49 protein-coding genes (1 of these 49 cut by a window edge) are annotated in these 57,529 nt (G+C 71.3%); 23 read left to right on the top strand and 26 right to left on the bottom strand.

The genetic code is table 11. The features are described 5' to 3' along the window. The 7 genes from AB0M47_RS06795 to AB0M47_RS06765 all read right to left on the bottom strand — a co-directional run. On the bottom strand, positions 1 to 216 hold the 5' end (the start) of the coding sequence (locus tag AB0M47_RS06795; protein ID WP_363409563.1) for an IclR family transcriptional regulator. It extends 567 nt beyond the left edge of the window; 216 of the gene's 783 nt are visible here — the first part of the coding sequence; its start codon is at positions 214 to 216; the stop codon falls past the left edge of the window. Between the two features lie 13 nt (positions 217 to 229). Further along, on the bottom strand, positions 230 to 601 hold the full coding sequence (locus AB0M47_RS06790) for a carboxymuconolactone decarboxylase family protein (protein WP_363409560.1): 372 nt from the start codon (positions 599 to 601) through the stop codon (positions 230 to 232). 73 nt (positions 602 to 674) lie between these two features. Then, the gene (locus tag AB0M47_RS06785) at positions 675 to 1,859 is read right to left on the bottom strand and encodes a lyase family protein (RefSeq protein WP_363409557.1); all 1,185 of its coding nucleotides are present in this window, start codon (positions 1,857 to 1,859) and stop codon (positions 675 to 677) included. Further along, positions 1,834 to 2,388 carry a protocatechuate 3,4-dioxygenase subunit alpha gene (gene pcaG / locus AB0M47_RS06780; RefSeq protein ID WP_363409554.1) on the bottom strand — a complete coding sequence of 185 codons (555 nt, stop codon included), beginning with the start codon at positions 2,386 to 2,388 and terminating at the stop codon, positions 1,834 to 1,836. Before pcaG ends, AB0M47_RS06785 begins: the two co-directional genes overlap by 26 nt. Then, positions 2,385 to 3,080, bottom strand: a complete 696-nt coding sequence (pcaH, locus tag AB0M47_RS06775) for a protocatechuate 3,4-dioxygenase subunit beta (protein ID WP_363409551.1) — start codon at positions 3,078 to 3,080, stop codon at positions 2,385 to 2,387. Before pcaH ends, pcaG begins: the two co-directional genes overlap by 4 nt. After that, complete coding sequence (locus AB0M47_RS06770; RefSeq protein WP_363409548.1) at positions 3,070 to 3,840, bottom strand: CoA-transferase; 771 nt, start codon at positions 3,838 to 3,840, stop codon at positions 3,070 to 3,072. Before AB0M47_RS06770 ends, pcaH begins: the two co-directional genes overlap by 11 nt. Continuing rightward, positions 3,837 to 4,655 carry a CoA-transferase gene (locus AB0M47_RS06765; protein ID WP_363409545.1) on the bottom strand — a complete coding sequence of 273 codons (819 nt, stop codon included), beginning with the start codon at positions 4,653 to 4,655 and terminating at the stop codon, positions 3,837 to 3,839. Before AB0M47_RS06765 ends, AB0M47_RS06770 begins: the two co-directional genes overlap by 4 nt. Positions 4,656 to 4,831: 176 nt before the next feature. On the opposite strand from AB0M47_RS06765, the gene AB0M47_RS06760 reads away from it, so the two are divergent. The 8 genes from AB0M47_RS06760 (at position 4,832) to AB0M47_RS06725 (ending at position 12,019) form a co-directional block, all read left to right on the top strand. After that, complete coding sequence (locus AB0M47_RS06760) at positions 4,832 to 5,794, top strand: ABC transporter substrate-binding protein (RefSeq protein ID WP_363409541.1); 963 nt, start codon at positions 4,832 to 4,834, stop codon at positions 5,792 to 5,794. Continuing rightward, on the top strand, positions 5,791 to 6,558 hold the full coding sequence (locus AB0M47_RS06755) for an ABC transporter permease subunit (RefSeq protein WP_363409538.1): 768 nt from the start codon (positions 5,791 to 5,793) through the stop codon (positions 6,556 to 6,558). The genes AB0M47_RS06760 and AB0M47_RS06755 overlap by 4 nt, the downstream gene beginning before the upstream one ends. After that, positions 6,555 to 7,328 (top strand): ABC transporter permease, encoded by a 774-nt coding sequence (locus AB0M47_RS06750; RefSeq protein ID WP_363409533.1) that lies wholly within the window; start codon positions 6,555 to 6,557, stop codon positions 7,326 to 7,328. The genes AB0M47_RS06755 and AB0M47_RS06750 overlap by 4 nt, the downstream gene beginning before the upstream one ends. A gap of 1 nt (position 7,329) precedes the next feature. Further along, a complete protein-coding gene (locus AB0M47_RS06745) occupies positions 7,330 to 8,097 on the top strand; it encodes an ABC transporter ATP-binding protein (RefSeq protein WP_253762469.1) in 768 nt (255 codons plus the stop codon). Further along, positions 8,094 to 9,551, top strand: a complete 1,458-nt coding sequence (locus AB0M47_RS06740; RefSeq protein WP_363409530.1) for an aldehyde dehydrogenase family protein — start codon at positions 8,094 to 8,096, stop codon at positions 9,549 to 9,551. The genes AB0M47_RS06745 and AB0M47_RS06740 overlap by 4 nt, the downstream gene beginning before the upstream one ends. Before the next feature lie 181 nt (positions 9,552 to 9,732). Next, positions 9,733 to 10,890 carry a 4-hydroxybenzoate 3-monooxygenase gene (locus tag AB0M47_RS06735; protein ID WP_363409527.1) on the top strand — a complete coding sequence of 386 codons (1,158 nt, stop codon included), beginning with the start codon at positions 9,733 to 9,735 and terminating at the stop codon, positions 10,888 to 10,890. Between the two features lie 52 nt (positions 10,891 to 10,942). Next, positions 10,943 to 11,626 carry a DUF4240 domain-containing protein gene (locus AB0M47_RS06730; protein ID WP_363409524.1) on the top strand — a complete coding sequence of 228 codons (684 nt, stop codon included), beginning with the start codon at positions 10,943 to 10,945 and terminating at the stop codon, positions 11,624 to 11,626. 9 nt (positions 11,627 to 11,635) lie between these two features. Beyond that, positions 11,636 to 12,019: a nuclear transport factor 2 family protein gene (locus AB0M47_RS06725; RefSeq protein WP_363409521.1), complete on the top strand. Its 384-nt coding sequence runs from the start codon at positions 11,636 to 11,638 to the stop codon at positions 12,017 to 12,019. Here the strand turns inward: AB0M47_RS06725 and AB0M47_RS06720 are convergent. Then, positions 12,016 to 12,738: a class I SAM-dependent methyltransferase gene (locus AB0M47_RS06720; protein ID WP_363409518.1), complete on the bottom strand. Its 723-nt coding sequence runs from the start codon at positions 12,736 to 12,738 to the stop codon at positions 12,016 to 12,018. The genes AB0M47_RS06725 and AB0M47_RS06720 overlap by 4 nt on opposite strands. A gap of 53 nt (positions 12,739 to 12,791) precedes the next feature. Between AB0M47_RS06720 and AB0M47_RS06715 the strand changes: the two genes are divergently transcribed. Next, positions 12,792 to 13,682: an alpha/beta hydrolase gene (locus tag AB0M47_RS06715; protein ID WP_363409515.1), complete on the top strand. Its 891-nt coding sequence runs from the start codon at positions 12,792 to 12,794 to the stop codon at positions 13,680 to 13,682. Between the two features lie 28 nt (positions 13,683 to 13,710). Here AB0M47_RS06715 and fxsT (AB0M47_RS06710) read toward each other — a convergent pair whose 3' ends face one another. After that, on the bottom strand, positions 13,711 to 16,428 hold the full coding sequence (fxsT, locus tag AB0M47_RS06710; RefSeq protein WP_363409512.1) for an FxSxx-COOH system tetratricopeptide repeat protein: 2,718 nt from the start codon (positions 16,426 to 16,428) through the stop codon (positions 13,711 to 13,713). A gap of 160 nt (positions 16,429 to 16,588) precedes the next feature. Here fxsT (AB0M47_RS06710) and fxsT (AB0M47_RS06705) point away from each other — a divergent pair, with 160 nt between their 5' ends. After that, entirely contained in the window at positions 16,589 to 19,795 is a 3,207-nt protein-coding gene (gene fxsT, locus AB0M47_RS06705; RefSeq protein WP_363409509.1) for an FxSxx-COOH system tetratricopeptide repeat protein, read from the top strand. A 4-nt stretch (positions 19,796 to 19,799) separates the two neighbouring features. On the opposite strand, the gene AB0M47_RS06700 is transcribed toward fxsT (AB0M47_RS06705), so the two are convergent. The 4 genes from AB0M47_RS06700 to fxsT (AB0M47_RS06685) form a co-directional block, all read right to left on the bottom strand. Then, positions 19,800 to 21,077 (bottom strand): HEXXH motif domain-containing protein, encoded by a 1,278-nt coding sequence (locus AB0M47_RS06700; RefSeq protein ID WP_363409506.1) that lies wholly within the window; start codon positions 21,075 to 21,077, stop codon positions 19,800 to 19,802. After that, positions 21,074 to 22,333, bottom strand: a complete 1,260-nt coding sequence (locus AB0M47_RS06695; protein WP_363409503.1) for an FxsB family cyclophane-forming radical SAM/SPASM peptide maturase — start codon at positions 22,331 to 22,333, stop codon at positions 21,074 to 21,076. The genes AB0M47_RS06700 and AB0M47_RS06695 overlap by 4 nt, the downstream gene beginning before the upstream one ends. A gap of 11 nt (positions 22,334 to 22,344) precedes the next feature. Further along, positions 22,345 to 22,521 carry a hypothetical protein gene (locus AB0M47_RS06690; RefSeq protein ID WP_253762480.1) on the bottom strand — a complete coding sequence of 59 codons (177 nt, stop codon included), beginning with the start codon at positions 22,519 to 22,521 and terminating at the stop codon, positions 22,345 to 22,347. 194 nt (positions 22,522 to 22,715) lie between these two features. Next, positions 22,716 to 25,454, bottom strand: coding sequence for an FxSxx-COOH system tetratricopeptide repeat protein (fxsT, locus tag AB0M47_RS06685; protein ID WP_363409500.1), 2,739 nt, complete (start codon positions 25,452 to 25,454; stop codon positions 22,716 to 22,718). Positions 25,455 to 25,609: 155 nt separating this feature from the next. Here fxsT (AB0M47_RS06685) and AB0M47_RS06680 point away from each other — a divergent pair, with 155 nt between their 5' ends. The 4 genes from AB0M47_RS06680 to AB0M47_RS06665 all read left to right on the top strand — a co-directional run bounded on the left by AB0M47_RS06680 (position 25,610) and on the right by AB0M47_RS06665 (position 35,072). After that, positions 25,610 to 26,473, top strand: coding sequence for a hypothetical protein (locus AB0M47_RS06680; RefSeq protein ID WP_363409498.1), 864 nt, complete (start codon positions 25,610 to 25,612; stop codon positions 26,471 to 26,473). A gap of 2 nt (positions 26,474 to 26,475) precedes the next feature. Further along, positions 26,476 to 31,644: a caspase family protein gene (locus AB0M47_RS06675; protein WP_363409495.1), complete on the top strand. Its 5,169-nt coding sequence runs from the start codon at positions 26,476 to 26,478 to the stop codon at positions 31,642 to 31,644. 88 nt (positions 31,645 to 31,732) lie between these two features. Next, positions 31,733 to 33,745 carry a peptidase M6 gene (locus tag AB0M47_RS06670; RefSeq protein WP_363409492.1) on the top strand — a complete coding sequence of 671 codons (2,013 nt, stop codon included), beginning with the start codon at positions 31,733 to 31,735 and terminating at the stop codon, positions 33,743 to 33,745. A 31-nt stretch (positions 33,746 to 33,776) separates the two neighbouring features. Then, positions 33,777 to 35,072, top strand: a complete 1,296-nt coding sequence (locus AB0M47_RS06665; protein ID WP_363409489.1) for a hypothetical protein — start codon at positions 33,777 to 33,779, stop codon at positions 35,070 to 35,072. A 48-nt stretch (positions 35,073 to 35,120) separates the two neighbouring features. On the opposite strand, the gene AB0M47_RS06660 is transcribed toward AB0M47_RS06665, so the two are convergent. The 4 genes from AB0M47_RS06660 to AB0M47_RS06645 form a co-directional block, all read right to left on the bottom strand. Next, positions 35,121 to 36,533, bottom strand: a complete 1,413-nt coding sequence (locus AB0M47_RS06660) for a hypothetical protein (RefSeq protein WP_363409486.1) — start codon at positions 36,531 to 36,533, stop codon at positions 35,121 to 35,123. A 39-nt stretch (positions 36,534 to 36,572) separates the two neighbouring features. After that, positions 36,573 to 36,749 (bottom strand): hypothetical protein, encoded by a 177-nt coding sequence (locus AB0M47_RS06655; protein ID WP_253762485.1) that lies wholly within the window; start codon positions 36,747 to 36,749, stop codon positions 36,573 to 36,575. An 89-nt stretch (positions 36,750 to 36,838) separates the two neighbouring features. Beyond that, a complete protein-coding gene (locus AB0M47_RS06650; RefSeq protein WP_363409482.1) occupies positions 36,839 to 37,939 on the bottom strand; it encodes a sulfite oxidase in 1,101 nt (366 codons plus the stop codon). An 81-nt stretch (positions 37,940 to 38,020) separates the two neighbouring features. After that, complete coding sequence (locus AB0M47_RS06645) at positions 38,021 to 38,413, bottom strand: nuclear transport factor 2 family protein (protein ID WP_363409479.1); 393 nt, start codon at positions 38,411 to 38,413, stop codon at positions 38,021 to 38,023. Between the two features lie 89 nt (positions 38,414 to 38,502). Between AB0M47_RS06645 and AB0M47_RS06640 the strand changes: the two genes are divergently transcribed. The 4 genes from AB0M47_RS06640 (at position 38,503) to AB0M47_RS06625 (ending at position 42,890) form a co-directional block, all read left to right on the top strand. Next, the gene (locus AB0M47_RS06640) at positions 38,503 to 39,078 is read left to right on the top strand and encodes a helix-turn-helix domain-containing protein (protein WP_363409476.1); all 576 of its coding nucleotides are present in this window, start codon (positions 38,503 to 38,505) and stop codon (positions 39,076 to 39,078) included. 103 nt (positions 39,079 to 39,181) lie between these two features. After that, complete coding sequence (locus AB0M47_RS06635) at positions 39,182 to 41,680, top strand: ATP-dependent Clp protease ATP-binding subunit (RefSeq protein ID WP_363409714.1); 2,499 nt, start codon at positions 39,182 to 39,184, stop codon at positions 41,678 to 41,680. A 146-nt stretch (positions 41,681 to 41,826) separates the two neighbouring features. Then, positions 41,827 to 42,390 (top strand): TetR/AcrR family transcriptional regulator, encoded by a 564-nt coding sequence (locus AB0M47_RS06630; protein ID WP_253762489.1) that lies wholly within the window; start codon positions 41,827 to 41,829, stop codon positions 42,388 to 42,390. Between the two features lie 59 nt (positions 42,391 to 42,449). Then, the gene (locus tag AB0M47_RS06625; protein ID WP_363409473.1) at positions 42,450 to 42,890 is read left to right on the top strand and encodes a protease inhibitor I42 family protein; all 441 of its coding nucleotides are present in this window, start codon (positions 42,450 to 42,452) and stop codon (positions 42,888 to 42,890) included. Here AB0M47_RS06625 and AB0M47_RS06620 read toward each other — a convergent pair. Genes AB0M47_RS06620 through AB0M47_RS06610 form a run of 3 tightly spaced genes read right to left on the bottom strand, consistent with a single transcriptional unit; the run spans position 42,862 to position 45,113 of the window. Beyond that, positions 42,862 to 43,257: a hypothetical protein gene (locus tag AB0M47_RS06620; protein ID WP_363409470.1), complete on the bottom strand. Its 396-nt coding sequence runs from the start codon at positions 43,255 to 43,257 to the stop codon at positions 42,862 to 42,864. The genes AB0M47_RS06625 and AB0M47_RS06620 overlap by 29 nt on opposite strands. A gap of 9 nt (positions 43,258 to 43,266) precedes the next feature. Then, positions 43,267 to 44,811, bottom strand: a complete 1,545-nt coding sequence (locus tag AB0M47_RS06615) for a hypothetical protein (protein WP_363409467.1) — start codon at positions 44,809 to 44,811, stop codon at positions 43,267 to 43,269. Between the two features lie 5 nt (positions 44,812 to 44,816). Continuing rightward, the gene (locus AB0M47_RS06610) at positions 44,817 to 45,113 is read right to left on the bottom strand and encodes a type VII secretion target (protein WP_363409464.1); all 297 of its coding nucleotides are present in this window, start codon (positions 45,111 to 45,113) and stop codon (positions 44,817 to 44,819) included. 113 nt (positions 45,114 to 45,226) lie between these two features. On the opposite strand from AB0M47_RS06610, the gene AB0M47_RS06605 reads away from it, so the two are divergent. After that, positions 45,227 to 46,891 carry an alpha/beta-hydrolase family protein gene (locus tag AB0M47_RS06605; protein ID WP_363409461.1) on the top strand — a complete coding sequence of 555 codons (1,665 nt, stop codon included), beginning with the start codon at positions 45,227 to 45,229 and terminating at the stop codon, positions 46,889 to 46,891. Between the two features lie 2 nt (positions 46,892 to 46,893). Here the strand turns inward: AB0M47_RS06605 and AB0M47_RS06600 are convergent, their stop codons facing one another. Continuing rightward, positions 46,894 to 47,883, bottom strand: coding sequence for a hypothetical protein (locus AB0M47_RS06600; protein WP_363409458.1), 990 nt, complete (start codon positions 47,881 to 47,883; stop codon positions 46,894 to 46,896). Positions 47,884 to 47,960: 77 nt separating this feature from the next. Next, positions 47,961 to 48,473: a hypothetical protein gene (locus AB0M47_RS06595; RefSeq protein WP_363409455.1), complete on the bottom strand. Its 513-nt coding sequence runs from the start codon at positions 48,471 to 48,473 to the stop codon at positions 47,961 to 47,963. A 17-nt stretch (positions 48,474 to 48,490) separates the two neighbouring features. Between AB0M47_RS06595 and AB0M47_RS06590 the strand changes: the two genes are divergently transcribed. Further along, complete coding sequence (locus AB0M47_RS06590) at positions 48,491 to 49,000, top strand: pyridoxamine 5'-phosphate oxidase family protein (protein WP_363409452.1); 510 nt, start codon at positions 48,491 to 48,493, stop codon at positions 48,998 to 49,000. A 162-nt stretch (positions 49,001 to 49,162) separates the two neighbouring features. Here the strand turns inward: AB0M47_RS06590 and AB0M47_RS06585 are convergent, their stop codons facing one another. From AB0M47_RS06585 to sigK, 4 genes are all read right to left on the bottom strand, one after another. Further along, positions 49,163 to 49,390, bottom strand: coding sequence for a DUF6232 family protein (locus AB0M47_RS06585; RefSeq protein WP_253762498.1), 228 nt, complete (start codon positions 49,388 to 49,390; stop codon positions 49,163 to 49,165). Between the two features lie 206 nt (positions 49,391 to 49,596). After that, positions 49,597 to 51,636, bottom strand: coding sequence for an MFS transporter (locus AB0M47_RS06580; protein ID WP_363409449.1), 2,040 nt, complete (start codon positions 51,634 to 51,636; stop codon positions 49,597 to 49,599). 166 nt (positions 51,637 to 51,802) lie between these two features. Then, entirely contained in the window at positions 51,803 to 52,492 is a 690-nt protein-coding gene (locus AB0M47_RS06575; protein ID WP_363409446.1) for an anti-sigma factor, read from the bottom strand. Next, a complete protein-coding gene (gene sigK, locus AB0M47_RS06570) occupies positions 52,489 to 53,037 on the bottom strand; it encodes an ECF RNA polymerase sigma factor SigK (protein ID WP_275978388.1) in 549 nt (182 codons plus the stop codon). The genes AB0M47_RS06575 and sigK overlap by 4 nt, the downstream gene beginning before the upstream one ends. A gap of 164 nt (positions 53,038 to 53,201) precedes the next feature. On the opposite strand from sigK, the gene AB0M47_RS06565 reads away from it, so the two are divergent. From AB0M47_RS06565 to AB0M47_RS06555, 3 genes are all read left to right on the top strand, one after another. Beyond that, the gene (locus AB0M47_RS06565) at positions 53,202 to 54,893 is read left to right on the top strand and encodes a DUF4331 domain-containing protein (RefSeq protein ID WP_363409443.1); all 1,692 of its coding nucleotides are present in this window, start codon (positions 53,202 to 53,204) and stop codon (positions 54,891 to 54,893) included. 123 nt (positions 54,894 to 55,016) lie between these two features. After that, positions 55,017 to 56,138, top strand: a complete 1,122-nt coding sequence (locus AB0M47_RS06560; protein ID WP_363409440.1) for a tetratricopeptide repeat protein — start codon at positions 55,017 to 55,019, stop codon at positions 56,136 to 56,138. Then, the gene (locus AB0M47_RS06555; RefSeq protein ID WP_363409437.1) at positions 56,135 to 57,490 is read left to right on the top strand and encodes a sulfite exporter TauE/SafE family protein; all 1,356 of its coding nucleotides are present in this window, start codon (positions 56,135 to 56,137) and stop codon (positions 57,488 to 57,490) included. Before AB0M47_RS06560 ends, AB0M47_RS06555 begins: the two co-directional genes overlap by 4 nt. Positions 57,491 to 57,529 lie beyond the last annotated feature (39 nt).

The raw sequence follows: 57,529 nt of genomic DNA, 5'->3' as shown, positions 1-57,529 counted from the left end.
TTCCAGAACGCGCGGGCTGAGCGAGAAGAACCGGCCGTCGCTGCGGACGTAGCCCAGTTCGGCGAGGGTCAGCAGGAACCTGCGGGCGGCCGCCCGGGTGACGCCGGTCGCCGCCGCGACCTCGCTGAGACTCAGCTCCGGATGCGACCGGTCGAACGCCCGGATGACGGCCAACCCGCGTTCCAGCGACTGCACGAAGTCCGACCTGTCTGCCACCACGCTCGCCCTCTCACCCGTCCGCTGCCGGCACGATATCGTTCAGCACTTTCTGAGCTACCGCGAAGGCGGCGTTGACCGCAGGCGCGCCCGCGTACACCGAGGTGTGCAGGAGCGTCTCGCGGATCTCGTCCGGGGTGACGCCGTTGCGGATCGCCGCCGCGACGTGCATCGCCAGCTCGGCTTCGGCATGCTGCTGGGTCAGCAACGCGATGGTCAGCAGGCTGCGCGTACGCCGGTCGAGACCGGGACGCGACCAGACCGCGCCCCAGGCGGTCTCGGTGATGTGCTCCTGCCACGGGCGGGTGAAGTCGGTCGCGGCGGCCAGCGCCCGGTCCACGTGGGCGTCGCCGAGCACCTCCCGCCGGGTCTGCTCACCCTTCATCTCGGGCCACCCGTCCTTTCTTTTCGGCGGCAGATCACGGTTATGCCTGGAATCTTGGGCTGGGATGCCATGCTCATCCCTGATCTGGTGCCCTCGGGGAGGCCGCAGCCGGGGAGTGGTGGTGGCGTAGGGCGGCGTCGATGAAGGCGTCCGCGTGGCCGAACGGCCGATCCGCCGAGGCGTGGTTCTCCAGCGGCCACCCGGCCCGGTCGACGGCGGCCCGCATGACGTCGGTGTGGACGGTCAGCCCGCTGAGGCATTCGCGTAGCCAGGCGGCGGCCGAACCGGTGACGGTCAGCAGTTCGCGCAGCGGCCGCCATTCGGCGTGCCAGGCGCCGGCCGCCCGTTCGTGCTCCGCGATCAGGCTGCCCATCAGGGTGGCGACCAACCCGGGAGCCTGCGCGGCGGCGGCGAGCGTACTGACGGCGGCGATCGGGTTGCGTTTGTGCGGCATCGCCGTCGACCCGCCCGGCGCGGCCTCGGTGACCTCGCCGATCTCGGTCTGCGCCAGTAGGGTGACGTCGCGGGCGACCTTCCCGGCCGCGCCGGCCGCGATGCCGAGCGCGCTCGCGAGGTCGGCGATCCGGCTGCGTTCGGTGTGCCACGGCAGGTCCGGCGCGGATAGGCCCAGCCGTGCGGCGAACTGCTCGATCGGATCGGTGGCCAACCCCGCGAGGGTTCCCGCAGCTCCGCCGAGCTGAGCGGCGAAGGTCAGCGCGCGCAGCCGGTCCCGGGCGGCGTCCAGGCCCGACAGCCATTGGGCCGCTTTGAGCCCGAAGGGGATCGGGACGGCCTGTTGCAGCAGCGTACGGCCCATCATCGGGGCCGATCGGTACGCCTCGGCCCACTGCGCGGTGACCTCGGCCGCCGCGGTGAGGTCGTCGAGGACGGCGACCACGGCCCGCCGGGCGATCACCATGGCGGCGGTGTCCAGGACGTCCTGCGTGGTCGCGCCGACGTGGACCCACTCGCGGGCCTGCGACGGCACGATCTCCCGGATGATCGCGACCAGCGGATGCACCGGGTTCCCGTGGACCGCGGCCGCCCGGCCGAGCGCGCCGACGTCGATGAGGATGTGCGAGCACGCGTCGGCGATCGCGGCGGCGGCCGGCGGGGGAGCGGTCGTCCCGGCCAGTGCGACCTCGACGTCCAGCAGCGCCCGGACCCACGCGGCGTCGGAGACGGCGTCGGCGACGCGGCCCCGGTGCAGGACGCCGCCGAACAGCGACCCGTCAGACGGCGAAGAAGACGGTCTCATGGTCACCCTGCAAGACGATGTCGAAGGTGTAGCCGTCCGGGCCGGGCTGGGCCAGCAGCGTACTGCGTCGTTCGGGGTCCACCACCGCCAGCACGGGGTCGGCCGCGTTGCCCGCCGGCTCGTCGGCGAAGTAGACCCGGGTCACCAGCCGGTCCAGCAGACCCCGGGCGAACACCGACACGTCGATGTGCGGCGCCTGGAACAGCTCGCCGTCACCGGGCACCGGCCCCGGTTTGACCGTACGGACGGCGTACCGGCCGTCGGGGTCGGTGCCGCACCGGGCGAAACCCCGGAATCCGGGCGTCGCCGCCGATCCCCGCGGATCGTCCGGATGGGCGAACCGGCCCGCCGGATCGGCCTGCCAGATCTCGATCATGCCCTCGGGGACGGGGTCGCCCGCGCCGTCGACGATCCGGCCACGCAACCAGATCGCCCCCGGCACGTCGTCGGCGACCGCGTACGGGCCGTCCGGCCAGTCCAGGCCGAGGCTGAAGAACGGGCCGACGGTCTGCGACGGCGTGGGGATCACGGCTGCTCCATGGGGGTGGCGTCGCGTCCACGAAGGACGATGTCGAACCGGTACGCCTGCGACCACTCCGGCGCCGTGCGGTCGTAGTCGAACGCCGAGACAAGGCGTTGCCGGGCGGCCGGATCGTGGATGGCGTTGAAGATGGGGTCCTGGAAGAACAGCGGGTCGTCCGGGAAGTACATCTGGGTCACCAGGCGCTGCGGGAACGCCCGCCCGAACAGGGAGAAGTGGATGTGCGCCGGCCGCCACGCGTTCGGGTGGTTGCGCCACGGATAGGAACCGGGCTTGATCGTGGTGAACGTGTAGTTGCCCTCGTCGTCGGTCAGGCAGCGGCCCACTCCGGAGAAGTTCGGATCGAGCGGGGCGGCGTGGTTGTCCGCCGAGTGGGCGTACCGGCCGGCCGCGTTGGTCTGCCACAGCTCCAGCAGGGTGTTGGGCACCGGGCGGCCGTCGCCGTCGAGGACCCGGCCGAAGACCTCGATCCGCTGGCCGATCGGCTCGCCGTCGTGCTGCCGGGTCAGGTCGTGGTCGAGCGGCCCGAGCCGGCCCTCGCCCAGCAGCGGCCCGGTCAGCTCGGTGAGCCGGTGGGGCAGCGCGACGAGCGGCCGTTTCGGGGCGCGTAGCACGGTCGAGCCGTACGAGTCCCAGGCCAGCGGCGGCCATTGAGCCGGATCGGGGTGCCTATACGTCACCGGGTCCTCCAACGCTTTCTGCCGTCAGCGCGCGCAGCGCGGCCAGCTCATGATCGGTCGGTTCGGGGGTGATCGCCAGCGGTTCGCGGATCCGCAGCGGCCAGCCGGTCTGTTCGCGTACCCGGTCGGGGTCGACGCCGGGATGCACGCTGGTGAGGGTCAGCTCGCACGTCTCCGGGTCCGGTTCGAGCACGCCGAGATCGGTGATGACCAGCACCGGCCCGCGTCCGCGCAGACCCAGCCGGGCGCGGTGACCCGGCCCATCGCCGAAGCCGACCGAGGTTACGAAGTCGACCTTGTCGACGAGGGTGCGCCGCCGGTGCCGGACCACGACGGCGACCTCACGACACGAGGCGGCGATCTCCGGCGCGCCGCCGGCTCCGGGGAGCCGGACCTTCGGCTGCCGGTAGTCCCCGACGACGGTCGTGTTGATGTTGCCGAACCGGTCCAGCTGCGCGGCCCCCAGGAAACCGAGGTCGATGCGGCCCGGTTGCAGCCAGTAGTTGAAGATCTCCGGCACGCTCACCACCGCGTCCGCGGTCACCGCCAGCTCACCGTCGCCGATGGACAACGGAAGGGTACGCGGACGGGAGCCGATCGTGCCGGACTCGTAGATCAGCGCCAAGTCCGGCGACCCGGTACGCCGGGCGAGGTTGGCCGCGGTGCTCGGCAGCCCGATGCCGACGAAGCAGGAGGCCCGGCCGATCAACGCACGGGCGGCGGTCACCGTCATCATCTCGTCGGCGGTCCACCCGGTCATGAGCGCGCCACCGGTTCCAGGACGGTACGCGACAGCCAGTCGAGGAAGGTCTCCCGATCGCGGCTGATCGCGTCCCACGCCCGGTACGCGTCGTTGTCGCGCTCGTAGTAGTCCTGCGCGTAGGAGGGACGGGCGCCGCCGGGGACCTCGGCGACGGCGGTTACCGCCCAGGCGGGCAGCACGATCGCGCCCGGACGGGGAGTCAGCTCGGGCACGATCTCCTCGACCGTCACCAGCGAGCGCCGGGCGGCCAGCAGGGCCTCCTTCTGCACTCCGGTGATGCCCCACAGTTGCACCGCACCGCGGCGGTCGGCCCGCTGCGCGTGGATGATCGTCACGTCGGGGTTCAGCGCGGCGACCGCGGTCAGCTCCTCCCCGGTGAACGGGCAGGTCACGGTGGCCACCGTGGACGTATGCCGCAGCAGGTCGGTGCCGGTGTAGCCGCGGAGCACCGCGAACGGCAGCCCGGACGCGCCGGCCGCGTACCGGTTGGCCATGCCGGCGTGGCTGTGCTCCTCCAGCCGCAGCGGTTGCGGCCAGCCGTGTTCGACCGCGTCACGCAGCCGATGCAGCGAGCCGACGCCCGGGTTGCCGCCCCACGAGAAGATCAGCCCGCTCGCGCAGCCCGCGCCGATCAGCTGGTCGTAGACGATGTCCGGGGTCATCCGGGCCAGCGTCAGCTCCCGCCGCCCCTGACGGATCAGCTCATGCCCGGCCGCCACCGGGATCAGGTGCGTGAAACCCTCCAGCGCCACGAGGTCGCCGTCGGCGACCAGGCCCGCGATCCCCTCGGCGAGGGTGACGATCTCGGCCATGCGGCTCCCGGATGTTCGCTATGCGTACAGAAGTTCTGTGCAGCCACCCTAAGAGGGTCACGGGTCACCGTCAATGGCACCAGAAGCATTGACTACCGCCAGTCTCGGTTCTAGGTTGCCGAGAGAACTTCTGTGCGGCTACCGAACACCCGAACCCGTCCAGGGATGGAGTTCCCATGCGACGACCCCTCGTTGCACTCTTCAGCGCGGCTGCGCTCCTCGTCACCACCACGCTCTCGGCCTGCGGCTCCTCGCCGGACAAGCCGTCCACGCCCGGCCAGCCCGACGCGGTCAACGTCGGCGTGATCGCCATCGTCGACGTCGCCCCGATCTACCTCGGCAAACAGCAGGGCTTCTTCAGCAAGCGCAACATCAACCTCAACCTCACCACCGCCCAGGGCGGCGCGGCGATCGTGCCCGGCGTCGTCAGCGGGCAGTACCAGTTCGGCTTCAGCAACACGCTGTCGCTGCTGGTGGCCACCGAGAAAGGCGTACCGGTCAAGGCCGTCTGCAACGGCAACACCTCCACCGGCAAGGACGGCGAGGACTTCGGCGGCCTGTTCGTCAAGGCGGGCAGCCCGATCACCTCGCCCAAGGACCTGGTCGGCAAGACGGTAGCGACCAACACCCTCAAGAACATCGTCGAGCTGAGCGTCCGCGCCTCGGTCAAGAAAGCCGGCGGCGACCCGGCCGGCGTCAAGTTCACCGAGCTGCCGTTCCCCGACATGCTCCCGGCCCTGCAGGCCGGCCGGGTCGACGGCATCTTCGTCGTCGAGCCGTTCCAGGCCGCCGCCGTCGCGGCCGGCGCGAAGAAGATCGCCTCCAGCTTCGTCGACCTCGCCAGCAACCTGACCATCTCGATGTACTTCACCTCCAAGCAGCTCGCCACGTCGAACCCGGATCTGGTCGCGCGATTCACCGAGGCGATGAAGGAATCCCTCGCGTACGCCGAGAGCCACCCGGACGACGTGCGCACCGTGCTCGGCACGTACACCCAGATCTCGGCCGAGGTGCGGGCGAAACTGACCCTGCCCAAGTTCCCGGCCGACATCGACAAGGCATCCGTGCAGTCCGTCGGCGACCAGGCGCAGAGCCTCGGCCTGCTGACCAAGGCGCCCGACCTGAACCTGCTGCCGTGAACCGGACCGCGCTGAGCCTGCTCGGCCTGGCCACGTTCGCCGCCGTCCTGGAAGTCGCGCCGCGGATCGGCCTCGTGCCGGCCGCGTACGCCCCGCCGACCAGCCGGATCGCGGTCGCGCTCGCCGACGAGGCCGCCACCGGGCGGTTCTGGCTCGCGTTGCGCGACACCGTCCTGACCTGGGCGTTGGGGCTGGCGATCGCGGTCGTCGCGGGCGTGGTCATCGGCGTGCTGCTCGGCGCGGTCCCGGTCCTCTGGGCGGTCTCGTCATCCACTGTGGAGTTCCTGCGCCCGATACCCTCGGTGGCCCTGATCCCGCTCGTCGTCGTCCTGTACGGCTCCACGATCCGCTCCACCGTGGTCCTCGTCGTCTACGCCGCCTTCTGGCAGGTACTGCTGCAAGTCCTGCACGGGGTGGCCGACGTGGACCCGGTGGCGCGGGACACCGCCCGTGTCTACGGCCTCGGCCGGTGGGCGCGGGTGCGATACCTCGTCTGGCCGACCGCGCTGCCCTACGTCGTCACCGGCGTACGCCTGGCCGCGTCGGTCGCGCTGATCCTGGCCGTCACCGGCGAGCTGGTCGTCGGCTCGCCGGGACTGGGCAAGGAGATCGAAGTGGCCCGGCAGAGCGCCGCGGTTCCCCTGGTGTACGCCCTGGTGACCGTCTGCGGACTGCTCGGAGTCCTCGCCAACGTCGCGACGCGGGCGGTGGAACGCCGTGTCCTGGCGTGGCACGCCGCCGTCCGGACGGAGGTGGGTGCGTGACCTTCGTCCGGCGCGTTCTCCTCGCGGTCGCCCTGCCGATCGCGCTGTTGGCCGTCTGGTGGTTCACCAGCGCCGACAGCCAGGCCTACCAGTGGCCGCCGTTGTCACGCATCCTGCAGGCGTTCCTCGACACGTGGACACCCGACAAACTGCGTACCGACGTGCTGCCCAGCCTGATCCGGCTCGGCGCCGGCTACGCCCTGGCCCTCGTCGCCGGGATCGCCCTCGGCGTGCTGATCGGCGGGTCGGCCGGGCTGCGGGCGTACCTGGAACCGGTGCTGGAGTTCATGCGGGCCATCCCGCCGCCCGTCCTCGTCCCGATCATCATGCTGGTCCTCGGGATCGGCGACACCATGAAGATCGTCGTCATCGCGTTCGGCTGCGTCTGGCCGATCCTGCTCAACACGGTCGAAGGCGTCCGCGGCCGGGACGGGGTGCTCGACGACACCTGCCGCACCTACGGCATCCGGGGCGGGCTGCGGCTGCGGCACCTGGTGCTGCGCGCGGCCAGCCCGCAGATCCTCACCGGAGCGCGGCAGGCCCTGTCGATCGCGATCATCCTCATGGTGATCAGCGAACTGTTCGCGGCCGAGAACGGACTCGGCTTCACCGTCATGCAGTTCTCACGCGGCTTCGAGATCCCCGAGATGTGGAGCGGAGTCTTCCTCCTCGGCCTGCTCGGCGTCGTCCTGGCGGTCGCGTACCGGCTGGTCGAGCGGTGGCTCCTGCGGTGGTATCACGGCGCACGCGCCCACGAACGGGAGTGGTGAGATGCTCGAAGTAAGCGGGCTGCGCAAGGTCTATGAGGGACACGGCCGCCGGGTGGAAGCCATCGGCGACCTGACCCTCACCGTCCCGCAGGGATCGCTGACCTGCGTCGTCGGCCCGTCCGGCTGCGGCAAGACCACGCTGCTGCGCTGCGTCGCCGGACTGCTGCCGGCCACCGCCGGCGAAGTACGCGTCCAAGGCGTACCGGTCACCGGGCCGACCCCGGGGCTGGCCGTCGTCTTCCAGGAATACGGCCGCTCCCTGTTCCCCTGGCTACGCGTACGCCAGAACGTCGAACTGCCGTTGAAGGCCGCCGGGCTGCCCCGCCAGCAACGCACCGCCCTGGTGGGGGAGGCGCTGGCCGCCGTCGGGCTGGAGGACGCCCATTCGGCGTACCCGTGGCAGTTGTCGGGCGGCATGCAGCAGCGGGTGGCGATCGCCCGCGCCATCGCGTACCAGCCGAAAGTGCTGTTGATGGACGAGCCGTTCGCGGCCGTCGACGCCCAGACCCGCGCGGATCTGGAAGACCTGATCCGCGCGGTGTGGCGGCGGCTCGGCGTGACCCTGCTGTTCGTCACCCACGACATCGATGAAGCCGTGTATCTGGGGGAGCGCGTCATCGTGCTGTCGGCGTCGCCGACGCGAGTGGCCGAAGACTTCCCGATCGACCTGCCCGACGAGCGCGACCAGCTCGGCACCCGCGCCGACCCACGGTTCACCGAGTTGCGGGGCCGGGTGTACGCCCAGATCCAGAAAGCGAAATCTCGATGAGCTTCTTCGACGCGAACACCTGGGACGGCAAGATCTACAGTGGCCGGTGGCAGCCCGCGAACGGCGGGTCGATCCCGATCGTCGAACCCGCTACCAGTGGCGTGCTGGGCCGCAGCGGGCTCGCCGACGCGACCGACGTCGCCGAGGCGGCCGTGGCTGCCGCGAACGCCCAGCGCGACTGGGCGGGCACCAGCTTCGAGGAACGCGCGGCCGTCCTGCGCCGTGCCGGCACGCTCGTCGAACAGCACGCCGCCGAGCTACGCGACTGGGTGATCCGCGAAACCGGCGCCGTGCCCGGCATGGCCGACTTCGCCGTCGGCGTCGCCGCCCAGGAATGCTACGAGGCGGCCGCCCTGGCCCACCGGCCGCAAGGCGAGATCCTGCAGACCAACCAGCCGCGGCTGTCGTTGCTGCGCCGCGTCCCGGTCGGCGTCGTCGGCGTGATCTCCCCGTTCAACGTGCCGCTGATCTTGTCGATCCGCTCGGTCGCCCCGGCAGTGGCGCTGGGCAACGCCGTCGTGCTCAAACCCGACCCCCGTACGCCGGTCAGCGGCGGCTTCGCCCTCGCCCGGATCTTCGCCGAAGCCGGCCTGCCCGAAGGAGTGCTGCACGTGGTGCCCGGTGGGGCCGAAGCCGGCGAGGCGTTGGTCGCCCACCCGCTCATCCGGGTCATCTCCTTCACCGGCGCGACCTCCACCGGCCGCAAGGTCGCCGAACTCGCCGCCCGCCACCTCAAGCGGGTCCACCTGGAACTGGGCGGGAACTCGGCGCTGATCGTGCTGGCCGACGCCGACATCGACAAGGCGGTCTCGGCCGGGGCGTGGGGTTCGTTCCTGCACCAGGGCCAGATCTGCATGACCGCCGGCCGGCACCTCGTGCACTCCGCGGTCTACGACTCCTACGTCTCCGCGCTGGCCGAACACGCATCGCACCTGCCGGTCGGCGATCCGTTCACCGCTCCCGTGGCGTTGGGGCCGCTGATCGACTCGTCCCAGCGCGACAAGGTGCACACGCTGGTGACCGACACCGTCGGCGCCGGAGCCCGGCTCGCGGCGGGTGGCACCTTCGACGACCTCTTCTACCGGCCGACCGTCCTCGCCGAGGTCCGCCCCGACATGGCCGCGTACGCGCAGGAGGTGTTCGGGCCGGTCGCCCCGGTCGTTCCGTTCACCGACCTCGAGGAGGCCGCGTCGCTGGCCCGTGGCTCCGCCTACGGGTTGTCGCTGAGCATCCTCACCGGCGACGCGATGCGCGGCCTGGCTCTGGCCGAGCAGATCCCGAGCGGCATCGTCCACATCAACGACCAGACCGTCAACGACGAGGCAGTCGCCCCGTTCGGCGGCGTCCTCGACTCCGGCACCGGGGCGCGCTTCGGCGGCGCCGGCAACCTCGACGCGTTCACCGAGCAACGCTGGGTCACCCTCCGGGGGACGATCCCGGCGTACCCGTTCTGATGGCTGCCCGCGCCATGCCTCCGCCCGGGTCCCCCGTTTGGCGCCGGATCACGGATCTGGGTCGAATCTTGGCCCAAGATTCGACCTGGAACCCTGATCCAGCGCCAACCCGGGGCGCGAGCCGGGGCGCGAGCCAGGCCGTGAGCCGGGCTGTGAGCCGGGCCTGGGGGAGAGTGGCGGGGTGAGGACGCAAGTCGGCATCGTCGGGGCCGGACCAGCCGGCCTCGTGCTCGCGCATCTGTTGCACCTGAACGGCATCGACTCCGTCGTGGTCGACCGCCAGACCCGCGATCACGTGGAGAAACGCATCCGCGCCGGAGTGCTCGAACACGGCACCGTCGACCTGCTCACCGCGGCCGGGCTGGCCGACCGGCTCCTGCGCGAGCGCATGGTCCACCACGGCGTCGAGCTGCTGTTCGACCGGGTCGGCCACCGGGTGCCGCTTACCGAGCTGACCGGCCGCGAGATCACCATCTACGGCCAGCACGAGCTGGTCAAGGACCTGATCAGCGCGCGGCTCGACACGGAACGTCCGCTGCTTTTCGAAGCCGCCGACGTCCAGGTGGACGGCACCGAGCTGACCTTCGACGTGGATGGGACACAGACGACGGTGGAGTGCGACTTCATCGCCGGGTGCGACGGCTTCCACGGGATCAGCCGGGCGGGCATCCCGTCGTCGGCGCTCACCGTCTTCGAGCGGGAGTATCCGCACGCCTGGCTCGGCGTGCTCGCGCAGGCGCCGCCCGCCTCTGACGAGCTGGTGTACGCGTACCACGATCGTGGATTCGCCCTGCACAGCATGCGTACGCCCGACATCACCCGGCTGTATCTCCAGGTTCCCGCCGACACCGACGTCGCGGACTGGCCGGACGCGAGAATCTGGGACGAGCTGCGTACGCGGCTGGATCGCGACGATCCCCGCTGGCAGCTCAACGAAGGCCCGATCCTGGAGAAGTCGGTCGCGGCCATGCGCAGTTTCGTGGTCACTCCGATGCAGCACGAGCGGCTGTTCCTCGCCGGGGACGCCGCGCACATCGTCCCGCCGACCGGAGCGAAAGGACTGAACCTCGCCGTCGCCGACGTCGCCGTGCTCGCGGAAGGCTTCGCGGAGTACTACGCCGGGCGCGGCTCCGGCCTGCTGCGGCGGTATTCCGAGATCTGCCTCCAGCGAGTCTGGCGAGTGCAGCACTTCTCCTGGTGGATGACCTCGATGCTGCACCGCGTGGACGACGACCCGTTCACCCGCGAGCTGCAACTGTCGCAACTGCGGTACGTGACCTCGTCCACCGCCGCCGCCACGACGCTCGCCGAGAACTACGTCGGCTTCCCGATGGCCTGACCCATATCGGGGTCGCGGCCCGGCGGCGTACGCGGCGTGTCATAGTGCGCCAATGGACATCGAAGCGTTCTGGGATCTCGTCGAGGCCGCGAAGAAGAGCGGACCCGACCGGACCCAGCACCTCACCGACGCGCTCGCCGAGCGCCCGGTGGCCGATCTGATCGCGTTCGACCTGCATCTGGAGCGGCAGAAGCAGCGGGCCGACACCTGGCAGCTGTGGGGCGCGGCGTACGCGATCTGCGACTCGCACTGCTCCGACGACGGGTTCTGGTACTTCCAGTCGTGGCTGGTCGGCCTCGGCCGGGAGTCGTTCGAACGGGTGGTCGCCGATCCAGACGCGCTCGCCGACGTCGACGAGGTACGCGCCCTGGCCGGACGGCCGTCACACGAATGGGCCGAAGAGGAGTGGCCCGACTGGGAGCTGCTCGACTACGTCGCTGCGGAGGCGTACGAGCGGATCACCGGCGGGGACGGCGACGACTTCGAGGACCTGCTGACGGCGGCGGGCGGCAGCGGCCAGGCGTCGCCGGAGCCGGCCGGCGACAGCTGGGACTTCGAGGACGCTGCCGAGAACGCGCGGCGTCTGCCCCGGGTGAGCGCGATGTTCCCGTTGTCGCCGATCGAGGAGCGCGACGCGCGTACGGAGGCGGTGTTCGCGGACTTCCTCGCCCAGTCCGGCCAGTCGGAGGAGGAGTTCTTCACCGCGCTGGAAACCCGCGTGCAGGGCGGCAAGTAAGGTGGGTACATGATCACGAACGAGCGGGCGGCCGAGTTCAGCCGGCACTGGGTGGACGCGTGGAACAGCCATGACCTGGAGGCGATCCTCGCGCACTTCCACGACGACGTGGTCTTCAGTTCGCCGGTCGCCGTCCAGCTCTTCCCCGACAGCGGCGGCGTCCTGCGGGGCAAGGACGCGCTGCGGGCGTACTGGGGCAAGGGATTGCAGGCGATCCCGGATCTGCGCTTCAGCGTCGAGGCGGTCTACGCGGGCGTCAGCACGATCGTCATCAACTACCGCAACCAGCGCGGCAACCTCGTCAACGAGGTGCTGATCTTCGACGGCGACCGCGTCGCGCAGGGCCACGGCACTTACCTCGGCCAGGACAATCCGGCCGGCGTCAGCGCCTAGACCCGGCGGGCGATCGTGATGATCTCGCGGCTGTCCGGGCCGATCGGCGTACCGTCCCAGCCGCCGAACTGATCGTCGATCGCGAAGCCCGCCTCGGTCAGGAACGCGTTCAGCGCCGGCACGTCGAGGAAGCGCAGCGCGGTCTGCTCGGTCCGCAGCACCGTGCCGTCGGCGTCGCCGAGCAGGCCGGTGAAGGTGACGACGTCGCCCTCCACCGCGTCGACCCGGTACCAGCTCCGCAGTGGAGGATCGGCGATGTCGCTGACGTTGGCCGGATTCCACTGCTCCCACGCCCGCGCCTGCGGATGCCGCGTCTCGAAGGCGAAGCGCCCGCCGTCGCGCAACCCCGCGCGGATCGCGTTCAGCGACGCGCGTAGCTCCTCGTCGCCGGTCAGGCACTGAAACGCGTGGCTCGTCATGGTGGCCATGTCGAACTCGCGGGTCCAGGCCGCGTCGGCGGCGGCTCCCGAAACCCACTCCACATCGGTACGCACAACGGCGCGACCGAGCATCGCCGGGTCGGGATCGAGGCCGACCAGGCGGCCACGGTGCCCCTGCGATCGGGCATAGTGCAGCATCGACCCGGTTCCGCAACCGACATCGAGAACGGCGTCGGCCGCCATCACCAGTTGGTGGTAGAAGGCATCCGAGGCGTACCGGCCGGGGTCCCACGGATTGAGCACATCGTAGAGTGCGGCGGCCTCGGCGTCGGAGATCATTCTGGCATCGTGCCAGACGCCCGCCTGCCGTAGGCTCGGACACGGGAGGTCACGTGTCCAATACGCGCCGTGCACAACCGCGCCTGGTGCCGTCGCCGCGCGGCGGGGTGTTGTCGGTGGAGGTGAGCGGCGCGCCCGACGGACGGCCGGTCTTCCTGATGCACGGTACGCCGGGCAGCCGCAGCGGTCCGCGTCCGCGCAGCATCGTGCTCTACCGGATGGGCGTGCGCCTGATCTCCTACGACCGGCCGGGATACGGCGATTCGACCCGGGTGCCCGGCCGGCTGGTGCGCGACGCGGCCGACGACGTGGCCGCGATCGCCGACGATCTCGGCCTGGAAACGTTCGCCGTGATCGGCCGGTCCGGTGGTGGCCCGCACGCACTGGCCTGCGCCGCGCTCCTGCCGGGCCGGGTGACCCGGACGGCCGCGCTGGTGAGCATCGCCCCGCCGGACGCACCCGGCCTGGCCTGGTTCGACGGGATGGCCAAGGGGAACACGAGCGACTACGAGGTGGCCGACCGTGACATCGCGCTGTTCACCCAGCGGCTGCTGGAACGGGCCGATCATGTGCGCCGCGATCCGCGGATCCTGATGGACGCGTTGCGCGGCGAACTGCGGGACTCGGATCTGCGGGTGATCGACGACGCTGCGTTCCGCCGCCACATCACCGACACCTATGTCGAGGCGATGCGCTACGGCGGGCACGGCTGGGTGGACGACGCCCTGGCGTTCCGGCGCGACTGGGGTTTCGAGCTGTCCGGCGTGGACACCGAGGTGCTGCTGTGGCATGGCGCGGACGACTCGTTCTCCCCGGTGGGGCATACGGAATGGCTCGCATCGCAGCTCAAACAGGTCGAGGTGCAGATTCAGGCCGACACGGCGCACTTCGGCGCGATGGAGATCCTGCCGCAGGCGCTGGCCTGGGTGATCGCCGACGCCTGACCGGCTGCGGGCTCAGCCTTCAGAGACGTCAGCCCTCGGGGAAGGACGCCACCTGGAACTTCAGGTACGCCAACTGCCGGCGCAGCTCGGCGGCGTCCGGCTCCTCGCTGACCGCCAGGCGTTCGGTCCAGGTCTGTTCGAGGCTGCGGCCGAGCCGGCGGCCTTCGGCGTACTGGCCACGGTGTCGCAGGTGGCGTAACCGGTGCAGCAGCAGCTGCCGGACGGCCGGATCGGTGCACCGGGCCGCCCCGGAGGCGTCCAGATGCGGCCCGAGTTCGGCGTACGCGGTCCACCCGCGCGGATCGTCCTCGTCGGCCGGGGGCCGGGTCGCGGCGAGGACCACGTGCGCATGATGGCGGGTCGCGGCCAGCTCCGGCTCGGTCATCCGCGATCGGATCACCTGCTGGAGCACGGGGTGGACGACGATCCGGGCGCCGCCCGCCTCGGGCCTGCGGACGTCGAGCTGGAGCAGGGCGAGCCGAGTCAAGGTCTGCACGAGTTTGCCGCGCGTCCAGCGATCGGTGACGGCCGGGTCGACCTCGGCCAGCGCCTCGGCGAGCGCGTCACTGTACACGATGGACAGATCGATCTCCGGCCCGAGCACGGAGCACACCTCCAGCAGCCGGTACGCCGCCGCCGTTTCGGTCCGCAACCGGTCGAGCGAGGCGTTCCACCAGCGCAGCCGCGAGCCGATCCGCTCGGGCTCGACCAGCAGCTCGGCCGCCGGCCGGCCGGTGTCGGCCAGCCAGCGCCCAGCCGCCGCGACCGCGACCGGCAGATCCGCCACCGACGCGGCGACCTGGACGGCCTCGGAGTCCCGGATGGTCGGCAGCCGATGGCGCAGGTGCGCGATGCTCTCGGCCCGGTCGAACAGGCCGACCTCCACCGGCTCGGCGTGCTCGGCCCAGGCCGGGTCGCGCGAGGTGACCAGGGTGTGCCCGAAACCGCGCGGGAGCAGCCCGGCGACGGCGTCGAAGTCGTCGGCCCCGTCGAAGACGATGAGCCAGTCGCCCGACATGCGACCGCGTTCGAGCGCGGCCAGGGCCGCGCGGGCGGCCGCGACCGGCGACGGCCGCTTGACCGCCAGGTGCGGCGCCAGCGCGGCCAGCTGAGCGGTCACGTCACCGGCCGCGTCGATCCACCACACCAGGTCGTACGCGGCGGCGTAGCGGTGCGCGTACTCGATGGCGAGCTGGGTCTTGCCGATGCCGCCCATGCCGAGGACCGCGACGCGCGACCCACCGGGCAGCAGCGCCGCGCCCTCGTGATCGCGCAGCCGGTCGCGCAGCTCGCGCATCTCGTGGCCGCGGCCGGTGAAGCGGGGCTCGCGCCGGGGCGCGGAGAAGATCGACGGCGAGCGGCCCGGGAACCGGATCGGCGGATTCGGTCCATCCAGGACGGTCCCGGCGTGCCCCAGCAGAGTGAGCAGGTTCGTCGTCGCCGCGACCACGTCGTCACCCCACAGCCGGGCGCTGTGCGCGGCGTCGAAGGTGGTCACCGGCGCGACGTCGGCGATGTATGCGGCCAGCGGCGGCCCGCCGGCCTCGGCGCGCTCGTCGTGGGTCAGCCGGGACAGGGCGGCCGCGTTGGCGGCCGAGACCAGGGTCAGCCGTGTCGCACCGGGCGCAGGGTCGACGCCGTCGAGCCACGGGTCGGCGACGGCCAGCCCGGCGCCCCGGCAGATCGACGCGACCCATTCGCCCCAGACCGCGTCGGCCGGGGCGTAGTGCAGGGTGATGTCGCTGACGACCGGATCGGGCGTGCGGACGAACCGGGCGGCGGTCCGCCGTCGCACGCTCTCGTTGAGCATGGGCGGTCCGGTGACCTGTCCGTTGGTGATGTGCCGCACCAGTTCGGCGTACGCCGACAGCAACGTCCCCGGCACGCCCGGTGGATCGGCGACCGCGGCGAGGATCTCCTCGAACGCGTACGCGGGCTGGTAAGGCACCTCGACGGCGGTCCAGTAGCGGCGGCGTTGCGCGTCGGTCAGCCCGGCCGGCAGCCCCGCCAGGCGCCGCATCGCGACCGTCCGCCCGGCCTGCGCCTGCGCCGCCTGGCTCCGGTCGATGTGCATCGGCACCGGCAGTACGCGGATGGCCCGGTTGCGATGCCGGCTGGCGATCTCCCGGGCGAGCGCGGACGCGCCGGAGATCGCCTGCTCGGCGAAGGTGAAGCAGGTGACGACGGTGTCGGGCAGGTGCGCGGTGCAGATGTCGGCCAGCTCGCTGAGCCCGGTCCGGCTGTCGATCAGGACGTAGTCATAGCGCCGGCGCATGTCCTCCCGCAGCGCGTCGAAGAACCGGCCGCCGTGCCGCCGCTCGTAGAAGTCGTCCCAGTCGAGGTCGCCCAGATGGGTGGCGTAATCCCGGTTCTGCCGACCGGCCGACAGGAGATCGAGACGCCCCCGGCCGAACGACCACGTCAGGGGGAGGGCGTAGCGGTCCACCTCGGCGTAATGGGCGTACCAGGCCGGGTCCTGCGGTTCACCGGCCTCGGTGGCGTGCTCGAACTCGCGGATCAGATCGATCACCCCGCCGGCCGTGGACAGCCGGGCGACGTCGAGGAACGGATGGAGGAACCGGTGCAGCCCCGGCGATTCGAGGTCCCAGTCGGCGGCCAGCACCCGGTGGCCGGCCGAGGCCAGGATCCAGGCCACATTGGCCACCGCCATGGTGCGCCCGGTGCCGCCCTTGAACGAGTAGAACGTGACTATCTCACCGTGTCGGCGATCGGCGCCGCTGCTCACACAGGGCCTCCCTAATGGCACGTCCTTCGATTAAAGCACCCGGACGCGACGCCGAGACGATTCACCGTTTCCGATGTTTTGTGGGATGGTCGCGGTCGGTTACGATCCGTTCGGGTATCGGTTCACTGAGGACCTGCGCTCACGAGGGGAAAGAGGGCCCATGGCCGAGTCGGCGACCCGAGGAACGCTGGAAAGCCTCGTGGACATGCTCGTCCGGCTGCCGGAACTGGCCGATCCCGCCGTCCGCGACCAACTCGTCGACCGCGTACGCCAAGAGCTGCGCCGGCCGCTGCGGATCAAACGCTTCGCCGACGTACGCCCCGAGCTGTCCAGCTTGGTCAACGCCTGTAACGCGTGCTCGGGCGGATTGCGCGTACTCGCCTCGGTGATCGCCGAACAGCACGTCGGCGAGATCGCCGCCGTGCGGGCGGCAGTGAGCGACCTGAGCCCCGGACTGCTGTCCGTGCCCGACCGGGATCACCTGCGCGGCCTGCTCGCCAACCTGCCCGCCCACCAGATCGGTGAAGCGGTGGACGGTCTCGGCGGCGCCGAGCAGCTCTACTCGATGCGTACCTGGCGAGACACCGCCAACGCGATCCGGATCATGGAGGGCCTGCCGATCCCCGAGGACGGCGTACCCCAGGTGCTCGCCTTCGCCAGCCGGTTGTCCGAGCTGCTCACCGGCCCGGTCTCCGACGGCCTGCGGACCTGGGTCGACACCGTCGCCGGTGGACTCGGCGTCGACCTGGCCGCCCTCGTCGTGCTGCGCGGCGGCGCGGGACCGCTCGCCACGCCGCCCCCGTTCACGCCGCCGTCGCCACGCGGCGCGGTGCCGCCGCGTCGCTCGGAGACCCGGGTCGTCGGCGGTGGCGTACCGACCCGGAACCGGCACTTCACCGGCCGCAGCGAGCTGCTCGACAGCCTGACCGACGTGCTCAGCAGCGGCGAGCAGGCCGCGGTCCTGCCGCCGGCCCTGCACGGCCTCGGCGGTGTCGGCAAGACCCAGCTCGTCGTGGAGTACGTCTACCGGCACCTCGACGACTACGAGCTGGTCTGGTGGATTCCGGCCGAGCGCACGGCGACCGTTCTGGCGTCGCTGACCCAGCTCGCCGAGACGCTGCACCTGACCGTCGCCGAGGACCGGCAGCAGACCGCGCGGACGGTGCTCGACGCGCTGGCCGGTCTGCGGGTGCCGTGGCTGCTCGTCTACGACAACGCCGACGACCCGGACGTGCTCAAGCCGTTCCTGCCCGCCACCGGCGGCCACGTCATCGTGACCACCCGCAACCCGGAGTGGGGCGCGGTCGGCCGGCCGATCGAGGTCGACGTCTTCCCGCGCGGTGAGAGCATCCAGCTGCTCCAAGGCCGGGGCCTGCAGCTCAAGGAGGGCGAGGCCGAGGCGCTGGCCAACAAGCTCGGCGACCTGCCGCTGGCGCTGGAGCAGGCGGTCCTGTGGTGCAAGTCCACGGCGATGCCGGTGACCGAGTACATCGAGCTGCTCGACAGCCACCGCCGTTCGGACCTGCTGTCGGAGTCCAAGCCCTACGGTTATCCGATCACGGTCACGGCGTTCGTCACGCTCGCCAGCGAGACGTTGCGGGACAAGGCCCCGGCCACCGCCCAGCTGTTCGAGCTGCTGTCCTTCCTCTCCGGCGAGCCGGTGTCGCAGAACCTGCTCAGCCGGGGCAAGTCGGCCCGCGTCACCGAGCCCCTGCGGACCACCCTCAACGATCCGGTCGCGCTCAGCCGGGTCGTGCGCGACCTGAACAACCGCGGTCTGGCCAAGGTGGACCCCGCGCAGCGCATCCAGGTGCACCGCCTGGTCCAGGACATCCTGCGCGACATCCTGCCGGCCGACCGGGCGGAGGTGACGCTGCGCAACGCCCAGCGGCTGCTGGCCGCCGCCAACCCCGGCGACCCGGACGAACGCGGCGAGCTGGAGAGCCAGGCCGAACTCGGCCCGCACCTCGACCGCGCCCGGATGATCTACGCCGAGGACGACGACGCGCGCGTCGCGGTGCTGGACCACGCCCGCTACCTCTACCTGATCGGCGACTACGAGAACAGCGTCCGGCTCTCCACCGAGGCCGTCGCGTACTGGAGCCAGCCCAGCGACGACCCGCTGCTCGGCCCGGACGGCCTCTACACGCTGCGCGCGTCCAGCGTCCAGTCCAACGCGCTGCGCGCACTGGGCCAGGCGAGCGAGGCCCGCGACATCGCCAACGACACCTACGACCGGATGTGCGCCAGCCCGCAGATCGGCGAGATGCACGAGTTCACCCTCATCCACGCCAACCAGGTGGGCCATTCGCTGCGGATCGCCGGACGCTACAACGAGGCGCTGGAGTTCGACACCGGATCGCTGGCCCGGCACCGGCACGTGTTCAACGCGGCCGAGGCGTACACCCTGCGGGCGCAGGCCAACCTCGCCGTCGACCTGCGCATGATCGGCGACTTCGCCCAGGCCTTCGAACAGGACCGCGAGATCGCCAACCACTGGGAAGACGTCGGCGGCACCGACCCCCGAGCCCTGGCGGCGTACATCAACCAGGCCCGCAACTACTACGGCATGGGGGCGTACCGGGCCGGTCTGGAGTGGATCCAGCAGTGGCGGGAGCCGCTGGCCGACGCCCTCGGCGCGGGCAGCAGCCAGGTCCTGCTGGCCGACCGGACCTACGCGATCCTGCTGCGCAAGCTCGGCTACCTCTTCGAGGCGCGGGCGGTCCTCCGCGAGCACCTCGAACGCAGCCTGAGCCGGTTCGGTGAGACCCACGAGTTCACCAACGCCGCCGCCGTCAGCTACGCGAACGTGCTGCGCCAGGTCGGCGAGCCCGACGAGGCGGCCCAGCTGCTCGAGGACGCGCTCGAACGCTACGACCTCTACTTCGGCGTCAAGCACCCGCTGACCCTGGCCGCCCGGGTCAACCAGGGCATCCTCATGCGGTCGATGGGCGACTACGACGACGCCCGCGTCCTCGGCGAGAGCTGCTACGCCGACTTCGCCGAGGTGCTGGGCGCCAGCCACCCGTACACCATCTGCGCCGGGGTCTCCCGGGCGACCGACCTGTCCATCGCCGGCGAGCACGAGGCCGCCGCCGCGCTGTCGGAGCAGATGTACCAGATCAGCCAGCAGCTGTCGGGTGGCGGCCACGAGGCCCGCAACGGCGCCGAGCACCCGTACCTGCTGATGCGCGGGATCAATTTGGCGCACGACCTGCGGGCGGTGGGCAAGACGGCCGAGGCGGACCGATACCGGCAGACGTCCTACCGCGCGCTGCGGGACTCGCTGGGGGCCAACCATCCCGAGGTGCAGGCCATCGAACGGGACGAACGGACCGAGGGCGACATCGAGCCGCCCCCGACCTGATCGGTCACCCGGCGGTGGCCGGGTTCCGCTCGCGCCACTGCCGCAAGGTGTCGCCCAAGGCCAGCTCGGCCGCCTGGACGACCTCGTCCGGCAGCGGCTCGGCGAGCAGTTCGTCGGTGCGCTCGCGCAGACCGCGCACCAGGCGTACGCCATCGGGCAGCAGCGAGCCGGACGCCTCGACCGAGCGCAGTCCTTCGGCGACGTTGATCCGGGCCTCGGCGAACTTGCGGGTGGCCTCCTCGGCGATCTCCGGTTCGAGACGCAGTCCACGCCAGCTGTCGGCCACCCCGACGAAGGCGTACACGCCTTGCAGGAGACCGGCCAGCGGGCGGGGGTCGGTCCGCCACGGGGCGAAGTGGCGGCTGGTGTCGTGCGGGTCGGTCATCGGCGTCAGGTCGAGGATCGCGCTGAGCTTCGAATGCTGGAATTCGTGCACCATCGTCACCGCGAACTCCGCCGCCGACGGCGGCAGGGTGAGGCCGAAGACGCCGAAGGCGTACTTGATCGTGGCGCTGCGGGCCGCCCGGGAGTCGGTCTGCAAAGGCACGAGCGTCCGCAGCCCGGCGGCGAGCTCCGCGGCGCGCTCGGGCAGCCGCCGGGTCAGCAGGCCCCACGCCTCGCCGAACAGCTTCTCCCACTGCTCGAAGTCGGCGTCGTCGAGCCGGTTCGCCGGGGGAGCGTGATGCCCGTGCCGGTACGGGTCGACGTCGTCGAGCGCGATCCGCACGCCGGGCGCGGTCAGGTCCCGCACCCGCTGCAACCCAGGCACGTCCCCATCCCCGGACAGCAGTACGCGGCGCCCGCCGACATCGGCCGTGAGCTGACCGCCGTCGGCGATCAGGCGCACCGGGGCGTCGCCGGTGGACAGCGCGCCCAGGCCCGGCACCGACGCGACACCGTTGCGGATCGGCACCACCAGGTCGGCCGGTACGCCACAAGCCGCGGCCGCGACCGCCGCGATGCCCGCGAGCTGCCCGAAGTCGGACGGGTCGGCGATGCCCTGGCCCAGGGCGCGGGTCGCGATGCCGGACCAGGAGCCGACCAGCGGAGCGCCGACGACCTCGGCGAACCGGTCCGGGTCGGCGTCGCGCGCCCGGTCGAGGACCGCGCCGATGGCGTCGCGTTCGGCCGGCGTCCCCGGCCATTCCCGCAGCAGATTTCCGATGAGGATCAAGTGGCGGCTCAACTGCGCCCGCTGCAACTCAGCGATGGCGGCCGGTCCGCCGTCGCCCACGGCGAGTGCGGTGAAGGTGTCGGTATCTAGTTCGTGGAACGTCGTCACTTCTCAGGTCTCTCCAGTGCGGCGGCGCGCCGCAGATCGGCTGCGACGCGCGCGGTGATGTGATCGATGAGGCGGCGCAGATCGGCGCAGTACGCCGACGGGTTGCGGAACCCGGCGCCCGGCCGGTATCGGTGGGCGTAGTGGCCGCCACCGCAGACCTCGCGGACGGGACACCCGAGGCAGATCTCCGACAGGGCCTGACGGCCGAGCTGACGGGCGACCACGCCCGGGTCGTCGAAGACGTCGTCGAGGTCGTGGTGGCGTACGTCGAGCCCGGTCGCCGCGGCGCCGGGGTAGGCGGACTTCAGCGCGTCGACCTGCTCGATCGCCCCGTCGGACTCGACGACCAGCATCCCGGCCGGGCTCAGCCCGACCTGTTCGGAGCCGCTCGCGCCGCCCAGCAGCAGCGCCAGGATGTCGTCGAACAGCCGGACGCGGATGGGATCCTGCCGGCCGTACCAGTGGTCGAAGACCGCGATCAGCCAGTCGGCGTACGGGGTCGCCCCGGGCCGCGCGTGCGGCGGCGGAGTGGCCCAATTCGCATGGGGGAGAAGGAAATCGATCGTCGGCGGGTCGAACGACGACAGCGTCTCGAAGGTCGCGATCGGATCCGACTCGGCCGACACGGTGGACAGGATGCCGGCGTACGCGGGCCGCAGATCCGGCTCCCGCAACAGTTCCAGCGCCTTGGCGGCACCGGCGAAGCTGCCCCGGCCGGACCGCGTACGCCGATGCAGGTCATGGTCGGCCTCCGTCCCGTCGACGCTGACGCCGACGGAGATCTGCAAACCGACCAGCCGTTCCAGCGTGCGCCGGGTCAGCAGGACGCCGTTGGTCTGCATCCCGACCTCGGCCCGGGTGCTCAACGGCAGCTTGGCGTGCAAGTACGCCACGAGTCGCTCGATGCGGTCGAGGCGGAACAGCAGCGGTTCCCCGCCGTGCAGGATCACCCGCACCCGGCGTACGCGATGACGGGCGGTGTAGCGCGCGAGGTTGTCGACGGCGGCCTGCCACACCTCGGTGGACATCACCGCCGGGCGGTCCCGCCAGCTCTGGTCGGCCGACTCGTAGACGTAGCAGTAGTCGCAGGCCAGATTGCACCGCTGGTGGACCTTGAGGATCAGGTCGCGAACCGGAGTGGGTCGCCAGCCGGCGGCGCGCAACCGCCCCGGGTCCAGCTCGGCGTACGGCCATGGTGCGGCCGCCCGCTGCGCGTCCCGGAGCAGGCTCACCCCGCCGACCGGCGCCGTCGTCATCCTGCAGTGATTCAGGACGAGGTGAACGACTGGAAAGCCGAGATGATCCCGTCCGGGTCGTCCAGCGCCCGGATCACCCGGCGGGCCGCCCTGGCCAGGGCGTCGTCACCGCCTTGGATCACGTCGAGCATCCGACGGTCGGAAAGGTCCACAAGCGGCGACCATTCGCCGGAAACGGTCTCCGGCATAGTTGCTGCGTTCACCATATGCTCCCCATAGGGTGCGGGTTTCTCTCATCTCCAGGCAGGCTTGCCCGGCGATTCACCATAGGATGCGCGGAGATCATTCCCCAGCGGAAACCCTCGAACTTGGCAAAACTTGACGCCACCCGGGTGACCCCGTCAGTGCCCGGCTGACCTGCGAATCCATCCGGCTGTCACGGTCACATCGGCCAGGGGTCCAGGTCGCACTCCACCCGGTTCCCCCGGGCGAACCGGGCGACCAGTTCATGCTCCCCGAACAGCTTCGTCCACCCCGCGAGCATGCTCTCGCGCAACGGCTCGTCGGCGCTTCCGACGGCCACCAGGTCGAGGGCCAGATTCGTGCCCGCCGCGAGGGTGTCGGGGTGTTCCGGCCCCAGGACCCGGTCCGCGACCGCGTACGCCGATCGCGAGGCCGCCACCGCGCCCGCCCGGTCGCCGGTCAACGCCAGATCCGTCGCGTGGTTGACCGCGGCGACGATCGCGTACGGGTGGTCGGCGCCGAGCGTACGCCGGAGCTGCTCAGCGGCCCGCTGGCCGAGCTGCCGGGCGATGGGCCACTGGCCCTGGGCGCGATGGACGGCGGCGAGGTTGACCCGGGCCACCACCGCCAGCGGGTGCCGGTCGGACAGCCGCCGCTCGTACGCCGAGATCGCGTCGATGATCAGCTGCTCGGCGCGGCTGGTCCGCCCGGCCTCCCGCAGCGCGTTGGCGTAACTCAGCGTCACCGCCAGCATCTGCGGCGCGGCCTGATCGAGCAGGTCCCCGCAGCGCAGGTGCAACGCCGCCAGCTCGTCGAGCGCACCCGGCCGGCCGAGGCGTCGGCGCACCATCGCCGCCGTACGCACCGCAGCCAGCACCCCCGGATCGTGGTCGCCGATGAGCCGCGTGCCCTTGGCGGTGTACTGGTCGAGCAGGTCCAGCGCCGGCTCGAACCGGCCTAGCCCAGTCAGGTCGTCGGCGAGCGCGAACGCGACCCGGACGGCGTCGATGGCGTCGTCCGAGGCGGCCAGCCGGTCGAAATCGTGCTGGTCGAGATCGGCCGCCTGGGCGTACTGCCCGGCGTGGCGCAGGCTCGCGGCCAGGTTGCGGCGGCAGTCCACCGTCCGGGGATGGGCCGAGCCCAACGCCGCCACCGACCGCTCGTACGCCTGCTGCTGCGCGTCGACCGCCCGGGTGTACCGGCCCATCATGAGCAGGTCCAGCGCCGCCCCCACCTCGGCGGCCAGGGTCAGCTCGTGATCCGCACCGTACGCCGCGCTCGTCTGCAACTGCCGCACCGCGGCCGAGGCCAGCGACCGCGCCTCGGCGTACGCCCCCAGGCCGCGCAGCGCGGCGGCCAGCTCGACGCGGGCGCGCAGCACGAGTTCGTGGTCCGGGCCGAGCGAGCCGGGCCGCTGCCATTGCTCGACCGCCGACCGGGCCAGGTCGGCCGCGCCGGCCAGGTCGCCGTCCAGCGCCCGGAACCTGATCTGGTCGATGATCAGGTGCTGGGCGTTCGGGTTGTCGGACTCGACCAGCCGGGCCGGTTGCAGGTGGGCGTCGATGTCGCGGTAGCCCTGGGCGAGCGCCGAGCCGGGCGGCCCCAGCCGCGTACGCGCGAGGATCTCGTGCACGTGGTGCCAAGCGACCTCGGCGTCCCCGGCCGGGATGATCTCGACGAGCGCCTGCCGGGCCGGTGAAGTCATCTCCACCTGGTGCGCGCCCAGCCGGACCAGGCCGTAGTTGGCAAGTTCACGAAGCGCGATACGCAGCTCGATCGGGTTGGCCAGGATCTCGCCGACCCGGCCTTTGACCGTCCCGTCGCGTTGCAGCAACGCCATCGGCACCGGGGCCGCGCCGAACCAGCCGAACAGGTCCAGGATGCGGCGATGATCGGGGCTGAGGATCTCGCGGACCGCGCGCACCGTGCCGACCAGCGGGCCGGACGGGGCGTGCGAGTCGCGCAGGGTCTCCAGGTCGATGCGGGCCGCGATGTCCAGCGCCAGCGGCAGCCGCCCGGCCAGCTCGATGATCTCGGTGCGCTCGGAGTCCGTGCTCTCCGGCAGCCGGCGTTCGAGGAACTCGGCCGCCTCGTCAGGGCCGAAGTCGAGCACCTCGACCTCGATCATCGAGGTGTCGTAGGCCAGTTCGCGGTCGGTCGTGGTGACCAGGACGTGCCCGCCGCCGTTGGGGATCAGGCCGCGGACCTGGCGATCCTCCACGCCGTCGAAGATCAGCAGGTAGGGCAGGTTCGGCGAGCTGAGGTACGCCTTCAACGCGCCCAGCGACCGGTCGCCGTCGGCGAGGCCGAGCTCGGTGGCCAGGTCGGTCAGGTCGGCGCGGGCCTGATCGGCGCTGGCGCAGCGGATCCACCAGGTCACCGGATAGTCGTCGGGATACCGGTACGCGTACTCCGCCGCGAGCTGGGTCTTGCCGGTGCCGTTGACCCCGTGCAGCACGACCGTCGCCGTCGGATGCTGATCGAACGCGTTGCGCAGCCGGATCAGGGCCGCCCGGCGGCCGGTGAACCAGGTGTTGCGGTCGGGCAGCTGACGCACCGGCCGGGAGCCGTTCTCGGCCCGGGGCGGCGACGGCAGCCCACGCCCGGAACGCAGGGTTCGGTAGTCCTGCTGGGCGAGCGTCCACAGTGTCTGAAACTCGGTCAGGATCTCCGGCTCGGCCCGCGGCCGGGGCGTACGCCGGTTCAGCTCGGCGACGATCGACAGGTATTTCGGCCAGGACAGCAGGTAAGTGCCCTTGAGCGCGGCCCGGTAGGTCTCGTGGGAGACCGCCTCCAGCAGCCGGTTCTTGAAGATGGCCGAGCTGATGGTCCGGGCCGACGGGCCGCCGGCGAGCAGGTAGAGGTCGTGCAACCTGTCAACCAGGTCGCGAAACGGTCCCGGCGGAACCGCGTCGTCACCGGGTCTGCTTATCTGCACGGCGTGGCTCGCTTCTGGAGAACCGCGTACGGCGGGCGGGGTGGACCCGACGCGAGCATATCGACGCCGCGCACTCCCGCGCCATCGACACGCGTTATCGGACGCGGCCCTCGCGGGCTCGGCATCAGTTGTCCGCAGCGGATAGATTTGCCGCTATGGCGCGCGTCGTAGTGGTGCACGGGATCAACAACACGTACGCGAGCCGTCCCCAGATGGCCGATCGGTGGATCCCCGCGTTGCGTGGGGGCCTGGACAACGCCGTCCTCGAAGGACTGATCGCGCCGGTCGAGGTCGCCGCCTCCGACGTCGAATGCGTCTTCTACGGCGATCTGTTCCGGCCGGCCGGACGACGGCTCAGCGGTGACGTGCCGCCGTTGACGGCCGACGACGTCGAGGACGGCCCGGAACTGGACCTGCTGCTGGCCTGGTGGGCGGCGGCCGCCGAAGCCGATCCCGCGGTGCCGTCACCCGGAGGCCGTACGCTCGGCCCCAAGGCGAGCGCGCGGGCGGCGGTGCTGGCGCTGGCCGGGTCGCGGTTCCTGGCCCGGATCTCCGAGCGGCTGCTGATCTTCTGGCTCAAGCAGGTCACGGCGTACTTCACCGACCCGGCGATCCGGGCGGGCGTGCAGGACCGGTTCGCCGCCGCGATCTCCGCCGACACCCGGGTCGTCGTGGCGCACTCGCTCGGCTCGGTGGTCGCGTACGAGGCGCTGTGCGCGCATCCTCAGTGGCCGGTCACCGATCTGGTCACGCTGGGCTCGCCGCTGGGCGTACCGCACATCGTGCTGCATCGGCTCGTGCCGCCGGTCGGGACCTGGCCGGGCGTCGCCCGCTGGGTCAACGTCACCGATTCGGGGGACTTCGTGGCGCTGCGGCCCACCCTGCGCGACGTCTACGGCGAGCGCGTGGTGGACGTGGCGATCTCCAACGGGATGAGCGCCCACGAGGTGGAGCGGTACCTGTCGGCCGCGCCGACCGGAGCGGCCGTCGCCGCCGGCCTCCTGAATGGACAGCGTTAGCCGTGGCGGGACGGTTCTTCGTCGGCGCGGCGACCACCGAGTACGCCACGTCGACGGGGCTGACGTCGCTGCCCGAACTGGCGGCCGAACTGGACCGCGCCACGCAACTGTTCACCGACCTGGGCTATGAGACGGTGCCGGGCTTCGGGCTGAACCTGACCTCGGTCGAGTTCACCAACCGGTTGCGCGAGTTCCTGCTGAACGCCGCCCGGCTGCCCGAGGACGTGATCGTCGTCTACTACACCGGGCACGGGGAGGTCGCCGGTTCCGCGCGCGACGTGCTGCTGCTGCCGATGGCCGACGCCACCCACGACCGGTCGTTCACCTTCCTGCGGGCCGGCGACCTGACCGAGCGGCTGCTCGACAGCGACGAGCCCGGCCAGATGGTCGGCCAGCAACTGCTGTTCATCCTCGACACCTGCTACGCCGGGGCCGGCGGCAGCTCGCTGGCGGCCGGCGCGGTCGGGTTCGTCAACCGCTTGCGGCGTACCGCGAGCGGGCCCGCGGTCGCGGTGATCGTCGGCGCCCGTGACTACCAGCAGGCCGGGGTCGGCACGTTCACCCAGGCGCTGACCCGCTCGGTGCGGCAGCGGGCGCTGGCCGGCCACGAGGTCCGCCACATCCCGCTCGATCCGCTGGTCACCCAGATCAACGCGGAGATGGCCGCGAGTGGCGGCGCGGTCGCCGACCAGGCCGCCCGGCTGCTGTTCGTCGGCGAACGGGCCGCCGAGTTCTTCCCCAACCGCCGCTACGACGAGTGGTACTCCAACGTCGACGTCCGCACCCGGGAACTGCGGTTGCAGCGCGACGCGCGGGTGCGCGACCGCGAGGCCGCCGGCCTGTCCGCGCAGGGGCTGTCCGACTTCGTCGAGCGTGACGATCTGTGGCTGTTCACCGGCCGGCACGCGGCGTTGCGGCAGGCCACCGCTTGGCTGGCCGGCGCGGGACCGCCCACGATGGTGATCACCGGCGATCCCGGTTCGGGCAAGTCCGCGCTGCTCGCCCGCCTGGACATGCTCGCCGATCCCGGCCGCAGCGCCCGGATTCCCAACATCCACTCGCTGCCGCCGGACACGGTTCCGCCGCCCGGATCGATCACCAGATTCGTCCACGCGCGCGGGCTGACCCCGCTGGGGCTGCTCGCGGCCCTGGCCGAGGCGTGCGGCGTGGAAGACGTGGCCGCCGTCGACACCCCCGGCGGACTGGTCACGCACCTGCGGGACCGGGCCGATCCGGTCACCGTCGTGATCGACGGGCTCGACGAGGCGGCCGGCGAGCCCGGCGACCCGCACACCGCCGGGCTCGCGCTGGTCGACACGGTGCTGGCCCCGCTGGTCAAGGCCGCGACGCGAGTCCCGCTTCGGTTGCTCATCGGCACGCGCAGCCATCTCATCGGCGCGCTCGGGGCGCCCCTCGACGTGGTCCATCTCGACCGGCGGTACGCCGACCGCCCGAGCCTGCGCCGGTATGTCCGGTCGTGCCTGACGGAGCTGGTCGAGTCCTCGCCGTACCGGGGTCTTCGCCCGGCGTACCTCGACGCCGTGGTGGACGCGATCGCCGAGGCCGCCGGCGACTCGTTCCTGGTCGCGTTGATCACCGCACGCAGCCTGGCGTTGCGGGCCGATCCGGTCGCCGACCCGTACGACGCGGGCTGGCGTACGTCGCTGCCCCGGGAGGCGGCCGAGGCGATGCGCCAGGACCTCGACGGACGCCTCGGTCCCGCCGCCGACCGCGCGCGGGACCTGCTGCTGCCGCTCGCGTACGCCCAAGGCACCGGGCTGCCCTGGGAGGACGTCTGGCCGGCGCTGGCGACGCGGCTGACCGGACGCCGCTGCGGCAACCGGGACCTGGACTGGCTGATCGAGCACGCCGGCTACTACGTCATCGAGACGCGGCTCAACCGGGGATCGGCCTACCGGCTCTATCACGCGGCACTGGGCGCGCATCTGCGTACCGGCCGCGACGCCGGGCCCGATCACGGGGTGATCGTCGACGTGCTGCTGGACCGGGTGCCCCGGCTGCCGGACGGCACGCGCGACTGGGCCCGCGCCCATCCCTACACCGCCGCGGCCGTCGCCGGGCACGCCGCCCCGGCCGGGCGCCTGGACGAACTGCTGGCCGAGCCGCGGCTGCTCACCGAGACCCCGGCCGGTCCGCTGCTGGCGGTGCTGGACCACGTACGCACGCCGCGCGCACGGGCCACGGCGGACGCGTACCGGCGAGCGGCCGGGCGGATGCAGGCCTATCCGGGCGAGAAGGCGGCGTACCTGCAACTGGCGGCGCGCAGCGCCCGGGCGCCGCACCTGGCCGACGAGATCTCCGCGAGCGGCCTGCCGCTGCCGTGGGCGACCCACTGGGCCTCCCTGCGCCAGCACCCTCCACACCAGACACTGACCTGGCATCGCGACTGGGTGACGGCGGTGGCGATCGGCGAGGTCACCGGCCGGTCCGTGGTCGCCTCGGCGAGCGCCGACCGCACCGTACGCCTCTGGGACGTCACCACGGGGCGACCCTTCGGCGCGCCGCTGGCCGAGCACACCGACTGGGTGACGACGGTGGCCTTCGGCCAGGTCGACGACCGGGCGATCGTGATCTCGGGCGGCAACGACGGCACCGTACGCCGCTGGGACGCCGTCACCGGCCGCCCGCTGCCGGGGCCGGGCGGCCGCAGCCATCCCGGCGAGGTGCGCTCGGTGGCGTTCGGCCGCCTCGACGGCCGGCCGATCGTGGTGTCCGGCGGTGAGGACGAGGCGGTCCGCGTCTGGGACGCGGCCACCGGCCGGCCGGTGGGACGGCCGCTGACCGGCCTGGCCGCCGGGGCGTACTGCGTCGCGGTCGGCCGGGTGCGGGACGGGATCGCGGTGGCCGCCGGGGGAGCCGACGGCACCGTCCTGATCTGGGACGCGGCGACCGGCCAACCCATCGGGGAGCCGCTGGAGCACGACGGCAAGATCCGGTCCATCGCGTTCGGACGAATCGGCGAGGACATGGCGGTGATCTGCGGGGCCGACGACCATCGCGTCCACGTGCGCTGCGCCGTGACCGGCGAACTGCTCACCGCGCCCTACGCCGGCCACGCCGCCGCCGTCACCTCCGTCGCCTACGGCCGCCGGGGGACGCAGCCTGTGATCGTCTCCGGCAGCAACGACCAGACGGTCCAGATGTGGGACGCCGAGACAGGCGCCCTGATCGGCGCGCCGTTCACCGGGCACACCGGATGGGTGCTGTCGGTCGCCTGCCGCACCCGCGAGGGCCGCCTGCTGATCGCCTCCGGCGGCGCCGACGAGACCGTCCGGCTGTGGGACTCCGCGTCGGGCGAACCGATCGGGGAACCGTTCACCGGGCACACGGACATGGTGACCGCCGTGGCCGCCGGAACGGCCGACGGCGAGACCATCGTGATCTCCGGTTCGGCCGACCATTCCGTACGCCGCTGGGACGCCGTGTCCGGCCAGCCGCTCGGCCCGGCCTCGATCGGGCACACCGCCACCGTGACGGCCGTCGGGTTCGGCGAGGTCGACGGGCAGCCCGTCGTCGCGTCCGCCGCGGCCGACCACTCGGTACGCCTCTGGGACCCGGCCTCCGGCGAGCCGATCGGGCAACACCTCGACGCCGGTACGCCGCTGCGCACCGTCGCGATCGGACCGGCCGGCGAGCGTACGGTGATCGTGGCCGGGGGTGACGACGGTGCGCTGCGGGTCTGGGACGCCGCCGGCCGCCGGGCGGTGCACACCCCGCTGACCGGCCACGACGCGCCCGTCACCGCGGTTGCGATCGGCGACGCCGAAGGCCGCCCGGTGATCGTCTCCGGCGGCGCGGACCACACCGTACGCCTCTGGAACGCCGCGACCGGCGAGCCGATCACCGAGCCGCTGACCGGGCACACCGACGTCGTGACGAGCGTGGCCATCGCGACCGTGGACGGCCAGCCCGTCGTCGCCTCAGGCGCGCTCGACCGCACGGTACGCCTCTGGGACGCCGAGACCGGCGAAGCACTCGACGACCCGGCGGTGGAACCGGCGGCCGTGCACTCCGTCGCGTTCGGCAACCTCGGCCAGGAGCCGGTGATCGTCAGCGGAGGCGCCGACGCCTACGTGCGCATCGTCGACGCGGGCAACGGCGAGCGGGTCGCCGACCTGTACGCCGGCCCGGCCGGGGTCCGGGCGGTCGCGGTCGCCGGAAGCCAGCCCCTGTTGGTCGCCGGGGGCGCGGATCACGTGCTGCGGGCCTGGGACGCCGCGACCCGTCAGGTCGTCGCAGCGCCCTTCGACGGGCACCGCGGACCGGTGACGGCGGTCGCGCTGGGCCGGCTCGCCGGTTCGCTCGTCGTCGTCTCCGGCAGCACCGACCACACCGTACGCCGCTGGGACGCCGGAACCGGTCGCCCGCTGGGGCCGCCCCTGACCGGCCACGCCGACGGCGTCCGATCAGTCGCGTATGGACAGTGGGGTGGCCGGGCGCTGATCGCCTCGGCCGGCGACGACCGCACGGTACGCCTCTGGGACGCCGCGACCGGCGTACCGGTGGGGGAGCCGTTCACCGGTCATCGCGGCATGGTCAACGCGGTGGTCTTCGGCGAGGTCGCCGGGCGGCCGGTGGTGATCTCCGGCGGCAACGACCACACCGTGCGCGTCTGGGATCTGTCCGAGCACGAACTGCTGTACCCGCCGATCACGGCGCACGAGGGCTACGTCAGCGCGGTCGCGGTCGCCCGGCTGGCTGGACGTCCCATCGTGGTGACCGGCGGGCATGATCAGGTCTTGCGAATCTGGGACGCCGCGACCGGCGAGCCGGTCGGCGATCCCCTGGCCGGTCACACCGACGACGTCAACGCCGTCTCGTGCGAGGAGCTCAGCGACCGCCTCGTCATCGCGTCGGCGAGCAACGACGGCACCGTACGTGCCTGGGACGCCGCCGCCGGCGAACCGATCGGTTCACCCTCGACGCCGCACGAGGGGTGGGTGCACACCGTGGCGCTCGGCCGGCTCGGCGACCGGCCGATCCTGGTCAGCGGCGGCACCGACCAGACGTTGTGCGTACGCTCGCTCGCCGGTGTCGAGATGGCCCGGGTGCGGCTGTCGGCCACGGTCAACGCGGTCGCCGTACGCGACGCGGCGCATCTGGTCGTGGCCACCGATCTCGGCCTGGTGAGCCTGCGGCTACCGGGCTGACCGACCGCATTGCCAGATCGGCTGAAATCCGCTACTGTCGATGTTTCCGGGTACTCCTACACGCTTTCTCCCTGTGTGAGGTGTTCCCGTGAGCGCATTCCGCGCGTCCTTCCGGCGGTCCACCCTGATCCTCGTCGCCGCCGTCCTCGCCACCGGTCTCGTGGCACCACCGGTGGGCTCGTCGGCCCAGTCCCTCGCGTCGATCGACGACCCGATCGACCCGCAGCGCTGGCAGGACCAGCAGGACATGACCTGGGCCGACTATCACGCCGTGCCCGGCGCGAACTGGGCCGATCCCGCCAAGACGCCCAGCCGGCGGCGGCTGCGCATCGCCCTCGTCGCCGTCGACTTCGCCGACCAGCCGTTCGTCATCACCCAGCCGTTGCACGGCGACCCGTTCGGCAATCCACAGATCAGCCCGGTCGCCCGACCGGACGTCGCCCGCTTCTACGCCGACTTCTGGGGCAAGCCCAGCACGCTCAATCACGGGCACACCGTCAACGAGTACTGGATGGAGCAGACCAACGGCCGCATCGGCGTGACCTTCACGCCGTTCGGGCCCTACCGGATGCCACGCAAACTGTTCGAGTACGGGCTGAACGACATCGGCGGCCAGCAGGCCAACTGCCCGGCCGGATACACCTGCGACGGCTCGCTCGAACCCGACGCCGACGCGCTCTGGCGGGCCGCGGCCGGCAGCACCATCGCCTCGCAGTTCGACCTGGTGCTGCGTGTGTACGCCGGATACGACGAGACCTCGGTGTGGCAGGATTTCGGCGAGATGATGTTCCAGACCCGAGACGACGTGCCCGACTCGTGGGGCCCGCCCGACCCGACTCTGCCCAACTGGGCCCCGACCCGCTACGTGCCGTGGACGTCGTGGAAGGCCGGGGCGATGCTCTGGGGCAGCTCCAGCATGCGCCAAGGCGAGAGCTCGGGGACGATCACGCACGAGATCGCGCACACCTTCGGGATCGCCGACAACAACAACAATCCCTACGTCACGCCGTACCACCGGGTGGGTTCCGGTCCGTGGGACGTGATGGATCGCGGTTCGTTCAACGGGCCGGGCGGTCCGCACATGCGCTGGGTCGTCCCAGCGACCATGGGCGCGGCGATGCCCGCCGGGCAGACGCTGCGGAGCAGGATGAAGCTGGGCTTCATCTCCGACGCCCAAGTCCTGCGCCTGTCCGCGAACGCGCTCGCCTCCACCGGAATGGTCGTGGCGACGATCAAGGCCCGCTCGGCGATCCCCGGCGCGAGCGACCTGCAGGGCTTGCGAGTCGAACTCAGCTCGGACCGTACGCCCGCGTGCAGCACCACCACCGATCCGCTCTGCGCGGGCACACCGGTCTACAACTTCTACTCGCTGGAGACCGTGCAGCGCATCGGAGCCGACTCCTTCACCCCCGACAACGGCGTACTGCTGGCCAAGAACAAGAACGCCGAGACGAGCACCTGCGGCTACCTCTGCTTCACCTGGGTGGTCGACGCCAACCCGCAGGACATCGCGAAGGTGGACTTCAACCGCCCGGACGGGACGCCGGTCATGCGGACCGTCGCCGACTATCGCCAGCTCAACGACGCGTTGTTCCACGCCGGTACGCGATCCGGCAGCCAGTACGAGTTCGTCGACACCGCCAACCGGCTGCACTTCTACATCATCGGCCGCACCGTCGACGCCACCGGCGTCCTCGCGTACCACGTGGCCGTGAAGTCCCTCGACGGCAGCGGCCCGCAGCCGCGCGGGGTCACGTTGGGCGCCGGGCAGGCGAACGGCCCCGCGACAGCCGGCGCGACCTGCACCTTCTCCCTGGCCAACACCGGAAGTCCGGCCGGCACCGGCGCCGGTCATCCCGAAGACGTCCGCGCCTGGCTCACCGCCGACGTCTTCCGGCTGTCGGCAACCGTCACCGGAGCCGGCTATCGGGTCGTCCTTCCCACCGCGCTGGCCAGCACCGGGTTCGGCACCTCGACGAGTGTGACCGTCAACGTCGGGGCGACCGCGGGCGCAGCCGCCACCGGCACGGTGACGCTGCGGGCCAGCTCCGAGAGCGATCCGTCCAAGGTGGCCACCGCGACCTGCGCAGTGACGCGCTAACCCCGGCTATCCCTCACCCGAAAGGTTCACCATGCCTGCACCCCTGCCCGGACGCGCCCTGACGCGGTCCACTGTCCTGCTGACGATGGTCGCCGCCCTGGCGATCCCGGCCCAGAACGCCACCGCCGCCCGTGTCGTCACCAGCGGAACCGTGCCGGGACTCACCGGAGCCGCCGCCGTCGCGGCCGCCGGTCCCGCCGCCGACCGCTTCCGTGAGATGCGCCTCTCCGGTACGCGACAAGCCGCCGCCCTCGCCCAGCTACACACCTCGTGGGGCGTCAACTTCCCCAATGGACAAAGCGCCGGGCTGCGCGCGACGCAGAGCGTGGTGACCGGCAGCGGCACCACCACCAGTGGCGGCGACTACGTCTACGCGCCTACCGCCATCCCGGCCGGTGGCGCCTGCATCGAGATGACCACGGCGTACACCCCGTCCGGGCCGAAGTTGTGGGCCTGGGACTGGTGCGGCGGCCGGGACACGGTCGGCAAACTCACCGCGATGGACAGCGCGTTCCTGGCGACCTACACCACCACGGTCAACGGGCGTCCGGCGTACCGGACGGACATCCACCAGACCTCCACGACCGCGAACACCTGGACGGCATACCTCTACAACTATCAGACCAACGTCTGGGACTCGTACTACACCAGCTCCGGCACCTACGACCTGCCCCAGTTCCCGTTCGGCTGGGACATGTTCGAGGTCTACACGTCGATCAACCCGGCGACCGGCGTCGGCTACTACTGCACCGGTCTGGCCGGCCGGGCCTTCGAGAGCAGCTCCATCCAGGTCCTCGTGAACGGCGTCTGGACCGCAGCCAACACCACCAACGCCCCGACCGACGGAGCGGTGCCGTCCGGCAGCGCCTTCGACTGCCCGGCGCTCACCTTCTCGGTCGTGCACGCCAACGACAACTGGCTGGACCAGATCGGCGCGCCGCCGTCGGGCAGCTCCGTCGAGGCCGAGGCGACCACCAACACATTCGGCGGGCAGGCCGCGACCCGCAGCTCCTCGGGCGCGTCCGGTGGGGCACTGGTCGGCTACGTAGGCAACGGCACCGCCAACTACCTCCAGTTCAACGGCATCACCGGCGGCACCGCAGGAGCGCACGCCGTACGCGTCTACTACGCCTCCGGCGCCAACCGGTCGATGACCGTCAGTGTCAACGGCGGTACGGCGGTCTCGGTCAGCACGCCCAGCACCGGCGGCTGGGACACGGTCGGCTCGGTCGTCGTGACACTGAACCTGGTCGCCGGGGCGAACACCATCCGTTTCGGCAACCCGTCGGGTTGGGCGCCTGACTTCGACCGGATCGTGATGAGCTGATTCGGCCGGAACTGCCCGGGTGGTGTCCGCGCGACGCCACCCGGGCAGTCAGTCGGCGGCCTTGCGGCGACGCCGGACCGGCAGGTGGTCGGCGAGCCGCTCGACTCCGGCGTACTCGCTGACGTCGACGACGCAGCCGTGCCGGGTGTTGCCCAGCAACAATTCGTCGCCTCGTTCGATGAGCATCGCGTCCGTCTGCGGGAACGAGTGCACCCGGCCGTCGGCCGCCACGTGGTGAAAGCCGTCGGGCGCGACGACGAGCCGGTCGTCGGCACCGCGCCAGCGCCGCCAGCGTGACGGCCGCAGCACGTCGCCGGACGGAACGACTTCGGACGTGGGGCAGCGCTGCTCGGTCAGGCCGTCGAGGTCGGCGGTCACCCCGGCGGGCACGACAACCGTCGTCGACCGCAGCCACGCCACGGCCGCCGTGGCCACCGCCGCCGGGGACAGCGAGGCGACCGCCCGGAGCTGATCGCTGGTCGGCTCGTCGGTGACGTCGAACAGGGTCGCCTTGGCCGCGCGCTCCAGATCGTCGTACCGCGCGCGGCCGTCCGCGATCGAGCGCAGATCGTCGGCGGTGAGATCGCCACGGGCCAACCGGCGCAGCTCCCGCCACAGCGTCGCGGCGGCGTACGCCGGATCGGCTTTGCGCCGCCCCTTGACCGCGTGCAGGCTCAGCCCGATCTCCACCCGGGACGCGTCCACGGGGGAGTACCAGCATGTCTGCCAGTAGTCCAAACCATGCGCCTGCAAGGCGGACGACACCCGGGCATCCAGAAGTGACACGACCGCCAGCGCTTCGGGACCCGGGGTCGCCGTCAGCGCCATGCCGGGCGCGACCGCCTGATCGGCGTACCAGCTGGGCGTGGTGACGACCGGGTGGACCGATGGCGCGGGCGAGGTCCGCGGGCCTCGGGGCAGGGGCAGCCGCAAGCCGTCCGGCGGCGGCCCGCTGAGCGCCAGGACCGCGTTGCCCGTGGTGAAGCCGCGCGCGGCATGCGCGCGGACCTCGCTCTCCGTGAATTGCTCGTACGCCACGGGCGCCCACCGGGCCAGGCCGAGTCCGGCCGGGCCGAGCCGATGCGCGAGCAGCGACCCCCACGGGTCGCGGGTGGCGTCGTCGATGTCGAGGTCGAGGAACCGGTCGCCGGGGTCGGCCGAGGCCGCGACGTCGTCGAGCGCGTCGAGCGGCAGATCGGCCAGCGTCTCGCAGACGGCCGTCAGCCGTTGCGCGACCGACTCGGGCGGCCCGGCGACCGCGAAATTACTGTCTATCGTGGACGCCATCGTGTCCATCGACACGCCGATCACGTCCGCGACGAGCAGCTGGACCAGGTGCGTCAGACCGATCCGGTCGACGTCCTCGTCCCGCAGCCCGCACCCGAAGGTCAAGGTCGCCGACAGCTGGCCGGGGGCCGGGTGCCAGACGACGGTGACCCCGTCTATCTCGTCCCGCTGCATGCGCAGAGAGTAGGCCGCCCGGTCAACTTCCGGGGACCCTCATCGAGAGTGGGACACCCACCGAGCCGGCGCGGTGACCGCGGTGACCATCGCGCGGAGCAGGAAGTCGATCCAGTCGAGGGTCGGCATGCTGAGCTGTTCGCCGTTGACGTGTCGCGCCGCTCGTGCCTGGCGATCGGCCCGGATGAACTCCGCGTAACTCGGTGTGCTCGCCATAGCGGCACCCCCTTATCCGGACGTAAACTCCGATATCGCAAGTATTACCCCGTGGGCGAGTTGTATGCGATGAACTTGCCGAAGACTTCTCAGTCTGTGCAGAGGACGTCGATCCGCTGGGCGGCGTTGTTGGCGAAGCCGCCCCGGCTCCAGACCTGATCGGCGGGCTGGGCCTCGCCGTCGGCCGTCACCGCGCGGGCGGTGAGCACGTGCGAGCCCGGTTCGGCCCGCCACTGCGCGGTGAACCGTCGCCAAGCCCACGGATGCTCGCCGGTCGGCTCGAGGTCGGCCTCGATCCAGCTGCCGCCGCCGTCGGCGGAGACCTCGACCCGGTCCACCGGAGCCCGGCCGGACCAGGCCCGCCCCTCCAGCGTCACCTGGCCCGGGCGGACGATCCGCGTACGCGTCATGAAGTCGGGGTGGCCGGGCGGGACGAGCAGCGCCCGCGGCGCGATCCGGGTCACCGGCTCGCCCGGATCGTCCGGCGACTGCCGCATCCGGTACGCCACGGTGTGCTGGAACCCGTCGAACTCCCGGTCGATCGCCTCGATCCCGACCAGCCACTTGACGTGCGCCATCCCGTACCAGCCCGGCACCACCAGCCGCAGCGGGAAGCCGTGCTGCGGCAGCAACGGCGCGCCGTTCATGGCGTACGCCAGCAGGACGTCGTCCCGGCGAGCCTCGGACAGCGGAAGCGCCCGCTGATAGTCCTGCTCGACACCGCGTTCGACGCCGTGATCGGCCCCGGTGAACACGACATCGACGGTCTCCGGGCGTACGCCCGCCGCGTCGAGCACGTCGCGCAGCCGGACCCCGGTCCATTCCGCGGTGCCGACCGCCTCGACCAGCCACGGCTGGCTGACCGGACGCGGCTCCAGCCGGGCGCGGCCGTTGCCGGCGCATTCCATGGTCACCCGCACGGTCCGGGCGGGCAGCGCCCGCAGGCCCGCGAGATCGAGATCGAGCGGAGCGTCCACGAGGCCGCCGACCCGCAGTCGCCAGGCGTCCGCGTCCATCATCGGAATGTCGTAGTGGACGAGCAGGTAATGCAGGCCCGGCGGGGTGATCTCCAAGCGCAGCGCCTCCAGCGGCAGGCCGTGGTTGCGGGCCGCCAGCGCGAGTTCCTCGGCGCTGATCGCCTCGCCGGGAGCGGCCACGCGGCCGGGCCGGCTGACCTCGTCGATCGTCATGTCGTCAGTGTCGTCCCCCGCGCACGTGCGGGGAAGCCGATCACCAGCCGATCACTGCCGGATCACCGGCCGCTCCGGGTCTCATCGGCCGAGCAGTACGCCGATCGCGCGATGATCGTGGTAGTCGTGGGTCTCGACGAGCTTGCCGTCGCGGCTGCGGAACAACTGGATGTTGTTGATCTCGTTGGTCTCGCCGGTCGCAGTGTTCGTCCCGTGATACCGGTACTCGACGATGATCGTCTCGGGGTCGGCCGTCTCGTGGATGACGGCGTCGCGTACCTCGAAGCGCAGCGGCGCCTTAGTCATCGAGGTCAGATGCTCGGCCAGGGCCGCCCGGCCGGTGATCCGGAACGGCGTCGGCGGGGCGAACTTCATCTCGATCACGCAGTCTTCGGCGTACAGGTCGGCCAGGTCGGCCCAGCGGTGCTCGTTGATGATCCGGACACGCTCGTCCCACAGGTCCTGGGGTGTCATCACGGTTTCCCTCCGTCGTACACTTTCGGAGTGATCACTCCGGTTAACCACTATACGGAGTCGCGACTCCGGTTGTCGAGGAGGTGGCCGTGACCGCAGGCACGACCCCGGGTACGCCGTTGCGTGCCGACGCGCGCCGCAATCGCGAACGGCTGCTCGTCGCGGCCGAGCAGGTCTTCGCCGAGCAGGGCGTGACCGCCTCGACCGAGGACGTCGCCCGCATGGCCGGAGTCGGCGTCGGCACCGTGTTCCGGCATTTCCCCACCAAGGAACAGCTGATCGAGGCGGTCTACCACGCTCGGCTCGCTCGGCTGGCCGAACTGGCTGATCGGCTCGCTGACAGCGCCGATCCGGGCGCCGCGTTCGCCGAGTTCTTCACGACCACTGTGGAGGGTGCGGCGACGAAGAACGCCTTGGTGGAGGCTCTTTCCCGGGCCGGCGTCGACACCGCGGCCCCGGAGGTCGGCGGCTGGGTCCGGCGGGCGCTGGGCGTACTGCTGGCGCGGGCGCAGCAGGCAGGCGCCATCCGGCCCGACGTCACCGTGCCCGACCTGCTCGGACTCCTCGTCGGGACGTCCCGTGCGGTCGAGCACCTCAGCGGCGACCCCGAGGCGCGCGTACGCGTCGTCGAAGTCGTGCTGGACGGCCTGCGCGTTCACCGGTAGCCATCCCAAACCGCAGACCTCGGCGTTTGAGGCCGGTACGGTGGGGTAGCCGACCCAGGTTGCCCGCTTCGTCTGGGGGGAGATCGCTGTGACCACCGGCAATTTGGGGCCGTCCGGCTCCGACCCGTTCGACGACTTCGTCAACCGCTTCTTCGGATCGACCCCGGCCGGCGGCCCACGCCGGATCGACCTCGGCCGCCTGATGAGCCAGGACGCGCGAGAACTGGTGGAGCAGGCCGCAACCAAGGCCGCCGACCTCGGCAGCGGCGACCTGGACACCGAGCACCTGCTCTGGGCCGTCACCCAGCGACCGCCGTTGCGCCGGCTGCTGACGGGCGCGGGAGCCGACCCGGACTCGATCGCCGAAGAGATCACCAGCAAGGGCAAGCGGGGCGAAGCCTCGCAGCAGATGCCCGCGCTGACTCCGGCCGCCAAACGCGTCCTGTTGCAGGCGCACCAGATCTCCCGGGCGGTAGGCGCGTCCTACCTCGGCCCGGAGCACATCCTGCTGGCCCTGACGTTCAACAAGGAGACCGAGGCCGGGCGCGTGCTCGCCGCCCGCGGCGTCACCGTCGAGAAGCTTCAGCAGGCGGCGGTCGAGCGGATGGCCGGCGGCCAGCAACAGCAGCAGACCAGCTCGGGCACCCCGACCCTCGACAAGTACGGCCGGGACCTGACCGCCGCCGCGCAGGCCGGCGAGCTCGACCCCGTCGTCGGGCGGGCCGGCGAGATCGAGCAGTGCGTGGAGATCCTGTCGCGGCGTACGAAGAACAACCCGGTGCTCATCGGTGAGGCCGGCGTGGGCAAGACCGCCATCGTGGAAGGCCTCGCGCAGCGGATCGCCGACGGAGACGTGCCCCGTACGCTGCGAGGCAAGCGCGCGGTCCAGCTCGATCTGACCGGTCTGGTGGCCGGTACGCGGTATCGCGGCGACTTCGAGGAACGTCTGAAGAACCTCATCGACGAGGTACGCGCGCACTCCGACGAGCTGATCGTGTTCATCGACGAGGTGCACACCGTCGTCGGCGCCGGCCAGGGCGAGGGCTCGGCTGACGCCGCGAACATGCTCAAACCGGCGCTGGCCCGGGGTGAGCTGCACGTGGTCGGCGCGACCACGCTCGACGAGTACCGCAAGTACATCGAGAAGGACCCCGCCCTGGAACGGCGATTCCAGCCGATCCTGGTGCCGGAGCCGACGGTGGAGGACACCATCGACATCCTGCGCGGGCTGCGGGACCGCTACGAGGCGCACCACGGCGTGCGGTTCACCGACGAGGCGCTGATCGCGGCGGCGGAGCTGTCGGATCGCTACCTCGCCGACCGGTTCCTGCCGGACAAGGCGATCGACCTCATCGACCAGGCGGGCGCACGCGTACAACTGCGCAGTCACGGCGGCACCGCCGACGTGCGGGACCTGGAGACGCGGCTGGAGCAGCTGGGCCGGGACAAGGACCAGGCGGTCGCGGGCGAGCAGTTCGAGCGGGCGAGCGAGCTGCGCGACGAGATCGCGACGATCCGCGAGGAGATAGCCCGCACGTCGACCGATCGCACCCAGGTCCCCGAGGTACGCCCGGAGGACATCGCCGAGATCGTCGCCCGGGCCACCGGCATCCCCGCCCAGCAGCTGACCGAGGAGGAGAAGCACCGGCTGTCACACCTGGAGGAGCGGCTGCACGAGCGGCTCGTCGGCCAGGACGAGGCGGTACGCGCGGTGGCGCAGGCGATCCGGCGCTCCCGGACCGGCCTGGGCGACCCGAACCGGCCGATCGGCAGCTTCCTGTTCCTCGGCCCGACCGGCGTCGGCAAGACCGAGCTGGCCCGGGCGTTGGCCGAGGCGATGTTCGGCAGCCAGGACCGGATGATCCGGCTCGACATGAGCGAATACCAGGAGCGGCACACCGTCAGCCGGCTCGTCGGAGCGCCGCCCGGATACGTCGGCTACGACGAAGCCGGGCAGCTCACCGAGGCGGTACGGCGGCGACCGTACTCCGTGGTGCTGCTGGACGAGATCGAGAAGGCCCACCCGGACGTGTTCAACCTGCTGCTGCAGGTGCTCGACGACGGGCGGCTGACCGACTCGCAGGGGCGGACGGTCAGCTTCAAGAACACCGTGCTCATCATGACCAGCAACCTGGGCTCGGAGTTCATCACCGCCGAAGGCCCCGGGCTCGGCTTCTCCGCCGACGGCGAGGCCGCTCAGCGGGGCGAGGACCGCATCCGCGATCAGGTCATGCGGCGGCTGCGCGACCAGCTCCGGCCGGAATTCCTGAATCGGATCGACGAGATCGTCATCTTCCACCGGCTGGACGAGGCGCAGCTCGAACGGATCACCGACCTCATGCTGGACCAGACCCGGCGCAAGATGCGCGCCCAGGACGTCACCGTCGAATTCACCCAGAGCGCGATCAAGTGGCTGGTCGAGCACGGCTTCGAGCCGGCGTACGGGGCGCGGCCGATGCGGCGCACGATCCAGCGCGAGGTCGACAACCGGCTGTCGGAGATGCTGCTCGACGGGCGGGTCGGCCCCGGATCCCGGGTGATCGTCGACGCTCGCGACGGCGACCTTTCGATCGAATCGCCTTCCGTGCCCGCGCACGCCTGACGCGGCTAATGAGCGGCGGATCAGGGTTCCGTGTCGAATCTTGGCTCAAGATTCGACCGGGAACCCTGATCCAGTGCCATTGGTGAGGCGGGCATACCGACCGGTCGGAATTGACACCGTGCCTCGGCCTGCGCTCTGATGTGCGCATGGTCCGCGAACGCATTCTCGCCTGCGCGGTGGAGCTGTTCGCGGCGAACGGGTACGACGCCACCTCGGTCCAGCAGGTGGTGGCGCGGGCCGGGGTGACCAAGGGCGCGCTCTACCACTACTTCGGTGCCAAGGAAGACCTGCTCTTCGAGATCTACCATTCGCTGCTCGCCGATCAGCTGGCCCGGCTGGACGCGATCGTCGCCCGCAAGGCCGACCCGGCCACGACCCTCCGGGAGATCATCCGGTCGCTGGCCGAGACCACGTCGGAGAACTCGCGCGCGGTGGCGGTCTTCTCCCGGGAGGCGTCCCGGCTCGACGAGGAACGCTGGCAGACGTTGCGCGCGGAGTGGCGGCGCTACCAGGACACCGTGCGCGGAATCATCCGGGACGCGCAGGAGTCCGGTGTCTTCGCGGCGTACGCGTCGCCGGAGGTGATCTCCTGGGCGATCTTCGGGGTGAACACCTCGATGCCCACCTGGTTCCGCCCGGACGGCCCGAAGAAGGCCGTCGAGATCGCCGACGAACTGGCCGACTTCGTGCTCGCCGGGCTGCGGCCGTAGCGATCCGGGCCGTTCTTCGACGGGAAACGCCGGATGCCGGGGCAAGATATAGTGCGCCGATGCGACGCTGGCTCATCTGGTCCCTCGTGGCTGTGGTCGTGGTTGTGGCCGCCGGGATCGGCGGCGTCGCCGTCTATCGCACGGTGACCTACGGCGACCGCTACGACGCCGAGCACTCCGCCGTGACCGTCTCCGACGGATCGGTCTTCACCCTCGTCGTCCGCGACCGTGGCGCGTCGGTGGGCGACTACTGGACCGCCACCGTCGCCGACCCGGCGATCGCCGAACAGGTCGGCTCGGAACTGGTCGCCGACAGCCTGTCCGATCGCGTCTTCGGCGCCGCGCCGGGCGGTGGGGCCGGCGAGCGGCTGATCACCTTCAAGGCGACGGCGGCCGGCACCACGACGATCACGCTGAGCAACTGCTTCCAGGGCTGCGACAACGACCGGCGGAAGGCCGCGTCGTCGGCGGTCAGCTGGTCTGTGACCGTCGAGCGCTGAGCACCACCGCGACCGCGTCGAGCCAGCGCGCCATCGCGTCGCCGCCCTCGAACCCGTCGGCCCAGCGGACCTCGGCCGCCGCCGTCAGCCACGACGTGATCAGCTCGGCCTGCTCCGGCTCCGGCAGCGGCTCGGCCAGCGTGAGCGCGTACGCGATGCCGCCGCGCCGGACGATCTCGGCCAGGTAGGTGATCGACCGGGGCAGGACGCCCAGCCGGTCGGCGGCCAGCGCCGCCGCGATCGCGCCCTCGGCGTACAACTTGGGATCCCGCGGCAGGCCGGAGCGCAGCAGCGCGGGCACGTCGAGGCCGAGCAGTTCGGCGTCGGTGTTGGTCTCGTGGCTGCGGGTGTGGTGGCTGGGCTGCATCGCTCGTCCTTACTTCGGCAGCCGGATGGTGGCCGGCGTCGTGGGGACGCCCTTCTGCACGGCGTTCATGTGCCCGTTGATGAAGTCGTCCTCGTTGACCCAGACGGTGTAGCCCCACGGGTTGTAGATCTGGACCATGTCGCCGTCGTGGCCCACGATCAGCATCTCATGGCCGCCGCTGCTGTCGCGGGACGCGAACGGAACCGGAATGCCCTGGTCGACGGCCTGCTCGGCCTTGCTCAGCGCGGCTCGCCGGTCGTCGGCGCTGTCGAGGTCCTGGTTGTCGTACTGGACGCCGGTGTGCGAGGCGACGTTCTGGTTGGCGATCGACTCCGACTGGCCGGAGTTCATCCCGTCCGACCCGAGCAGCGGCAGCTTCTGCGCCCAGTTCCGGCCGTCGTCGTAGACGCGCTGTTGCTCGTCGCGCAGCCGCTGGGCGAACGCGTCCGGATTGTCGTACGCCGGGTCGCCGGGATGCCCGCCGGTGGTCAGCTGCAGCGCGTACAGCGGGTCGACCTGTGTGCGGGCCATGACGTTCGAGGAGGCCACGCAGGTCGGGTGCTGGCCCTGCGTCCACTCCTTGCCCATCGTCTTGGTGTCGCTGTGCTGGCCCCGGGTGTCGTTCGACGAGTCGCTGACGTCGAGCGGCGCCAGGTGCTCGTGCAGCCACTTCGGATCGTCGCCGTGCGCGTGGATGAGCTTGTCGAACTCGGCGACCTTGTCCATCGGATAGCCCGCGGCCATCGCCTTGAGGATGTACGCCTGCTCGTCGGACGACTTGGCCCCGGCGAGCATCGCGTCGAGCCGCTTGCGGTCCTCCGGGGACAGCTTGTCGATCGCCTGCCGGGCACGGTCGGCCATGAGCGGCGTCAGGATCAGCTCGTCGGCGTCGCCGCAGCCGCCCGCGTCCGCGATCGTCAGCTCGCTGATCGGATCGAGGCTGGAGCCCGACAGGTGCGACAGGCGGGCTGCCCCGGCGAGGTCGCGCAGCAGCTTCGCAGCTCGTTCGGCGGCGTCGCGCGCCTGGTCGGCGCCCTTGCTCCGGTCGTCGACGCCGGCGATCGCCTCATGGTGGGCGGCGGTCACGGCGTCGCCGTCGTAGCTGAGCCAGCCGGTGTGACCGCGCAGCTTGTCCCGGGCGCTCTCCAGCGGGCCGACGCCGTGCTCGTCGGACTTCTGGGCCTCGCCCAGGCTCTGCGCGTGCTCCGCGAACACGCCCCTGGCCTCGTAGAACGCGTCGCAGACCCGGTCCAGCTCGCGTTCGAGCGCCTGCAGGGCGCAGTCGGCGGCCACATGGGCCTCGCCGCTCCACGCCGCCGGCAGCGTCGACTTGCGCAGCTTCTGGACGACGGCGAGCGCCTTGTCGACGTCGATGGTGGCAGTGCGTACGGCGTCCGCCGTGGACGAGATCGTGCTCGGCTGCCCAGGCGGCGCGGCGACGCCCAGCGCGTCCCTGACCGCGTCCTCCAGGTCGTCGGCGCCCCAGAAGCCGTAACTGGAGTGGATGTCCTTCTTGAGACCGGCGAGCTTGGCCGCCGTCTCCCGCTCGGCCATGGCGGTCACCGGAGATTGTGGACGCGGTTGGCGGCGGTTCCGTCGGCGGCGTCGTACCCGTCGGCGGCCCGTTCCAGTGAGCCGGCCAGCTGCTCGACCGCGTCGACGACGGCCTTCAGCTCGGCTCGCCAGGCGCTCAGGAACTGTTGCGCGGCCGGGGCCGCGGTCGGCCCGAACTCGGCCTCGCTCGCGTCGTCCCGGATCTTCTCCTTGGCCGCCTTCAGACCTGGTCCCACTTCATCGCGGAGTTCCTTGGCCGCGGCCCGCAGCTGATCGCCTCGCGCGATCACGGTCGGAGTCACGCGCGACAAGATACCGCACTAGACCGGTTTGAGTCACGACCGGAAACGTGAGTTGCAGTGATGGCGGCCACTTTGTCCGGTAGAGCCGCTCTAGACCACTTAGCATGATCAGGATGAGCGGTGATCAACGGACGCCTTCGCGGCCCCGGCTGATCCGGCGGACGCTGGGCTTGACCGGCACCGCGCTGGCCGTGCTCTTCGCCTGCCTGGCTCTGACTCCCTCACTCTTGCCCCGCCCATGGCCGTTGCAGGGGGTGGCCTGCGGCTTGACGGCGGCCACCGGGTACGCCCTCGGCGCCACCCTGGGCGCGGTCGTCCGCGTGTTCTGGCAGCGGCCACCGCCGGTCCCGGCCCGGATCGCCTGGCGCGTACTGGCCGTCGTCGGCCCCGCCTCGCTGGCCGTCTTCCTCTGGCTGGGCGCCCGCTGGCAGCAGACCCTGCGGCAGCGGCTCGACATGGACCCCGTCGGCGTCCACCATGTCCTCGGCACCGTCGTCGTCGGGCTGGCGACGTTCGGCGTGCTGCTGCTGCTGGCGCGCGTGCTGCGGCTGTTCACCCGGTTCCTCACCCAACTGCTCGGCCGCTGGATCCCCCGGCCCATCGCCGTCACGGCGGGCTGCCTCGTCGTCGCGTACGCCTCGGTCGGGATCGTGCAGAACTTCCTGGTCGACGGCACGTTCAACGTCATCAGCCAGGCGGCCTCGCTGACCAACGGGGAGACCGCGCCCGGCGTCAACCGTCCGCTGTCCGGCCTGCGATCGGGCGGGACCAACTCGTTCGTCGCCTGGGACGCGCTGGGCAAACAGGGCCGGTCGTTCATCGGCAACGCGCCGACCCGGCAGGAGATCACGGCGTTCACCGGCGCGCCCGCCGTCGACCCGATTCGGGTCTACGTGGGACTGGACTCGGCCGAGACCGCGCACGAGCGGGCACAGCTCGCGCTGCGCGAACTCGACCGGACCAAGGCGTTCACCCGGGCCGTGCTCGGCGTGGTCATCGCGACCGGCACCGGCTGGGTCGACGAGAACGTCACGGACGCGCTGGAGTACATGCACGGCGGGAACACCGCGCTCGTCTCGATGCAGTACTCCTACCTGCCCAGCTGGCTCTCGTTCGTGGTCGACCAGGAGAAGGTCCAGCAGACCACCCGGGAACTCGTCACGGCGGTCCACGACCGCTGGGCGGCGATGCCCGAACAGACCCGGCCCAAGCTCGTCGTCTTCGGTGAGAGCCTCGGCGCGTACGGGATCGAGTCGGCGTACGGGAGCCTCGACGCGCTGGCCGCCGGGACCGACGGCGCGCTGCTGGTCGGGCCGCCGTTCGCCAATCCGATCTGGGGCAACCTCGTCCGCCACCGCGACCCAGGTACGCCCGTCTGGGATCCCGTCTACCGCGACGGCTCCGTCGTGCGGTTCGCCGACGAGGCCGAGGAGCTGCGTACGCCGATCGCCCCGGTCGGCCCGAAGGTCGTCTACCTGCAGAACTCCTCGGACCCCGTCGTCTGGTTCAGCCCGGAGCTGCTCATCCGGCCACCGGCCTGGCTGAAGGGACCCCGAGGGCCGGACGTGCCGGAACGGATGCGGTGGTACCCCGGGATCACGTTCTGGCAGACCCTGCTGGACTTGGCCTTCGCCAACGAGGTGCCACCCGGCCACGGGCACCTCTACGGCTCCGGGGTGGTCGACGGCTGGGCGGCGCTGGTGCCGCCGACCGGCTGGACGACCGAAGACACCGCCCGCCTGCGTACGCTGCTCGACGCGATCGTCCGGCCCGAATGACGCTAGGCCCGGACGAGCACCACCTCGTACTGGGTGGCGGTCGGCGGGATCCCGGTGTCGAACTTGGCGTTCACCGCGGCCAACGTGTCGCCGAACAGGGCGGCGGTGGTCGGAACCTCGAAGAGCGGGCTGGTGATGACCTTCTCCAGGGTGCCCGACGAGAAGCCGGCGTTGAGCGTGAACCGGCTGATCTGGTTGGAGGTGTTCTGCACTGCCCACAGGCGGTGACCGCGCAGCACGATGCCGTCGACGTTCGGCACGCTGACGCCGGCGATGAGCGCGCTGGCACCGGTCTTCGGGTCGACGGTGTAGAGCGCGGCGTTCGCGGTGTGCGCCACGATCAGGGTCTTGCCGTTCGGCGTCGCGGCGATCCCGTTGAGGTTGAAGTCGCCGGTCAGGGCGGCCGCCGGGCCGGTGACCGTCAGGGTCGTGAACGGACCCGGGTGGCCGGACGCGTCGACCGGCACGAAGTAGAGCTTGGGCTGGACCGAGTCGGTGAACCACGCGCCGCCCGGTACCAGGGTGACGTCGTTGACGACTGATCCGTTCGCCGGGCCGAACGTGTAGTCGGCGACGGTGGCCCGGGTCCGGATGTCGTAGACGTAGGCGTGCCCGGTAAACCCGCCCGCCACGAACAGCAGCTTGTGCGGGAGGTCGGCCTTCATGCCCAGCGCCATCCGGCCGGTCGGCGCGTCGATGAACAGCTCCGCGGTCTTGCGCCGCACGTCCCCGCGATAGATGTCCCCCGCGAACAGGTCTCCGGCGTAGAAGGTGTTCCCCGCGCCGCGGGCGATGCCCTCGGCCGAGGTGGCTCCGGGCAGGACGATGGCCGAGTCCTGCTTCGGCTTCGCCGAGGTGGCCGCGGGCAGGACGACGGCCGATTTCTTCGTCGGCTTCGCCGGGTGGGCGCCGGCGGACGTGGCCGGCCAGCCGGTGCTCAGGCAGAGCAGGGCGAGCGTCAGGCCGGCGATCCGGCGTACGGAACGATTCATGATGAAAACCCCGTTTCGGATAGTTCTTCCGTTCACTAACGGGACGGGGTCGGCGACGGTGCCGCCAGGTCACGCCATCAGGAGAATCGTTCGACAGTGACCGGGATCAGCCCGAAGCGGCGGGCGGTCGCCCGAATTTCCGGCAGCAGATCGGCGGCGCGGTCCGGGAAAGCCGTCAGATCGACCGCCCAGGCGACTCCCGGGCCGACGTCGCGCAGCCGCCACTCGGCCCCGGTACGCCGAGCCACTCCGGCGACGTTCGGCTCCTCCGACGGCGTCATCTCCCACGCCAGAATAAGATCATCCACAGTAGACAAGCGACCGGCGAAAAGGGTGCGGTACAAAGGTTCGGCATCCGTCAGCACGAGCGGTGCATACGGCAGCGGATGCCGATCCGGCAACTGCGCCGGCAGTACGCCGAACGCGGCCGACGCCTCCACCCGCGAGATCGAGCGGACCAGCGCGGGCTCCCGGCGGATCCGCAGCGCGGCCTCGGCGGACGTGCAGTCGATCGCGATCGCGGTGTGGTCGTCGGCGAGGACGAACTCCTCGACGTGCAGCTCGGCTCCGTTGATCAGGTAGTAGTCCACCTCGCTATCCTCCCCGCATGACGCGCTCCTGGCTGACCGGTCCCACGCCCACCCGCAAGCTTCCCCGCGATCGGCTCGAGGAGCGCATCCTCAACCTGCTCGGCTCGCAGAACATGTGCGTGCTGGCGACGACCGGCGCAGACGGACCGCTGGCGACACCGGTTCGGTTCTACGCCCACGAGTTCGCGGTCATGTTCACCGCCTCTCCCAAATCGCCCAAGATGCGGAATCTGGCCGCTGACCCGCGCGTGTCCGTCGGCGTGTTCGCGCCGCTCGTCGGGCTGGCCAGCAGTCGTGGCGCGCAGCTGTTCGGCTCGGCTCGCGTACTGGAACCGGGCGACCCGGACCGGGATCGGTACTGGCCGTCGTTCCGCTGGGAGAACGAGCACGCCGAGCGCGGCCGGTCGCTGGCCGAACCCCCGGCCGACCCGCTGGTGGTCGTGGAGCCGGAGCGGATCGTCTACACCGAACACTGGCTGCGCCGCGACGGGTACGCCCCGCGCCAGTTCTGGCGTCGCAATGCCTGAACTCCGCGGAGTCGATCAGGGCCTACGGAATCGATCAGTGCGCTGTGGACGCGCACGCCGGTCGATCGCGACCGGATAGTTCATGATCGCGCGGAGAGTGCGGGCCCGGCGCGCAAGAAGGTGCGGGCCCGGCCAGGTGGCCAGGCCCGCACACGGGGGACGTCAGACGCGGTCGCTGTTCTCCAGCGCCCGGATCAGGGCTCGCTTGATCTGCCCGAACAGTCGCTGATCCGTGGTCCGGAACAGGCTGATCAACTGTCCGTAGTAGACGGCCCGCAGTTCGTAGACCGGGCCGCGCCGCCCGTGGATCTCGACGAAGACGTCGCGCAACTGGTTGATCGAGAAGGCCTTCACGGCGGTCTCGCGTACCAGGAAGACCTCATCGCTCACGTGTACCGAGGGGCCTCGATAGAAGGTCCGCATTCTCCCTCCCGACTGGACAATCCGAAGGGGAGTGGCGATGATGATCGCTTATTGGATGGGTCCTCCCCCTTGCATCGAGTGTGCTGTTGTTACTCGGCAGTCGGAAGACGCGGCGGCATAACTTGGCAAAGTTTGCCACCCGTGTGACCGGCGCGAATGCGGCTTTCCGCAGGTCAGGAGCGTCCAGCGAGGGCCAGCTCGTCGTGCTGGTCGCTGGTGACCAGCTCCCGCGCCGCCAACCGGAGTGCGGTTCGGAACTCCTCGTCGGTCATCTCACTGCCCACAGTGGTGACACCGACCTCGCGTTGCAGCCAGGCCGCCCACGCCTCGGCGAGCCGGTCGAACTCGGCCCGCCCGGCCGGGGTCAGCGTCAGGTCGTCGCCGTCGATCGTGACGAATCCGGCGTCCGCGCAGTCGCGTACGCTCGGCTCCAGGATCGCGTCGGGCAGGTCGTGGCTGCGGGCGATGGCCGAGACTTGGGCGCCGCCGCGATGCTGGTCGAACAGTGCCACGTGCGCCACGCACCACGCCTGCGCGGTGTCGAGCCGACCACCGGAGGCGGCCACGATCCCGGGCGCGGCGGCCGGTCCCTTGGCCAGCCAGATTCGGGAGATCGCCTTCTCCAGGATCGGCACCCGGTCCGAGCTGCGCGGTGTCGCGAAGCCCTCGTCGAGGTCGCCGGCGGCCGCCCGGGCGGTGTCGCGCAGCGGGACCTCCTTGAGCAGCAGCGCGATGAGGACCGCCAGGACCGCGACCGGCACCGCCCAGCGGAACACGGTCTGCAGCGAGGACGCGTACGCGTCGACGACGGTCGACTTGAACGGTTCGGGCAGCGCGTGCACACCCTCCGGGGTGGACAGCAGCTGTGGATTCACCCCTGCGGGCAGCTGGGCCGACGCCGCGGACACCCGGTCCGACAGGGCGTTGCTGTAGATCGTGCCGAAGACGGCGACGCCGAAACAGCTGCCCAGCGTACGCAGGAAGCTCACCCCGGAGGTGGCCACTCCGAGGTCGGCGTAGGGGACGGCGCTCTGCACGACGATCGTCAGCACCTGCATGCTCAGGCCGATGCCGAGGCCCAGGATGAACAGGAACAGCGACACGGTGATGATCGACGACGAGGCGCTCATCGTCGAGAGCAGGAACAGCCCGGCGGCGGTGACCGCGTTGCCCAGGATCGGGAACAGCTTGTACCGCCCGGTCCGCCCGACGATGGTGCCGGACGTGATCGAGGTGATGAACAACCCGATCACCATGGGGATCATGCGCAGCCCGGACTCGGTCGCCGAGACGCCCTGGACGAACTGCATGAAGGTCGGCAGGTAGGTGAGCGCACCGAACATCGCGAAGCCGACCAGGAAGCTGAGCGCCCCGCAGACGGTGAAGACGGGGTTGGCGAACAGCCGCAGCGGCAGCATCGGCTCCCGCGCTCGGCGTTCGACCAGGACGAACAGCGCGAAGCCGACGACCGCGCCGATGCCCAGTCCGATGATGACCGGCGAGTTCCAGTCGTATTCGACGCCGCCCCAGCTGGTCAGCAGGATCGCGGCGCTGGACGCGGCGGCGATGACCGCGATGCCGAGGTAGTCGATGATCGGCCGGGCCCCCCGGGCGACCGCGGGCATCGTCGTGAACGACACGATCATGACCAGGATGCCGAGCGGCACGTTGACGTAGAACGCCCACCGCCAGGTCAGGTGATCGGTGAACAGCCCGCCGAGCAGCGGGCCGAAGACCGAGGACAGCCCGAAGACCGCGCCCATCGCGCCCTGATACTTGCCGCGTTGCCGCAGCGGGATGTAGTCCGCGATCAGGGCCATCGCGGTGACCATCAGGCCGCCCGCGCCGACGCCCTGCACGCCCCGCCACACGATCAGCCAGATCATCGAGTTGGCGAGCCCGCAGAACGCCGAGGCCACCACGAAGATCACCACGCTGACCTGGAAGATCAGCCGCCGCCCGAACAGGTCGCCCAGCTTGCCGGCGATCGCGGTCGCGATCGTCTCCGCCAGCATGTACGCGGTGACCACCCAGGACAGGTGGGTGGCGCCGCCGAGATCGCCGACGATGGTGGGCAGCGCCGTGCTCACGATCGTCTGATCGAGCGCGGCGAGCAGCATCCCGAGCGCGATCGTCGCGAAGATCGCGTTTCGCCGTCGGGAGGTCAGCGCCGGAGCGCCGACCGCGCCGGCCTCGGCCGTGGCAGCGGTCATGCTCCGATCATGGCGGTTTGATGCCCCCGTTGTACGCAGATTGTCCGAATAGGTCCGCTCGGGGCGAGGGCAGCGGATCAGGGATCTGAGTCGAATCTTGGCCCAAGATTCGACCCGGAACCCTGATCCAGCGCTAAACGGGGAGCGGGGGCGCGCAGCCGAAGCGCTAGTCGAGGGGGACGCCGGCGAGCATCGGCAGCGTCGGGACGGCCGAACCGCCCGGCGGCTCCCGGGTCACGCCGTAGCCGATCGCGTCGCCGATCCCGTCGAGGAGGCGTACGTCGTCGCCGTCGCCCGGTTCGAGCACGTCCACCGACTCGGGCTGGCCGTTGACCCGGATGATCCACAGCTGGTACGCGTGCGAGGTGTCGCTCGTGGGCAGACCACGAACGGTGACGACGGCTTGCGCCCGCTCGTCGGAGATCACGGCCGTGATCTCACCGCCCCCGGCCACGGTCGTGTGCTGTTCCCGCGCGTCGGGTGCGGCCAGGACGGCGGCGATCGCATCCGACGGCCGGGCTCCGCTGGGCCAGAGCTGCTGCACGGCCAGTACGCCGAAGGCGACAGCGGCGGCGACTCCGGCGACCAGCGCGACGAGGCGTACGCGGCGACGCAGGGGAGTCCGGATGACCCCGGCCGTCTGCGGCGTCGACCCGATCGCGGTGAGCACGGCCGAGCGGAGCGAGGCGGGCGGCTCCACCGGTTCGGCGCCTTGGGCGTACTCGCCGAGCGTGCGATGGAAGGAAGCCAGCTCCCGAGCGCATTCGGCGCAGCCGCCGAGGTGCCGTTCGACGTCGCCGCGTTCGGCCGCGTCGACCGCGTCCAGGGCGTACGCCGCGAGCAGGTCATGACTCACAACGCCACCTCCAGACAGTCTCTGAGCCGGATGAGCCCGTCACGCATCCGCGTCTTGATCGTCGGCAGCGCCACCCCGAGCAGCTCGGCGACTTCCCGATAGGTCCGCCCACCCCAGTACGCCAGCGTGATGGCCTCCCGCTGGGCGGCGGTCAGCGCGTCGAGGCAGACCCGGACCTGGGTGCGTTCGAAGGCGGCCTCCGCCGTCTCGGCCACCACGTCGTACTCCCGGGTCGCCGCGGTCGCCGCCACCTTCCGCTCCCGGTCTGCGCCGGCTTGCGCTGCGCGTACCCGATCAACTGAACGGCGATGGGTGATCGCGAGCAGGTAGCTGAGCGCGGAGCCCTTGGCGGGGTCGAACCGCGCGGCCGTGCGCCAGACCTCGAGGAGCGCCTCCTGCGCGACCTCCTCGGCCTGGGCCGGGTCGCGGACGATGCGGGTCGCGAGCCCGAGGACGCGCCCGGCGACCTGGTCGTAGAGGTCGGCGAACGCGGCCTGGTCACCTTCGGCGGCGCGGGTGAGCAGGACATCGAGCGACGCGGTCATGCGAACCGCCTTCATGAGGGGGTGTGTCCTTTCGCGAAGAGGATACGGAAGTTCGGAGCCGAGGGGGCGCCGGATGGCGCGGGATCGGGAAAAGGACAACGCCCATCCGCGGGGGGTGACGGCGGCGAATGCCCGGTGTCCATCAAACCGTTTGGGAGGAACCGATGCTCAGCCTCCGCCGTCGGCGCATCTTCGCGATCGCCGCCACCGCGCTGGTGCTGGCCGGCGCGGCCTACGGCCTCGGACCGGGGGGCGCTACGGCGTCCAGCCACCGCGAGGCCTCACTCATCGCCGGCGACCCGGCCGTCGACAACACCGACCTGTACGCCTTCCGCAGCCCGGACCGCGACGGCTACGTGACGTTCGTGATGAACTTCGCGCCGTTCTCGGAACCGGCCGGCGGCCCGAACTACTTCCCGTTCGCGACCGACGCGGCCTACCTGCTGCACATCGACAATGACGGGGACGCCAAGGAGGACGCCGTCTTCCGCTGGAAGTTCAACACCGACGACCGCCGGGGAAACAACACGTTCCTCTACAACAACGGTCCGGTGACCACACTGGACGACGAGAACCTGCTGTTCCGGCAGTCCTACACGCTGGAGTCGTCGTTCAACGGCGCGCCGTTCCGGACGCGCTCGACCAACACCCCGGTGGCGCCGTCCCGGGTCGGTCAGGCGTCCATGCCGGACTACCAGAAGCTGCGCGACCAGGCCACCGTCCAGCTGCAGGGCGGCTGGCGGGTGTTCGCCGGCCAGGCCGACGACCCGTTCTTCCTGGATCTGCGGGTGTTCGACCTGCTGTACGGCGGCGACCTGTCCGAGGTGGGCCAGGACACGCTGGCCGGATACAACGTGAACAGCATCGTCCTGGAGGTCCCGTTCAAGGACGTGACCCTCAAGGGCGACGTGAATCGCAACCCGGTCATCGGCGCCTGGACCACCACCGAGCGCAACCGCGTACGCATCAGCGGCAGCAAGCCGATGCTGTCCAACGACCGCGTGCAGGTCTCCCGCCTGGGCAACCCGCTGGTCAACGAGGTCGTCGTGCCGTCCGGGCTGAAGGACGCCTTCAACTCGATCCCGCCGTCGCGGGACGCGAGCATCCAGCAGGTCGTCAACCGGGTGACCGATCCGGAACTGGCCCGGCTGCTCCAGGCGATCTATCAGGTCCCCGCACCCCCCACACCGCGTAACGACCTGGTGGAGATCTATCTGACGGGCATCACGACCAAGGCGAACGGGCCGATCAAGGCCGATCTGAACTCGCAGCTGAACAACGCCGACGTCTCGCCGAACCGGTTCCGGCCGTCGGAGATGCTGCGGCTGAACCTGTCGACCCAGATCAGCCAGACGCCCAACCGGCTGGGGGTGCTCGGCGGCGACCTGCAGGGCTTCCCGAACGGCCGGCGGCTCACCGACGACGTCGTGGACATCAGCGTCCAGGCCGTCGCCGGGGCGGCGCAGAGCGGCAAGCTCGTGGACGCGCTGGCGGCGGGCGACGCCGTCGACGTCAACGACAACGACTTCTCTGGCCAGTTCCCGTACCTGGCCCTGCCGAACACCGGCCGGGGCGCGGGAACCATCACTCCTGGTGGAACCACGGACCCGTCGAGCGCGGCCTCCCCGATGCCGACCGACGACCACGGCGACCCCCTGTCGCCGTCCCCCTCGGTGTCGCAGAACGCGCTCGAGGGCGTCGGCGACGTCATGACCTCGCCCACCGCGTGGGCCTGGATGGGCGGCGGACTCGGAATGGGCGCACTCGGCTTCGGGATGTGGTGGTGGATGAAGCGCCGCCGCACCACCGGCACCCCGTCCGACCCGGACAACCCGTTCGTCCCGCCGGCCTCGTGACCCGCGCTCATCTGCGGAACTAGTTGATCTAGGCGAGAAACGGTCGCCCTGGCAGCCGTTTCTCGCCTAGATCAACAGGCCCGATCAACAAGCCCGTTCGCAGCATTCGGCAAGGAGTTGACCATGAAGGCGTTCCTCGCGGTGATCGGGGTGGCCGCGGCCCTCACCCTCGGCGCCGCCCTGCTCGTACCGACCCACACCACCCCCCGGCCGGCATCGGCACAGCCGGCGAAAGCGCAGAAGAACGATCAGATCGCCCAGTTGCAGCAGCGGCTCGGCGAGGTGCCGGGGGACTGGCCCGGCTGGGCGGCGCTCGGCGTGGCCTATGTGGAGAAGGCCCGGACGACGGCCGATCCGGCGTACTACCCGAAGGCAGACGGAGCGCTCGCGGAGTCGGTGCGCCTGCGGCCCGGCAACGCCGACGGACTGGCCGGTCAGGCCGCGCTCGCCAACGCCCGGCACGACTTCACCGCCGCCCGGGACCGGGCCCGACAGGCCCTCACAGCGGACCCGTATCACTCGATCGCACTCGCCGCTCTGGCGGACGCGTACACCCAGCTCGGAGAGCCGGACAAGGCCACGGACGCGGTGCAGCGGCTGCTCGACATCAAGCCCAGCCTGCCCGCGTACGCCCGCGGCGCGTACGACCTGGAGCAGCACGGCCGGACCGCCGACGCCGTCCGGTTGTGGCAGCTCGCCCTGGAGTCCGTGACCGCGGCGGAGGACAAGGCCTACATCGAGGCCAATCTGGGCGACCTGACCAAGGACGCCGCGCATTACCGCGCCGCGCTCGCGGCGCAGCCGGGCAACCCACAGGCGACCGCCGGGCTGGCACGGCTGGAGAACCGCCTCGACCTGTGGGCGCAGGTGACCGCCCGGACCCCGGCCCCGACCCTGCTCATCGAGTACGCCGACGCACTCGCGAAGGCCGGTCGCGCGGACGAGGCGCAGACGCAATTGGCGCTGGCCGAGGCGGGACTGCGCCTGTTCGCCGAAGCCGGCGGACGGGACGACCTCGGCGAGGCCGAACTGGCCATCGCCAAGGGCGACTACGAAAAGGCCATCGCGGCCGCCCGACGGGAATGGCAGCGCCGCAAGTTCGCCGACGTCGCCGACGTCCTGGCCTGGGCGCTGCACCTGGCCGGACGGCACGCCGAGGCGCTCGACTGGATCCACACCGCGACCAAGCTCGGCAACCCCAAGTACGCCGCCCACCGCAGCGCGATCGAAGGAGCGAAACGATGAGACGCCTCGTGGTCCTCGCACTGGCGGCCGTCGCCGGCCTTCTGCTGGTGCCGGCGCGCGCCGAGGCGCACCCGCTCGGGAAGTTCTCGGTGAACCAGTCCCTTCAGGTCACCGTCCGGGCCGACGCCGTCACCATGCTCGCGGTGATCGACCTGGCCGAGCTGCCGACCCTCGCCGACAAACCGACCGCCTCGGCTGCGCGTACGTGTGCTGAGGTGGCGGCGAACGTGACGGTGAAGCTCGACGGCCTCCCCGCCGCGTGGCGCACCGACGGCATGACGCTCGCCTACGCCTCGGGCGCTGCCGGGCTGGAGACCAGCCGCTACGAATGCCGCCTCACCGCGTCCGCCGCGAAATCGACGGTGGACATCAGCAACGGCTACCTGACCGATCGGGTCGGCTGGCGCGAGATCGTCGTGGCCGGTGAGGGGATCGCGGTCGACGCCGGCGGACTGCCCGCGACCTCGCCGACCAACGGCCTGCGCGATTACCCGCAGGATCTGCTGTCCTCGCCGCTGGACGCGCGTACCGCCGCCATCCAGATCGGACGGTCCGGCTCGGCCGCCGTGTTCGCGGCGCTGCCCAGCGGGTCGAGCTGGACCATCCGCGCCGAGCAGACGCTCGAAGGCATCGTCGGCGACGGCAACCTCGGACTCACGGGTGTGCTGCTCGCCTTCGTCCTGGCCACGCTACTCGGGGCCGCGCACGCAGCCCTGCCCGGCCACGGCAAGACCGTCATGGCCGCGTACCTCGCCGGGCGGTCCGGCCGCCCGCGTGACGCGCTCCTCGTCGGCGCGACTGTCACCTTCACCCACACCGTCGGCGTACTGGTGCTGGGGCTGCTCATCACCGTGGTCGCCGGCATCGCCGGGGAACACGTGCTGCGGTGGCTCGGCATCGCCAGCGGGGTGGTCGTGCTCGCCGTCGGGGCCGGGCTGCTGGCCCGGTCACGCCACGCGCACCACCATCATCACGCCCATGAGCACGAACACCACCACCATTTGGGTACGCACAACGACCGTCCCCGCAGCCGCCTGAGCCTGGCCGGGCTGGGCGTCGCGGGTGGTCTCGTGCCGAGCCCGACCGCCCTGGTGGTGCTCCTCGCGGCGATCGGTCTCGGCCGCGGCGTCCTCGGCGTGACCCTGGTCCTGGCGTACGGCGCGGGAATGGCGGCCACCCTCACGGCGGCCGGGCTGCTCGTGCTGGAGATCCGCCGCCGCGGCCTCAAACGCTGGCCGCGACCCGGCCGCTGGGCGCACCGCCTGCAGCACGCCCTGCCCCCGGTGACCGCCGCCGTCATCCTCCTAGCCGGCGCCACCCTCATCCTCCGCGCCGCCACCTCCCTCACCTAACCGCCCCACCCCCCACCCCCCACCCCCCACTCCCGCGCC

Origin of the sequence: Hamadaea sp. NPDC051192 (assembly GCF_040682475.1) — a bacterium.
GTDB lineage: Bacteria > Actinomycetota > Actinomycetes > Mycobacteriales > Micromonosporaceae > Hamadaea > Hamadaea flava.
The sequence above is the reverse complement of the archived record's forward strand: the minus strand, read 5'-3'. Positions and strand labels throughout refer to the sequence as shown.

What these genes read in the sequence shown, in the direction of transcription:
- AB0M47_RS06790 (WP_363409560.1), bottom strand. Translation starts at nt 601, where the DNA reads ATGAAGGGTGAGCAGACCCGGCGGGAGGTGCTCGGCGACGCCCACGTG.
- AB0M47_RS06785 (WP_363409557.1), bottom strand. Translation starts at nt 1,859, where the DNA reads ATGAGACCGTCTTCTTCGCCGTCTGACGGGTCGCTGTTCGGCGGCGTC.
- AB0M47_RS06770 (WP_363409548.1), bottom strand. Translation starts at nt 3,840, where the DNA reads ATGACCGGGTGGACCGCCGACGAGATGATGACGGTGACCGCCGCCCGT.
- AB0M47_RS06765 (WP_363409545.1), bottom strand. Translation starts at nt 4,655, where the DNA reads ATGGCCGAGATCGTCACCCTCGCCGAGGGGATCGCGGGCCTGGTCGCC.
- AB0M47_RS06760 (WP_363409541.1), top strand. Translation starts at nt 4,832, where the DNA reads ATGCGACGACCCCTCGTTGCACTCTTCAGCGCGGCTGCGCTCCTCGTC.
- AB0M47_RS06745 (WP_253762469.1), top strand. Translation starts at nt 7,330, where the DNA reads ATGCTCGAAGTAAGCGGGCTGCGCAAGGTCTATGAGGGACACGGCCGC.
- AB0M47_RS06740 (WP_363409530.1), top strand. Translation starts at nt 8,094, where the DNA reads ATGAGCTTCTTCGACGCGAACACCTGGGACGGCAAGATCTACAGTGGC.
- AB0M47_RS06730 (WP_363409524.1), top strand. Translation starts at nt 10,943, where the DNA reads ATGGACATCGAAGCGTTCTGGGATCTCGTCGAGGCCGCGAAGAAGAGC.
- AB0M47_RS06725 (WP_363409521.1), top strand. Translation starts at nt 11,636, where the DNA reads ATGATCACGAACGAGCGGGCGGCCGAGTTCAGCCGGCACTGGGTGGAC.
- AB0M47_RS06720 (WP_363409518.1), bottom strand. Translation starts at nt 12,738, where the DNA reads ATGATCTCCGACGCCGAGGCCGCCGCACTCTACGATGTGCTCAATCCG.
- fxsT (WP_363409509.1), top strand. Translation starts at nt 16,589, where the DNA reads ATGGCCGAGTCGGCGACCCGAGGAACGCTGGAAAGCCTCGTGGACATG.
- AB0M47_RS06695 (WP_363409503.1), bottom strand. Translation starts at nt 22,333, where the DNA reads ATGACGACGGCGCCGGTCGGCGGGGTGAGCCTGCTCCGGGACGCGCAG.
- AB0M47_RS06690 (WP_253762480.1), bottom strand. Translation starts at nt 22,521, where the DNA reads ATGCCGGAGACCGTTTCCGGCGAATGGTCGCCGCTTGTGGACCTTTCC.
- AB0M47_RS06680 (WP_363409498.1), top strand. Translation starts at nt 25,610, where the DNA reads ATGGCGCGCGTCGTAGTGGTGCACGGGATCAACAACACGTACGCGAGC.
- AB0M47_RS06665 (WP_363409489.1), top strand. Translation starts at nt 33,777, where the DNA reads ATGCCTGCACCCCTGCCCGGACGCGCCCTGACGCGGTCCACTGTCCTG.
- AB0M47_RS06660 (WP_363409486.1), bottom strand. Translation starts at nt 36,533, where the DNA reads ATGCAGCGGGACGAGATAGACGGGGTCACCGTCGTCTGGCACCCGGCC.
- AB0M47_RS06655 (WP_253762485.1), bottom strand. Translation starts at nt 36,749, where the DNA reads ATGGCGAGCACACCGAGTTACGCGGAGTTCATCCGGGCCGATCGCCAG.
- AB0M47_RS06650 (WP_363409482.1), bottom strand. Translation starts at nt 37,939, where the DNA reads ATGACGATCGACGAGGTCAGCCGGCCCGGCCGCGTGGCCGCTCCCGGC.
- AB0M47_RS06645 (WP_363409479.1), bottom strand. Translation starts at nt 38,413, where the DNA reads ATGACACCCCAGGACCTGTGGGACGAGCGTGTCCGGATCATCAACGAG.
- AB0M47_RS06630 (WP_253762489.1), top strand. Translation starts at nt 41,827, where the DNA reads ATGGTCCGCGAACGCATTCTCGCCTGCGCGGTGGAGCTGTTCGCGGCG.
- AB0M47_RS06625 (WP_363409473.1), top strand. Translation starts at nt 42,450, where the DNA reads ATGCGACGCTGGCTCATCTGGTCCCTCGTGGCTGTGGTCGTGGTTGTG.
- AB0M47_RS06620 (WP_363409470.1), bottom strand. Translation starts at nt 43,257, where the DNA reads ATGCAGCCCAGCCACCACACCCGCAGCCACGAGACCAACACCGACGCC.
- AB0M47_RS06615 (WP_363409467.1), bottom strand. Translation starts at nt 44,811, where the DNA reads ATGGCCGAGCGGGAGACGGCGGCCAAGCTCGCCGGTCTCAAGAAGGAC.
- AB0M47_RS06605 (WP_363409461.1), top strand. Translation starts at nt 45,227, where the DNA reads ATGAGCGGTGATCAACGGACGCCTTCGCGGCCCCGGCTGATCCGGCGG.
- AB0M47_RS06600 (WP_363409458.1), bottom strand. Translation starts at nt 47,883, where the DNA reads ATGAATCGTTCCGTACGCCGGATCGCCGGCCTGACGCTCGCCCTGCTC.
- AB0M47_RS06590 (WP_363409452.1), top strand. Translation starts at nt 48,491, where the DNA reads ATGACGCGCTCCTGGCTGACCGGTCCCACGCCCACCCGCAAGCTTCCC.
- AB0M47_RS06580 (WP_363409449.1), bottom strand. Translation starts at nt 51,636, where the DNA reads ATGACCGCTGCCACGGCCGAGGCCGGCGCGGTCGGCGCTCCGGCGCTG.
- sigK (WP_275978388.1), bottom strand. Translation starts at nt 53,037, where the DNA reads ATGACCGCGTCGCTCGATGTCCTGCTCACCCGCGCCGCCGAAGGTGAC.
- AB0M47_RS06565 (WP_363409443.1), top strand. Translation starts at nt 53,202, where the DNA reads ATGCTCAGCCTCCGCCGTCGGCGCATCTTCGCGATCGCCGCCACCGCG.
- AB0M47_RS06560 (WP_363409440.1), top strand. Translation starts at nt 55,017, where the DNA reads ATGAAGGCGTTCCTCGCGGTGATCGGGGTGGCCGCGGCCCTCACCCTC.
- AB0M47_RS06555 (WP_363409437.1), top strand. Translation starts at nt 56,135, where the DNA reads ATGAGACGCCTCGTGGTCCTCGCACTGGCGGCCGTCGCCGGCCTTCTG.